53 protein-coding genes, 1 pseudogene and 1 riboswitch (2 of these 55 running past the window's edge) are annotated in these 55873 nt (G+C 73.2%); of the genes and pseudogenes, 32 read left to right on the top strand and 22 right to left on the bottom strand.

Features of this window, described 5'->3' with window-relative positions; all coding sequences use genetic code 11:
- The 3 genes in view from Actkin_RS03595 to Actkin_RS03605 are tightly spaced (at most 15 nt apart) and all read left to right on the top strand, a layout consistent with a single transcriptional unit that may run on beyond the window.
- A protein-coding gene (locus tag Actkin_RS03595) for an ATP-binding protein (RefSeq protein ID WP_258905900.1) crosses the window boundary here: on the top strand, positions 1-221 show its final stretch. It extends 736 nt beyond the left edge of the window; the window shows 221 of its 957 coding nt (coding positions 737-957); its start codon lies off the left edge, out of view; its stop codon occupies positions 219-221.
- 15 nt (positions 222-236) lie between these two features.
- Positions 237-2210: an SDR family oxidoreductase gene (locus Actkin_RS03600; protein WP_258905901.1), complete on the top strand. Its 1974-nt coding sequence runs from the start codon at positions 237-239 to the stop codon at positions 2208-2210.
- 11 nt (positions 2211-2221) lie between these two features.
- Positions 2222-3505, top strand: coding sequence for a hypothetical protein (locus tag Actkin_RS03605; protein WP_258905902.1), 1284 nt, complete (start codon positions 2222-2224; stop codon positions 3503-3505).
- Positions 3506-3661: 156 nt separating this feature from the next.
- Here the strand turns inward: Actkin_RS03605 and Actkin_RS03610 are convergent, their stop codons facing one another.
- Together Actkin_RS03610 and hppD are read right to left on the bottom strand one after the other, a co-directional pair.
- Positions 3662-3922 (bottom strand): hypothetical protein, encoded by a 261-nt coding sequence (locus Actkin_RS03610; RefSeq protein ID WP_189208420.1) that lies wholly within the window; start codon positions 3920-3922, stop codon positions 3662-3664.
- Between the two features lie 89 nt (positions 3923-4011).
- The gene (gene hppD, locus Actkin_RS03615) at positions 4012-5205 is read right to left on the bottom strand and encodes a 4-hydroxyphenylpyruvate dioxygenase (protein ID WP_189208419.1); all 1194 of its coding nucleotides are present in this window, start codon (positions 5203-5205) and stop codon (positions 4012-4014) included.
- A 154-nt stretch (positions 5206-5359) separates the two neighbouring features.
- On the opposite strand from hppD, the gene Actkin_RS03620 reads away from it, so the two are divergent.
- Complete coding sequence (locus Actkin_RS03620) at positions 5360-5830, top strand: Lrp/AsnC family transcriptional regulator (RefSeq protein ID WP_258905904.1); 471 nt, start codon at positions 5360-5362, stop codon at positions 5828-5830.
- Positions 5831-5908: 78 nt separating this feature from the next.
- On the opposite strand, the gene greA is transcribed toward Actkin_RS03620, so the two are convergent.
- Together greA and Actkin_RS03630 are read right to left on the bottom strand one after the other, a co-directional pair.
- On the bottom strand, positions 5909-6409 hold the full coding sequence (gene greA, locus Actkin_RS03625) for a transcription elongation factor GreA (RefSeq protein WP_189208417.1): 501 nt from the start codon (positions 6407-6409) through the stop codon (positions 5909-5911).
- Between the two features lie 174 nt (positions 6410-6583).
- Entirely contained in the window at positions 6584-6958 is a 375-nt protein-coding gene (locus tag Actkin_RS03630; RefSeq protein WP_229786434.1) for a DUF4307 domain-containing protein, read from the bottom strand.
- Between the two features lie 181 nt (positions 6959-7139).
- On the opposite strand from Actkin_RS03630, the gene mca reads away from it, so the two are divergent.
- Together mca and Actkin_RS03640 are read left to right on the top strand one after the other, a co-directional pair.
- A complete protein-coding gene (gene mca / locus Actkin_RS03635; protein WP_189208415.1) occupies positions 7140-8021 on the top strand; it encodes a mycothiol conjugate amidase Mca in 882 nt (293 codons plus the stop codon).
- A 70-nt stretch (positions 8022-8091) separates the two neighbouring features.
- Positions 8092-8319 (top strand): hypothetical protein, encoded by a 228-nt coding sequence (locus Actkin_RS03640; protein WP_189209965.1) that lies wholly within the window; start codon positions 8092-8094, stop codon positions 8317-8319.
- On the opposite strand, the gene Actkin_RS03645 is transcribed toward Actkin_RS03640, so the two are convergent.
- From Actkin_RS03645 to Actkin_RS03660, 4 genes and pseudogenes are all read right to left on the bottom strand, one after another.
- Positions 8309-9061 (bottom strand): nucleotidyltransferase domain-containing protein, encoded by a 753-nt coding sequence (locus Actkin_RS03645; RefSeq protein ID WP_258905905.1) that lies wholly within the window; start codon positions 9059-9061, stop codon positions 8309-8311. The two genes, Actkin_RS03640 and Actkin_RS03645, sit on opposite strands and share 11 nt — an antisense overlap.
- Positions 9042-9764: pseudogene (locus Actkin_RS03650) on the bottom strand (DNA polymerase beta superfamily protein). The gene Actkin_RS03645 and the pseudogene Actkin_RS03650 overlap by 20 nt, the downstream one beginning before the upstream one ends.
- Positions 9695-12160, bottom strand: coding sequence for a polynucleotide kinase-phosphatase (locus Actkin_RS03655; RefSeq protein ID WP_258905908.1), 2466 nt, complete (start codon positions 12158-12160; stop codon positions 9695-9697). The pseudogene Actkin_RS03650 and the gene Actkin_RS03655 overlap by 70 nt, the downstream one beginning before the upstream one ends.
- Positions 12160-13515, bottom strand: a complete 1356-nt coding sequence (locus Actkin_RS03660; protein WP_258905909.1) for a 3' terminal RNA ribose 2'-O-methyltransferase Hen1 — start codon at positions 13513-13515, stop codon at positions 12160-12162. Before Actkin_RS03660 ends, Actkin_RS03655 begins: the two co-directional genes overlap by 1 nt.
- A 57-nt stretch (positions 13516-13572) precedes the next feature.
- Between Actkin_RS03660 and Actkin_RS03665 the strand changes: the two genes are divergently transcribed.
- The 4 genes from Actkin_RS03665 (at position 13573) to Actkin_RS03680 (ending at position 17433) form a co-directional block, all read left to right on the top strand.
- A complete protein-coding gene (locus Actkin_RS03665; RefSeq protein ID WP_258905910.1) occupies positions 13573-15549 on the top strand; it encodes a thioredoxin domain-containing protein in 1977 nt (658 codons plus the stop codon).
- Between the two features lie 74 nt (positions 15550-15623).
- Entirely contained in the window at positions 15624-16160 is a 537-nt protein-coding gene (locus Actkin_RS03670; RefSeq protein ID WP_189208405.1) for an ATP-binding transcription factor AbmR, read from the top strand.
- An 11-nt stretch (positions 16161-16171) separates the two neighbouring features.
- Positions 16172-16702, top strand: a complete 531-nt coding sequence (locus Actkin_RS03675) for a GNAT family N-acetyltransferase (protein ID WP_229786432.1) — start codon at positions 16172-16174, stop codon at positions 16700-16702.
- Positions 16699-17433 (top strand): methyltransferase domain-containing protein, encoded by a 735-nt coding sequence (locus tag Actkin_RS03680; RefSeq protein WP_258905913.1) that lies wholly within the window; start codon positions 16699-16701, stop codon positions 17431-17433. Before Actkin_RS03675 ends, Actkin_RS03680 begins: the two co-directional genes overlap by 4 nt.
- A gap of 60 nt (positions 17434-17493) precedes the next feature.
- Here the strand turns inward: Actkin_RS03680 and Actkin_RS03685 are convergent, their stop codons facing one another.
- Together Actkin_RS03685 and Actkin_RS03690 are read right to left on the bottom strand one after the other, a co-directional pair.
- Complete coding sequence (locus tag Actkin_RS03685) at positions 17494-18162, bottom strand: PAQR family membrane homeostasis protein TrhA (RefSeq protein ID WP_258905914.1); 669 nt, start codon at positions 18160-18162, stop codon at positions 17494-17496.
- 46 nt (positions 18163-18208) lie between these two features.
- Positions 18209-18622, bottom strand: coding sequence for a CoA-binding protein (locus Actkin_RS03690; RefSeq protein WP_258905916.1), 414 nt, complete (start codon positions 18620-18622; stop codon positions 18209-18211).
- A gap of 40 nt (positions 18623-18662) precedes the next feature.
- Here Actkin_RS03690 and Actkin_RS03695 point away from each other — a divergent pair, with 40 nt between their 5' ends.
- Both Actkin_RS03695 and Actkin_RS03700 read left to right on the top strand, forming a co-directional pair.
- Positions 18663-19445, top strand: coding sequence for an isoprenyl transferase (locus tag Actkin_RS03695; RefSeq protein ID WP_189208402.1), 783 nt, complete (start codon positions 18663-18665; stop codon positions 19443-19445).
- Between the two features lie 397 nt (positions 19446-19842).
- A complete protein-coding gene (locus Actkin_RS03700) occupies positions 19843-21123 on the top strand; it encodes an RNA 5'-3' helicase PhoH2 (protein WP_229786726.1) in 1281 nt (426 codons plus the stop codon).
- A 22-nt stretch (positions 21124-21145) separates the two neighbouring features.
- Here the strand turns inward: Actkin_RS03700 and Actkin_RS03705 are convergent, their stop codons facing one another.
- The 4 genes from Actkin_RS03705 to Actkin_RS03720 all read right to left on the bottom strand — a co-directional run bounded on the left by Actkin_RS03705 (position 21146) and on the right by Actkin_RS03720 (position 27883).
- Positions 21146-22579 (bottom strand): GMP reductase, encoded by a 1434-nt coding sequence (locus Actkin_RS03705; protein ID WP_189208400.1) that lies wholly within the window; start codon positions 22577-22579, stop codon positions 21146-21148.
- 16 nt (positions 22580-22595) lie between these two features.
- A complete protein-coding gene (locus tag Actkin_RS03710) occupies positions 22596-23504 on the bottom strand; it encodes a hypothetical protein (RefSeq protein ID WP_258905918.1) in 909 nt (302 codons plus the stop codon).
- A 318-nt stretch (positions 23505-23822) separates the two neighbouring features.
- The gene (locus Actkin_RS03715) at positions 23823-26738 is read right to left on the bottom strand and encodes an AAA family ATPase (protein WP_258905919.1); all 2916 of its coding nucleotides are present in this window, start codon (positions 26736-26738) and stop codon (positions 23823-23825) included.
- Positions 26735-27883, bottom strand: coding sequence for an exonuclease SbcCD subunit D (locus tag Actkin_RS03720; protein WP_258905920.1), 1149 nt, complete (start codon positions 27881-27883; stop codon positions 26735-26737). Before Actkin_RS03720 ends, Actkin_RS03715 begins: the two co-directional genes overlap by 4 nt.
- A 90-nt stretch (positions 27884-27973) precedes the next feature.
- Between Actkin_RS03720 and rmuC the strand changes: the two genes are divergently transcribed.
- Entirely contained in the window at positions 27974-28939 is a 966-nt protein-coding gene (rmuC, locus tag Actkin_RS03725; protein ID WP_258905921.1) for a DNA recombination protein RmuC, read from the top strand.
- An 86-nt stretch (positions 28940-29025) separates the two neighbouring features.
- Positions 29026-29637: a DUF6542 domain-containing protein gene (locus Actkin_RS03730; RefSeq protein ID WP_258905922.1), complete on the top strand. Its 612-nt coding sequence runs from the start codon at positions 29026-29028 to the stop codon at positions 29635-29637.
- Here the strand turns inward: Actkin_RS03730 and Actkin_RS03735 are convergent, their stop codons facing one another.
- Entirely contained in the window at positions 29638-30606 is a 969-nt protein-coding gene (locus tag Actkin_RS03735; protein WP_229786429.1) for a 4-hydroxy-3-methylbut-2-enyl diphosphate reductase, read from the bottom strand.
- A gap of 64 nt (positions 30607-30670) precedes the next feature.
- On the opposite strand from Actkin_RS03735, the gene Actkin_RS03740 reads away from it, so the two are divergent.
- Genes Actkin_RS03740 through Actkin_RS03755 form a run of 4 tightly spaced genes read left to right on the top strand, consistent with a single transcriptional unit; the run spans position 30671 to position 33046 of the window.
- Positions 30671-31195: a lipid droplet-associated protein gene (locus tag Actkin_RS03740; protein WP_258905924.1), complete on the top strand. Its 525-nt coding sequence runs from the start codon at positions 30671-30673 to the stop codon at positions 31193-31195.
- Positions 31192-32433 (top strand): exodeoxyribonuclease VII large subunit, encoded by a 1242-nt coding sequence (gene xseA, locus Actkin_RS03745; RefSeq protein WP_258905925.1) that lies wholly within the window; start codon positions 31192-31194, stop codon positions 32431-32433. Before Actkin_RS03740 ends, xseA begins: the two co-directional genes overlap by 4 nt.
- 5 nt (positions 32434-32438) lie before the next feature.
- Entirely contained in the window at positions 32439-32843 is a 405-nt protein-coding gene (locus Actkin_RS03750) for a sugar ABC transporter substrate-binding protein (RefSeq protein ID WP_189208391.1), read from the top strand.
- Positions 32840-33046, top strand: a complete 207-nt coding sequence (locus Actkin_RS03755; protein ID WP_258905926.1) for an exodeoxyribonuclease VII small subunit — start codon at positions 32840-32842, stop codon at positions 33044-33046. Before Actkin_RS03750 ends, Actkin_RS03755 begins: the two co-directional genes overlap by 4 nt.
- Before the next feature lie 57 nt (positions 33047-33103).
- Here Actkin_RS03755 and Actkin_RS03760 read toward each other — a convergent pair whose 3' ends face one another.
- Positions 33104-33694, bottom strand: a complete 591-nt coding sequence (locus Actkin_RS03760; RefSeq protein WP_258905927.1) for a DUF4245 domain-containing protein — start codon at positions 33692-33694, stop codon at positions 33104-33106.
- Between the two features lie 551 nt (positions 33695-34245).
- Between Actkin_RS03760 and glpX the strand changes: the two genes are divergently transcribed.
- The 3 genes from glpX to Actkin_RS03775 all read left to right on the top strand — a co-directional run bounded on the left by glpX (position 34246) and on the right by Actkin_RS03775 (position 36489).
- Positions 34246-35295, top strand: a complete 1050-nt coding sequence (gene glpX / locus Actkin_RS03765; protein WP_258905931.1) for a class II fructose-bisphosphatase — start codon at positions 34246-34248, stop codon at positions 35293-35295.
- 102 nt (positions 35296-35397) lie between these two features.
- Positions 35398-35760 (top strand): hypothetical protein, encoded by a 363-nt coding sequence (locus tag Actkin_RS03770; protein WP_258905932.1) that lies wholly within the window; start codon positions 35398-35400, stop codon positions 35758-35760.
- 93 nt (positions 35761-35853) lie between these two features.
- Complete coding sequence (locus Actkin_RS03775; RefSeq protein ID WP_258905933.1) at positions 35854-36489, top strand: L,D-transpeptidase; 636 nt, start codon at positions 35854-35856, stop codon at positions 36487-36489.
- Here Actkin_RS03775 and Actkin_RS03780 read toward each other — a convergent pair.
- A complete protein-coding gene (locus tag Actkin_RS03780) occupies positions 36486-37463 on the bottom strand; it encodes an NAD(P)/FAD-dependent oxidoreductase (RefSeq protein WP_258905934.1) in 978 nt (325 codons plus the stop codon). The genes Actkin_RS03775 and Actkin_RS03780 overlap by 4 nt on opposite strands.
- 96 nt (positions 37464-37559) lie before the next feature.
- Here Actkin_RS03780 and Actkin_RS03785 point away from each other — a divergent pair, with 96 nt between their 5' ends.
- Positions 37560-38951 carry a class II fumarate hydratase gene (locus Actkin_RS03785; RefSeq protein WP_258905935.1) on the top strand — a complete coding sequence of 464 codons (1392 nt, stop codon included), beginning with the start codon at positions 37560-37562 and terminating at the stop codon, positions 38949-38951.
- On the opposite strand, the gene Actkin_RS03790 is transcribed toward Actkin_RS03785, so the two are convergent.
- Positions 38890-39801, bottom strand: a complete 912-nt coding sequence (locus Actkin_RS03790; protein ID WP_229786428.1) for an EamA family transporter — start codon at positions 39799-39801, stop codon at positions 38890-38892. The genes Actkin_RS03785 and Actkin_RS03790 overlap by 62 nt on opposite strands.
- A gap of 47 nt (positions 39802-39848) precedes the next feature.
- Here Actkin_RS03790 and Actkin_RS03795 point away from each other — a divergent pair, with 47 nt between their 5' ends.
- A complete protein-coding gene (locus tag Actkin_RS03795; protein WP_189208382.1) occupies positions 39849-41210 on the top strand; it encodes a MocR-like pyridoxine biosynthesis transcription factor PdxR in 1362 nt (453 codons plus the stop codon).
- Here Actkin_RS03795 and Actkin_RS03800 read toward each other — a convergent pair.
- Positions 41207-41899: a hypothetical protein gene (locus Actkin_RS03800; protein ID WP_258905936.1), complete on the bottom strand. Its 693-nt coding sequence runs from the start codon at positions 41897-41899 to the stop codon at positions 41207-41209. The genes Actkin_RS03795 and Actkin_RS03800 overlap by 4 nt on opposite strands.
- 97 nt (positions 41900-41996) lie before the next feature.
- Between Actkin_RS03800 and Actkin_RS03805 the strand changes: the two genes are divergently transcribed.
- Positions 41997-43502, top strand: a complete 1506-nt coding sequence (locus tag Actkin_RS03805; protein ID WP_258905938.1) for an ATP-dependent DNA ligase — start codon at positions 41997-41999, stop codon at positions 43500-43502.
- Here the strand turns inward: Actkin_RS03805 and Actkin_RS03810 are convergent.
- Complete coding sequence (locus Actkin_RS03810; protein WP_309569107.1) at positions 43485-44957, bottom strand: AlkA N-terminal domain-containing protein; 1473 nt, start codon at positions 44955-44957, stop codon at positions 43485-43487. The genes Actkin_RS03805 and Actkin_RS03810 overlap by 18 nt on opposite strands.
- A 95-nt stretch (positions 44958-45052) precedes the next feature.
- A complete protein-coding gene (locus Actkin_RS03815) occupies positions 45053-48196 on the bottom strand; it encodes a S8 family serine peptidase (RefSeq protein WP_258905940.1) in 3144 nt (1047 codons plus the stop codon).
- A 424-nt stretch (positions 48197-48620) separates the two neighbouring features.
- Between Actkin_RS03815 and ychF the strand changes: the two genes are divergently transcribed.
- The 5 genes from ychF to Actkin_RS03840 all read left to right on the top strand — a co-directional run bounded on the left by ychF (position 48621) and on the right by Actkin_RS03840 (position 52232).
- On the top strand, positions 48621-49700 hold the full coding sequence (gene ychF / locus Actkin_RS03820; RefSeq protein ID WP_189208378.1) for a redox-regulated ATPase YchF: 1080 nt from the start codon (positions 48621-48623) through the stop codon (positions 49698-49700).
- A 93-nt stretch (positions 49701-49793) separates the two neighbouring features.
- Positions 49794-49991, top strand: coding sequence for a CopG family transcriptional regulator (locus Actkin_RS03825; protein WP_258905943.1), 198 nt, complete (start codon positions 49794-49796; stop codon positions 49989-49991).
- Complete coding sequence (locus Actkin_RS03830; RefSeq protein ID WP_258905944.1) at positions 49988-50359, top strand: type II toxin-antitoxin system death-on-curing family toxin; 372 nt, start codon at positions 49988-49990, stop codon at positions 50357-50359. The genes Actkin_RS03825 and Actkin_RS03830 overlap by 4 nt, the downstream gene beginning before the upstream one ends.
- Positions 50360-50398: 39 nt before the next feature.
- Positions 50399-50980, top strand: a complete 582-nt coding sequence (locus tag Actkin_RS03835) for a Clp protease N-terminal domain-containing protein (RefSeq protein WP_258905945.1) — start codon at positions 50399-50401, stop codon at positions 50978-50980.
- Between the two features lie 97 nt (positions 50981-51077).
- The gene (locus tag Actkin_RS03840; protein WP_189208375.1) at positions 51078-52232 is read left to right on the top strand and encodes an alkaline phosphatase PhoX; all 1155 of its coding nucleotides are present in this window, start codon (positions 51078-51080) and stop codon (positions 52230-52232) included.
- Positions 52233-52250: 18 nt separating this feature from the next.
- Here the strand turns inward: Actkin_RS03840 and Actkin_RS03845 are convergent, their stop codons facing one another.
- Positions 52251-52553, bottom strand: a complete 303-nt coding sequence (locus tag Actkin_RS03845) for a 4a-hydroxytetrahydrobiopterin dehydratase (RefSeq protein ID WP_189208374.1) — start codon at positions 52551-52553, stop codon at positions 52251-52253.
- 35 nt (positions 52554-52588) lie between these two features.
- Positions 52589-52700, top strand: a riboswitch (TPP riboswitch).
- A 19-nt stretch (positions 52701-52719) separates the two neighbouring features.
- On the opposite strand from Actkin_RS03845, the gene Actkin_RS03850 reads away from it, so the two are divergent.
- The 3 genes in view from Actkin_RS03850 to Actkin_RS03860 are tightly spaced (each overlapping or abutting the next) and all read left to right on the top strand, a layout consistent with a single transcriptional unit that may run on beyond the window.
- Complete coding sequence (locus Actkin_RS03850; protein ID WP_258905947.1) at positions 52720-53745, top strand: thiamine ABC transporter substrate-binding protein; 1026 nt, start codon at positions 52720-52722, stop codon at positions 53743-53745.
- A complete protein-coding gene (locus Actkin_RS03855) occupies positions 53709-55292 on the top strand; it encodes an ABC transporter permease (RefSeq protein WP_258905948.1) in 1584 nt (527 codons plus the stop codon). Before Actkin_RS03850 ends, Actkin_RS03855 begins: the two co-directional genes overlap by 37 nt.
- Positions 55292-55873 carry the 5' portion of an ABC transporter ATP-binding protein gene (locus Actkin_RS03860; protein WP_258905949.1) on the top strand. Its footprint extends 408 nt past the window's final position, so only the first 582 of its 990 coding nucleotides appear in the window; its start codon is at positions 55292-55294; its stop codon lies off the right edge, out of view. Before Actkin_RS03855 ends, Actkin_RS03860 begins: the two co-directional genes overlap by 1 nt.

Consider the following 55873-nt stretch of genomic DNA (forward strand, 5'->3'; position numbering starts at 1 on the left):
AGGTCCGCCCGATCGGCGACCTGGAGCCGCGCAACCGCGACGCGCTGCGCGCGATGCGGTCCCTCGTGGACGGTGTGGACAAGGACTGGCCGCGCTACCAGCGCCAGGCCGTGGAGTTCCACCTGCGCAACGCGGCAGCGTGGGCCAGCGGCCGGGCGGGCCGCGACCTCGCCGAGCAGGTCGACCCGGACTACGTCCCTGGACCGGTTCCCATCGGGTAGGCCATGCTCTGTCCCATGGCGACATACCTGGTCACCGGGGCCACCGGGCTCATCGGCAGGCACTTCGTCCGCGAGCTGCTGGCCCGGCCGGACACCGACCGGGTGTGGCTGCTCGTGCGGGAGCAGTCCCGGGACCGGCTCGACCGCGCGGCCCGGGACTGGCCCGCCGCCGACCGCTTCGCCACGGTGATCGGCGACGTGTCGCTGCCCGGCCTCGGCCTCGCCGACACCGACGAGCTGCGCGGCGTGGACCACGTCGTGCACCTCGCGGCGCTGTACGACGTGACCGCCGACGACGAGACCAGCATCGCGGCCAACGTGGACGGCACCCGCAACGTCATCGATCTCGCCGCGGGGATCGGCGCGGGGCGCCTGCACCACGTGTCGTCCGTCGCCGTCGCGGGCGACTACCGGGGCCGCTTCACCGAGGACATGTTCGACTCGGGTCAGCGCCTGATCACCGCGTACCACCGCACGAAGTTCGAGTCCGAGCGGCTGGTGCGCACGCAGAAGGACGTGCCGTGGCGGGTGTACCGGCCCGCGATCGTCGTCGGGCACTCCGAGACCGGCGAGATGGACAAGGTCGACGGCCCGTACTACCTCTTCCCGGCCCTGGCCCGGCTGGAGTCGCTGCGCGCGCTGCCGCTGGTGTTCCCCGACATCGGCGACACCAACATCGTGCCGGTGGACTACGTCGCCAAGGCGATGGCGGCGCTGGTGCCGTCGCCCGGGCTGGACGGGCGCACGTTCCACCTGGTCAACCCGCGTCCGCAGCCGGTGCGCGAGGTGTACGACGCGTTCGCCGCCGCAGCGGACGCGCCCCGGGTGGCCGCCGAGGTGCCGCGCGCGCTGGCGCAGCCGCTGCTGGGGCTCGTGCGGGCGGCGGAGAACGTGCCCGGGGTGTCGCTGGCGGTCGACGCGGGCCTCGACCGGCTGGGCATCCCCGCGGTGCTGCTGCGGACGCTGACGTTCGCGCCGCGCTTCGACTCGGCGAGGACGCGCGCCCTGCTGCCCGACGTCGAGGTTCCCCGGCTGGCGGACTACGCCGACGTCCTGTGGCGGTACTGGGCAGAGCACCTCGACCCGTTCCGCGCCCGGGTCTCCGGCGACTCGCTGGCCGGGCGGCGGGTCGTGATCACCGGGGCGTCGTCGGGCATCGGGCGGGCGACGGCGCTCAAGGTGGCCGCGGCGGGCGGCGTCCCGCTGCTGGTGGCCCGCCGCGAGGCCGAGCTGGAGGAGGTCCGGGCGGAGATCGCCGCGGCGGGCGGGGAGGCGCACGTGTACCCGTGCGACCTGACCGACGAGGACTCCGTCGCCAAGGCGGTCGCGGCGATGCTGGCCGAGCAGCCCGCGGTGGACATGCTGGTCAACAACGCCGGACGGTCGATCCGCCGGTCGGTGCGGCTGTCCTACGACCGGTTCCACGACTACGAGCGGGCGATGGCGATCAACTACTTCGCGCCCGTCCGGCTCATCCTCGCGCTGCTGCCGCACATGACCGAACGCCGGTTCGGGCACATCGTCAACGTCTCGTCGATCGGGGTGCAGGGGATCGCGCCGCGGTTCAGCGCGTACGTGGCGTCGAAGGCCGCGCTCGACCACTTCAGCAAGATCGTCGCCACCGAGACCCACGGCGCCGGGGTCACCTTCACCACCGTCCACATGCCACTGGTCCGCACGCCGATGATCCGGCCGACCAAGATCTACGACGCGTTCCCGGCCAAGTCGCCCGACCAGGCCGCGGACATGGTGGTGCGCGCGTTGGTGGAGCGGCCCAAGCACATCGGCACGCCGACGGGGTACCTGATCCAGGCCGCGTACACGCTCGCGCCCGGTCTGGTCGACGCGGTGGCCTACCAGGGCTACCGGATCTTCCCCGACTCGGCTGCCGCGGGCGGGGGCGGCGGGCTGCGGCTCGGCAAGGGGGAACGGAACCTGACCGCCGCCGCCCGCGCGTTGGCGCGGCTGACCCGGGGTTTCCACTGGTAACGTGCGAAAGCATGGTCAACCAGCACGATGGCGATCCGGCGGGCTTCTCCGTGGTGCGCCACGGCTTCGACCGCAACCAGGTCAAGCAGTACCTGCGCCGCGTGGAGGACGACGCCCTGCGCTCGGCAGCCGAGCGCGACGAGGCCCTGTCCCGCGTCGCCGAGCTCTCCGGCGAACTGGAGATCGCCCGCCGGGAGATCACCGCCCTGACCGCCCGCATGGACCAGCTGGCCGCGACGGCGGGCCCGGACGCCGAGCGGATCCTGCAGGTCGCCCGCACCCAGGCCGCGGAGATCACCGCCCGCGCGAAGGCCGCGGCCGAGACGGCGTGGGCCGGGGCGGAGGAGGCCAGCACCGCACTGCGCGACCGCTACCGCCGCCTGCTCGCCGAGCTGGACCGCCAGCACCAGGAGCTGCACGCGGACCACCAGAAGGTCATGGACGACGTCCGCAAGAAGTCCGTCGACCTGACCCTCACCGCCGACCGCCGCCGCCAGGCCCTCGACGACCAGGCCGAGCAGGAACGCAAACGCATCCAACGCCAGTTCGACGACGACATGGCGGCCAAACGCGCCGACCTGACCCGCGAGCTGGAGGCCGAACGCGCCCGCGTGGCCGACGAGTCCCGCCGCATCATCGCCGACGCCACCGCCGAGGCCGAACGCCGCATCACCCACGCGACGAACGAGGTCGAGCGCCTGACGAGCCTGCGGGGCGAACTCGTCAAACGCCTCCGCGGCGCCGGAGACCTCCTCGACCGCAGCGCGGAGCTGCTGGAGCCGTTGGAGGCGGAGGCGGAGTCACCGACCACGGTGGAGCCGGTCGCCTCGGCGGTGGAGGAGCCTGCCGCGGCCACGCCTGCGGGGGACTCGTCGGCTGCTGCAGGGGGTACGCCAGCCGCGAGCCTGCCTGCAGGGGATGCGCCCGCCGCGAGCGCGCCCGCAGGAGCTGAGTCAGCCACGAGCACGCCTTCAGGGGATGCGGCTGCCACGAACACGCCCGCAGGAGCTGGATCAGCCACGAGCACGCCCGCAGGGGATGCGCCCGCCGCGAGCACGCCCGCAGGAGCTGGATCAGCCGCGAGCGCGCCTACAGGGGATGCGGCTGGCGCGAGCGCGTCTGCAGGGGATGCGGCCGCCGCGAGCACGCCTGCACGCGGTGAGCCAGCTGAGGACGCGCGTGTCGAGGAGAAATCCGCCCCCGCACCGGCAGGCACCCCGCACCCCGCGCCTCCCGCTGCCAAGGCGAAGCAGGCCAGGAAGTCACCCGCAGGCAGGAAGCCGGGCGCGAACTGACCGGCGGGCGGCGAACTCAGCCGCCACCTGGGCCGCCGCCACAGGCCGGACATGGAGCTGATCACTCAGATGTTTGGATCATATGATCTCACCATCGGAATGATCAGACCATCTGAACAATTGTTCAGATGGTCGCATCATCTCGGCCCTGCCTGCCTACGGGCTCTGGCGGAGGCGATCGACGCCCTGGTCCGGGGTCTGGGGCTCGGTGTCCCTGGTCGTGGGGGCGGCGGGCAGGTCCTCCGGTTCGAGGCAGCCGCCCACCAACGTCGTCTGGCCGTCGACCTCGACGTAGTGGCCCGCGTCCTCGCAGGTGGCGGCTTGGACGGTGAACACCGCGACGCCGGTGAGGGCCATGGCTGCCAGGGCGGCGCCTGCCAGGGAGGCCGCGCCTGCGAAGCGGGTGCCGACAGCCATCGTGTGCGCCTAACGTGAGAACGACAGAAACCCGCCACCGAGCGTACCGGCCCGGTGGCGGGTGTACCTGATAGCCGCCTGAGTACGGCTCAGAGGTTGCCCCGGCGCTCCTGCTCGCGCTCGATGGCCTCGAACAGGGCCTTGAAGTTGCCCTTGCCGAAGCCCAGCGAGCCGTGGCGCTCGATCATCTCGAAGAACACCGTCGGGCGGTCGCCGACCGGCTTGGTGAAGATCTGCAGCAGGTAGCCGTCCTCGTCGCGGTCGACCAGGATGCGGTGCTCCTTGAGCACCTCGATCGGCACCCGGACCTCGCCGATGCGGGCGCGCAGCTCGGGGTCCTCGTAGTAGGAGTCCGGGGTGTCCAGGAACTCCACGCCCGCCTCGCGCATGCCCGTGACGGTGGCGATGATGTCGTTGGTCGCCAGCGCGATGTGCTGGCAGCCGGGGCCGCCGTAGAACTCCAGGTACTCGTCGATCTGCGACTTCTTCTTGGCGATCGCGGGCTCGTTGAGCGGGAACTTGACCCGGTGGTTGCCGTTGGCCACGACCTTGCTCATCAGCGCCGAGTAGTCGGTGGCGATGTCGTCGCCGACGAACTCCGCCATGTTCACGAAGCCCATCACGCGGTTGTACCACTGGACCCAGTAGTCCATCTTGCCCAGCTCGACGTTGCCCACGCAGTGGTCGACCGCCTGGAACAGCCGCTTCGGCGCGCCCGGCCGCTTGACGTACGAGCCGGTCTTGGCGACGTAGCCCGGCAGGTAGGGGCCGTTGTAGCGGGACCGGTCGACCAGGGTGTGCCGGGTCTGCCCGTACGCGGCGATCGCGGCCATCCGCACGGTGCCGTGCTCGTCGAACACGTCGTGCGGCTCGTCGAGGACGGTGGCGCCCTGCGAGCGGGCGTGCTCGACGCACTTGTCGACGTCGACCACCTCGAGCGCCAGGTCGACGACGCCGTCGCCGTGCGCGCGGTGGTGGTCGAGCAGCGGGCTCTCCGGCGTCACGCCGCCCTTGACGACGAACCGGGCCGACCCGGACTTCAGGACGAACGCCTTGTGGTCGCGGTTGCCGGTCTCCGGCCCGGAGTAGGCGACCAGCTCCATGCCGAACGCCGACTGGTAGAACAGCGCGGTCTGCGTGGCGTTGCCGCAGACGAACACGACGGCGTCCATCGACTTGACCGGGAACGGGTCCCGGGACTCGTCGTAGTCGACCAGGCCGACGAGTTGGCGCAGCTGGTCGTAGCTGACCTCGTCCATGCCCGTGCCGAGGGTCCCCGTCATCGCAACCTCCTGCTTGCTGACTTAACGCGCGGTACCTCTGAGCATGGGATTGACCGGGCATCCTGTGCAACACTCTGCTTTTCAACAGGACAACCTGACCAGCCAACTGGCGAGTCCGCTCGGCAAAGTGGACACTCTGAACAGGAGTACGGGAATGGACCTGGACGAGCTGGACGCGCGCCTGCTCCTACTGCTCACCGACGAGCCGAGGCTGGGCGTGCTGGAGTGCTCGCGGCGGTTGGGCGTGGCGCGCGGCACGGTCCAGGCCCGGCTGGACCGCCTGGAGCGCCGCGGCGTGCTGACCGGCTTCCCGCCCGCGATCGACCTCGCCGCGATGGGCTACGGCCTGACCGCCTTCGCCGTCCTGGAGATCGCCCAGGGCAAGCGCGGCGAGGTGGCGTCGCTGCTCATGGCCATCGACGAGGTCTGCGAGGTGCACGCCACGACCGGCCAGGGCGACCTGCTGGTCCGCATGGTCGCCCGCGACAACGACGACCTCCAGCGCGTCATCGACCGCGTGGTGGACGTGGAGTGGGTGCGCCGCACCTCGACGGCCATCGCCCTGTCGACCCCGGTGCCCCTGCGCGTGCGCCCGCTGCTGGAGCGCGTGCTGCGGCAGCCCTGACCGCGCACCTCGCGGACGACCCGGAAACGCCAGCGAGGCGGCACCCCGCCCGGGTGCCGCCTCGCCGAGTCGGGACCGTCAGCCGGTGTAGGGCACGGCCTTCACCAGGACGACCTTCTGGTTGCGCCCGTTGGGCAGCTCGTACTCGCGGGTCTCGCCTTCCTTGGCGCCCAGCAGCGCCTTGCCCAGCGGCGACTCCGGGGAGTACACCTCGAGCTCGCCCTCGCTGCCGCCCTCCTCGCGGGTGGCGAGCAGGAAGCGCTCCTCGTCGTCGTCGCCGTCGTAGCGGACGGTGAGGACCATGCCGGGGCGCGCGGTGCCGTCGTCGGCGGGCGCCTCGCCCACCTTGGCCCCGCGCAGCAGCTCCTGGAGGTGGCGGATGCGGGCCTCCTGCTGGCCCTGCTCCTCGCGCGCGGCGTGGTAGCCGCCGTTCTCCTTGAGGTCGCCTTCCTCGCGGCTGGTGTTGATCTTCTCGGCGATGACCGCCCGGTTCTCGATGAGCTCGTCGAGCTCGTGCTTGAGCCGGTTGTAGGCCTCCTGGGTCAACCAGGTCACCTTGGTGTCGCTCACGGTCACCAACTCCTCGTCGTACTCCGGGCCCGCGGTCGCGGGCCGGGCAGCTCCGGGTCCCTAGCGCCCACCCGGAATGGAAAAAACACGGCCCTCCTAGGGGCCGTGCGTCGACAGAGCGTAGCACGATCCACCGTGCCAGCTCGTCCGAAATGTCCGATTAGTGGGTATTCACCGTGGAGTTCACTCCGATGGCCGCTCCCCGGTGGACAGGTACTCCGGCACCTGGTACGAGCAGCCGAAGACCTCGGCGGTCACCGGTTCCGCCGACGCGGTGATGACGGTTTCCACCCGGAGCGGTGATCGTCCCGGCGGCACGTACACCTCGCGGCGGCCGGTCTCGGCGCCCTGGATCGACCGGACCCGGACCACGCACACCGCGGCCCGCTCGGGCTCGGCGCGGCTGACGTCGAAGGCGAACCGCATCCGGTTCTCCGGGAGGTTCTCGTAGGTGGCGCGCTCGGCCGAGATGGGCGCGGCCCCCAGGTTCTTGTAGGCGACGAACGCCACGCCCGCGCCCAGCAGCAGCGCGGCGGCGACCAGGACCGCCTTGGCCACCGGAGAGCGACGGGACGGCCGCTTCCCGTAGCGTCCTTCCGGCAACGTGCCCAAACCACGCCCTCCCGCACCGATCCGCGCCCCGCCGGGGAACAATGGAGCGGCGACGGCGCGTTCGTACTACTCGGGACGAGTATCCGCTTTGGGGGCGGATGCCTATCAGGAGGGGTCCGAAAGAGGCATGGCAGACACACTGCGGCTGATGGCGGTACACGCGCACCCGGACGACGAGTCGAGCAAGGGCGCGGCCACGATGGCCAAGTACGTCGCCGACGGCCACGAGGTCATGGTCGTCACCTGCACCGGCGGCGAGCGCGGCGACATCCTCAACCCGGCGATGGACCGCCCGGAGATCACCGCCGACATCCCCGCCGTGCGCCGCCAGGAGATGGCGCGCGCCGCGGAGATCCTCGGCATCCAGCACCGCTGGCTGGGCTTCGTCGACTCCGGCCTGCCCGAGGGCGACCCGAAGCCGCCGCTGCCCGAGGGCTGCTTCGCGCTCGTGCCGCTGGAGGAGTCCGTGCCGCCGCTGGTCCGCGCGATCCGCGAGTTCAAGCCGCACGTGATCGTCACCTATGACGAGAACGGCGGCTACCCGCACCCCGACCACATCCGCTGCCACGAGGTCTCGGTGGCCGCGTTCGACGCAGCGGGCGACCCGGACCTCTACCCGGCGGAGGGCGAGCCCTGGACGCCGCTGAAGCTGTACTACTCGCACGGCTTCTCCCGCGCCCGCCTGGTGGCCATGCACGAGGCGCTGCTGGCCCGCGGCCTGGAGTCGCCGTACGAGGAGTGGCTGGCGAACTGGGACCCCGAGCGCGGTGACATCTCTCACCGCGTGACCACCCGCGTCGAGTGCGCGGAGTACTTCGAGGTCCGCGACGCCGCGCTGCTGGCGCACGCTACCCAGATCGACCCGAACAGCCGCTGGTTCGCCGTCCCGCTGGACGTCCAGCGCGAGGTCTGGCCGTACGAGGAGTACGAGCTGGTGCGCTCCCTGGTCGACAGCACCGTCCCCGAGGACGACCTGTTCTCCGGAATCACCGAGAAGGCCACGGTCTAAACTGCACGGCGTGACCACCTCGTTCTTCATCGACCTGCCCGCCGACCCCGCGTCGGCGGGCGCGGTCGCCGTGGTCGCCCAGCCAGCGCCCACCGTGCCGCCCGGCCCGGCCGACCCCGGCGGTCAGGGCGAGGACTTCGGCAAGTCCTCCCCGCTGGGCTTCCTCATCCTGATCCTGTTCTTCATCGCGGTCGCGTTCCTGATCCGCTCGATGACCAAGCACCTCAAGCGCGTCCCGCAGTCCTTCGAGCCGACCCCGGCCGACACCCCGGACAGCCCGCCGCCCGCTAGCGCGTAGCCAGCCGGGCCTGGATCACCAGGTCGTCCAGCTCGGCGAAGGCCGTGGGCGCCTCGGGGAGCCTGCTCGCCTCGGCCGCCTCGCCCAGTTCCGCGGTGAGCGCGTCGAGGTCGGCGTCCAGCCGGTCCCGGCCGGGCGCGCCGGGCACCTCGGCCAGCGCGCGGTGCTCGCCCTCGCGCTTGGCATCGATCAGCTCGCCGAGGTACGCCGGGCCCGCCAGTTCCCGCAGGTCGGCCTGGACCTCGCCGGTCCGCATCAAGTGGATGCCGGTCAGCAGCACGCGGAACGCGTACAGCAGGGGCTTCAGCTCGCCGGACCGGTCGAGCAGCCGCCGCTGGTTCTGCGCAAACCCCAGGTAGTGCCGGACGTGGCCGCTGGTCACCAGGCGCGGCGCGAGCGCGACGAGCGCGGCGTGCGTGTCGCTGGTGGTGACGACCAGCGGGGACAGCAGCTGTTCGAGCACGTAGCCGTTCGGCTTGAGCAGGAGCCGGGCGAACTTGCGCAGGTCGTGGGTGACCAGGTCGATCTCGATGCCGCCGTCGTGCCAGGTGTGGTCGACCGTCTCCGGGCCCGTGCGCAGGCCGACGACCTCCGCGACCGGCAGCAGGTGCACCCCGCGCAGGTCGATGTCGGAGTCCGCAGACGGGAACCCGTAGAGGTGGGCGCCGGACACCGTGGCGAACAGCGGCGGCCGGTCGAGGCCCGCCACCACGCCGGTGAGGTCAGGCAGGGTCAGCGTCATCGAGGAACCTCCGTCGCACCGAGATCAACCAGTCCTGCACCCGCGCGGTGTCCGGGGTCTCCGGCAGCGGGCTGCCGGGCACGGCGGCCGCCAGGTCGGCGAGCACCCGCTCCGCCCACGCCACCGACTCCGCCAGCGGGGTCTCGCCGCCGCGCACGGCCAGCAGCGCCGCGCGGTCCTGCGCCGCGATCGACAGCTCGCCGGTCCGCAGCAGCCGCAGCGCCGTCTGCCCGAGCCTGATCACGTGCATGATCTGCTTGTGCTTGGGCCGCTCCGGCGCCAGCGCCCGGTCCAGCTGCCGCCTGCACGTGTGCGTGAACGTCGCCGCCGCCTGCCTGCACAGGAACGCGGGCAGCAGCGCCCGCAGCTCGGCCCCGACCGGCGTGCAGACCCGGGTGAGCGGGCTGGCGAGCACCTCGAGCACGGTCGGGTTCGACTTCAGCGCCAGCGCGCAGAAGTGCTCGACCTACCAGTCCAGCCGCTCCGGCTCCGGGCCCTCCACGCTCGTCGGCGGCTTGGCGAAGCGCCAGAACGCCGTCGTCGGCGCGACGAAGACGCCGCGCAGGTCCACATCGGACTCCGGGCCCGCCAGGCCGTAGGCCCGCGACCCGATCACGGTGAGCAGGATCGTGGTCACAGCCGCGGGTCCACGGGGTCCGACTCCAGCGCCAGGACGGCGAAGACGCACTCGTGCACCCGCCACAGCGGCTCGCCGCGCACCAGCCGGTCCAACCCGGCCAGGCCCAGGACGTACTCGCGCTGCGCGAGCGACCGCTTGTGCCCCAGCTGCCGCTCCCGCAGGCGCGCCAGGTTCGCCTCGTCGCGGTAGTCGGGGCCGTAGATGATCCGCAGGTACTCCGGCCCGCGCACCTTGATCCCCGGCTGCACCGGCCGCTTCCCGCGCATCAGCAGGTTCGCGGCGGGCTTGACGACCATCCCCTCGCCGCCCGCCGAGGTCAGCTCCGTCCACCACGCGACCCCGGCGGCCACCGAGTCCGCGTCCGCGGTGTCCACGGCGAGCCGACGGGTGGGCGCGAACAGGTCGGGGTCGGCATCGACCAGCCGGTCGGCCACCGACAGGTGCCACAGGTGCGGTGTCGTGTGGTACGTCGCCGCGGCGCTGGCCAGCACCTGGAACGGCGCGATCCGCACCGGCCCGCCGCAGTAGCCCCGGTACGCCGCGCGGAACGCCACGGCGTTGTCCGCGCGCCCCCGGGTCCGCTCCAGCAGGTCCGACACGTCCACACCGCGCGCGGAGGCCGCGGACAGCGCCGACACCGCCGCGGGCAGCACCGACCCCGCCGCCGCCCCGACCGCTGCGTACTGGTCCTTGATCAGCTCGGCAGCCTTGACGTTCCACGGCATGATCTCGGTGTCCAGCAGCAGCCAGTCGGTGTCCAGCTCCGACCACAGCCCGGCGGCGGTCACCGCGTCCGCGATCCTCGGCAGCAGGTCGTCCGAGGGGAAGAACGCGCGCCCGGTGCGCGTGTGCACGACGCCCGTGCCGTCCCGCCGCGCCAGGACGACCGCGCGCGAGCCCATGTGCTTCTCCTCGCACAGCACCTCCCGCACGCCCTGGTCCAGGTAGTCGGCGAACGCCTCGGCCGGGTGCTCCAGCAGGTCGCCGTCGCGGTGCGTGGGCGGCGGCGTCATCGTCGGCGGCAGGTACCACAGCGAGCGCGGGTCCACCGCGTAGCGGCTCATCACCTCCAGCGCGGCGGCGGCCTGCTCGGCGCGCACCGACACCTCGCCGTACCCGGTCTCCACCACGCGGCGGCCGAGCACGTCGGTCAGCTCCAGGGAGTCCGGCTCGCGGGTGAAGGCGCCCAGCGGCCGGGCGGGCTCGTACCAGACCTTCCGCGCGGGGACCGACACCACGGCCCGCTCGGGATACCGCAGCGCCGTCAGCTTCCCGCCGAACACCACGCCCGTGTCCAGGCACATGGTGTTGTTGACCCATTCGGCCTCCGGCGTCGGGGTGTGTCCATACAGGACCATCGCGGCGCCGCGGTACTCGGTCGCCCACGGGTAGCGCACCGGCAGCCCGTACTCGTCCGTCTCGCCGGTCGTGTCGCCGTACAGCGCGAACGACCGCACCGCGCCGGACGCGCGCCCGTGGTAGCGCTCGGGCAGGCCCGCGTGCGCGACCACCAGCCTGCCGCCGTCGAGCACGTAGTGGGCGAGCAGGCCGTCGCAGAAGTCGCGGACGGCGGCGCGGAACTCCGGCGTCTCGGCCTCCAGCTGCGCCAGCGACTCGCCCAGCCCGTGGGCGACGGTCACCTTGCGCCCGTCGAGCGCGCGCACGAGCTTCTGCTCGTGGTTGCCGCACACCGCGTACGCCGTCCCGGCCTCGACCATGCCCATGACCAGTCGCAGCACGCCCGGCGTGTCCGGGCCGCGGTCGACGAGGTCGCCGACGAAGACCGCGCGCCTGCCCGCGGGGTGCCGCGCGCCCACGGCCCGGCCGTCGGCGTCGCGCTCCAGCTCGTAGCCCAGCTCGGCGAGCAGGTCCTCCAGCTCGGCGCGGCAGCCGTGGACGTCGCCGATCACGTCGAACGGCCCGGTCTCCCCGCGCAGGTCCGTGCGCAGCGGCTCGATCACGATCCTTGCCTCGTCCACTTCGGACTGGCCGCGCAGGACGTGCACGCGTCGGAAGCCCTCGCGCGCCAGGCCGGACAGGGACTTGCGCAGCAGCGTGCGGTGGCGGCGCACGACGTGCGCGCCGAAGTCGCGGTCCGGCCGCGCCGCGTTGCGCTCCACGCACACCGACTCCGGCAGGTCCAGCACGATCGCCACCGGCAGCACGTGGTGTTCGCGGGCCAGCTTCACCAGCTGCGCGCGCACCTCCCGCTGCACGTTCGTCGCGTCGACCACCGTGACCCGGCCCGCGCGCAAGCGCTTGCCCGCGACGTAGTGCAGCGCGTCGAAGGCGTCGGCGGACGCGGTCTGGTCGTTCTCGTCGTCGGCCACGAGGCCGCGGAAGAAGTCGCTGGAGAGCACCTGGGTGGGCGCGAAGTGCTTGCGCGCGAAGGTGGACTTGCCGGAGCCGGACGCGCCGATCAGCACCACCAGCGCCATGTCGGGGATCGCCAGGTCCATCACGCCTCCTTCCGGCTGAACACCGCGAGCTGCGTCGGCGGCCCGACCTCCGGGTCGTCCGGGCCGACCGGCCGGAACGCGACGGTGTAGCCGCGGTGGTCGGCGACGGCCTCGGCCCACGCGCGGAACTGCGCCCGCGTCCACTCGAAGCGGTGGTCGGGGTGGCGCAGGCCGGTCAGGCCGGGGAAGCGCACGTTGTGCTCGATGTTCGGGGTCGTCACCAGGACGTGCGCAGGCCGCGCCACGTCGAACACGGCCCGTTCGAGGGCGGGCAGCCGCGGCGGGTCGACGTGCTCGACGACCTCCATCAGCACCGCGGCGTCGAACCCGGCCAGCGAGGGGTCGCCGTAGGTCAGCGACGACTGCCGGACCGCGATCCGCTCGCGCGTCCGCTCCGGCAGCCGCTCCAGCCACCGCGCCACCCCCGCCAGCGCGCGCGGCGAGACGTCCGTCCCCACGATCTCGGTGACCGTCGGCTCGGCGACCAGCTCGCGCAGCAGCGCGCCGCCGCCGCAGCCGAGGTCCAGCACCCGGCGCGCGCCCAGCTCGCGCAGGACGCCGAGCACGGTCTCGCGCCGGACGGCCGCGAGCGGCCGGTTCTCGGCGGGCTCCTCGCGGACCTCGCCGCCGTCGAGCTCCGTCAGCCGCTCCAGCGCCGTGCGCACGTACGCACCGCGGTGCTTGAGGTACCGGGCGCTGATCAGGTCGCGTTCGGGGTGGGCTGCCAGCCAGTCGCCGCCCGCGCGCAGCAGCTTGTCGACCTCGTCGGCGCCGACCCAGTAGTGCTTGGCGTCGTCCAGGACGGGCAGCAGCACATAGAGCTGGCGCAGCGCGTCGGCCAGCCGGATCTCGCCGGTCAGCCGCAGGTCGACGTAGGGCGCGTCGCCCCACTCGGGGAACGCCGGGTCCAGCGGGATCGTCCCGGCGTCCACCTGCCAGCCGAGCGGGCCGAACAGCCGCTCCGGGAGGTCCGTCCCCTTGCAGGGCGCGGACGGCACGTGGACGCGCAGCGGGATCGGGCTCGCTGCCAGCTCGGGGCGGGCCTCGCAGCGGCCGTTCATCGCGGTCTTGAACACCCGCGACAGCGCCACGGCCAGCAGCGACCCGGCCGCGTACGGGCCGTCGTTGACGTAGTGGCCGAGACCGGTGTCCTGACCGCGGTGCGCCCGCGACAGCGCGACCGGGTCGACCTCCAGCAGCAGGGCGGCGGTGCACTCCTGCTCGTCCGCGCGCGGGTAGAACACGAACGCCGGACCGGCGGCCGTGTCGAACCGCTGGGCCTTGTCCGGATGCTTGAACAGCAGGTAGCCCAGGTCGGTGGCAGGCGCGCGGGTCGTGGTCAGGGTGAGCAGCACCGGGCGAGTGTCGCGCACCGTCGGGCTCGCGGGCACGGGATTTGAGAGGCTGGGTGCATGGCGAACCGGCTCAGCGACTCCACCAGCCCCTATCTGCTCCAGCACGCGGACAACCCGGTGGACTGGTGGGAGTGGTCGCCGGAGGCGTTCGCCGAGGCCCGCCGCCGCGACGTGCCGGTGCTGCTCTCGGTCGGCTACGCCGCCTGCCACTGGTGCCACGTGATGGCGCACGAGTCGTTCGAGGACGAGGCCACGGCGGCGCTGATGAACGAGTGGTTCGTCAACGTCAAGGTCGACCGCGAGGAGCGCCCCGACATCGACGCGGTCTACATGACCGCCACCCAGGCGATGACCGGGCACGGCGGCTGGCCGATGACCTGCTTCCTGACCCCGTCCGGCGAGCCGTTCCACTGCGGCACCTACTTCCCGCCGTCGCCCCGCCACGGCATGCCGTCGTTCACCCAGCTCCTGGAGGCCGTGCACGAGGCCTGGACCGCGCGCGGCGCGGAGGTGCGGGAGGCCGGGGCGAAGGTGGTGGAGTCCCTGCGGGCGCAGTCCGCGCCGCTGACCCCGGAGCCGGTCGACGCCGAGGTGCTGGCCGGGGCCGCGGCGTCCCTGCTCGGCGACTACGACCGGCGCAACGGCGGGTTCGGCACCGCGCCCAAGTTCCCGCCGTCGATGGTGCTGGAGTTCCTGCTGCGCCACCACGAGCGCACGGGCTCGCTCGAGGCGCTGTCCATCGTGGAGGGCACGGCGCGCGCGATGGCCGACGGCGGCCTCAACGACCAGCTCGCGGGCGGCTTCGCCCGCTACAGCGTCGACGCGGGATGGGTGGTGCCCCACTTCGAGAAGATGCTGTACGACAACGCGCTGCTGCTGCGCGTCTACGCCCACCTCGCCCGGCGCACCGGGACCGCGCGGTACCGGGAGGTCGCCGAGGACACGGCCCGGTTCCTGCTCACGGACCTGCTGACCGCGCAGGGCGGCTTCGCCTCGTCGCTGGACGCGGACACCGACGGCGTCGAGGGGCTGACCTACGTCTGGACGCCCGCGCAGTTGGCGGAAGTGCTGGGGGAGTCCGATGGCGCGTGGGCCGCGTCCCTGCTGAAGGTGACCGACGAGGGGACCTTCGAACATGGCGCGTCGACGCTGCAGTTGGGCGAGGTGGACGACCCCGAGCGCTGGTCCCGCGTGCGGGCGGCGCTGCTCGCGGCGCGGTCCTCGCGGCCGCAGCCGGGACGCGACGACAAGGTGGTCACCGCGTGGAACGGGCTCGCCATCGGCGCGCTCGCCGAGGCCGGGCGGGCATTGGGCCAGCCCGAGTGGGTGGAGGCCGCCGCGCGCGCCGCCGACCTCCTGCTCGACCTGCACCTGGTGGACGGCAGGCTGCGGCGGACGTCGCGGGACGGCGTCGTCGGCACGGCCTCCGGGGTGCTGGAGGACTACGGGTGCCTGGCGGACGGCCTGCTGGCGCTGTACCAGGCCACGGCCGACGAACGGTGGCTCACCGCGGCCTGCTCGCTGCTCGACACCGCGCTGGACCACTTCGCCGACCCCACCGCGCCCGGCGCGTACCACGACACCGCCGACGACGCCGACGCCCTGGTCTGGCGGCCCGGCGACCCCGGCGACAACGCCTCGCCAGCGGGCGCGTCCGCCCTGGCAGGCGCCCTGCTCACCGCGTCGGCCCTGACCGGGTCGCCGGAGCGGTACCGGAGCGCGGCCGAGGCCGCCGTGCACCGCTCGGGCCTGCTGGCCGCGCGCGCTCCCCGGTTCGCGGGCCACTGGCTGACCGTCGCTGAGGCGCTGGTCGGGGGTCCGGTCCAGGTCGCGGTCGTCGGGTCGGGCGAGCTGGTGGACACGGCCGTCCGGCACGCGCCCGGGGGCGCGGTGGTCCTGGCGGGCGAGCCCGACTCCGCCCCGCTGCTGGCCGACCGGCCGCTGGTCGGCGGCGGCCCGGCCGCGTACGTCTGCCGCGGCTACGTCTGCGACCGGCCGGTGACGACGGCGGAGGACCTGCGCGCTCTGCTCTGAGCGAACCCGGCCGCTCGATCGGGCTATCGGCGTAACCTCGGTAAGGACGTAATCATGTAATCAAGGAGAGCGAGATGCGTGGACACTGGCAGCAGGCCGACCTGCCCGCCGCGGACGACGCCCCGGCCTGGTTCTCCGGGCGCCTCCCCGACGCCTGGTTCGTCGGCGAGCCGGAGGTGGTGATCGACCGCGAGGAGATCACCGTCGTCGGCGAGCTGGCGCCGCTGGACGGCGAGTACCGCGACGACGCTGCCCGCGCGGCCGCCGAGTCGGGCCGCATCAGCCGCTGGCGCGAGGAGACGCGGGAGGAGCGCATCGAGATCGCCCGCCAGGCCGAGCACCGCTACGGCCGCAAGGTCGCCTGGGGCGCGCGGCTGGGCGGCACGCGGGAGCTGTTCACGGTCCTGGCCGTCCCGGTCATGACCCGGCTGCGGCAGCCGGAGCGGCAGGTGCTGGACACCCTGGTCGCCGCGGGCGTGGCGCGGTCGCGCTCGGACGCGCTGGCCTGGGCCGTGCGCCTGGTCGGCGACCACGCCGACGAGTGGCTAAATGAGCTGCGCTCGGCCATGGCGAAGGTCGATGATCTGCGGGCGAAGGGCCCCGACCTGTAGAGGAGACCGCTGTGTCGCTGACCGGCAGACTCGTGCGTCTGCGCGCCATGGAGCCCGAGGACGCCGACACCGTCTGGCGCTGGCACAACGACCCCGAGGTGGTGACCTGGCTGACGGGCATCTACCCGGAGCCGCTGGCCGCCATCCGCAAGCGCTGGGCCGACCGCCCCGCGAACTCCTTCGAGCGCACGGTCTTCGGCATCGAGACGATCGCGGAGGGCAGGCTCATCGGCGTCATCGTCCTGCGCGACGCCACCCCGGAGACCGCGCGCGCCGAACTGGACGTCTACATCGGCGAGAAGGACTGCTGGGACGGCGGCTACGGCACCGAGGCCCTGCGCCTGATGTGCCGCTTCGGCTTCGAGTTCATGCGCCTGCACGCCATCGAGCTGTCGGTCGTCGACGAGAACGAGCGCGCGCGGCACGTGTACCGCAAGATCGGGTTCGTGGAGGAGGGCAAGCTCCGCGAGGCCTTCCGCCGCAACGGCAAGTGGCACGACGTGTACGTGATGAGCATGCTGGAAGGCGAACTGATCGAGTGAGCTTCGAGGCCCTCCTGGCGGAGGCGGCCGCCGTCCCCACCGAGGGCTGGGACTTCTCCTGGTTCGACGGCAGGGCGACGGAGGAACGCCCCCCGTGGCGCTACTCGGCGCTGCTGGCCGACCGGCTCTCGCGGGCGACCGCCGCCGCCGACCTCCAGACCGGCGGCGGCGAGGTCGTCTCCGAGGCCCGGCGGCGCCCGAGGCTGCTGTTCGCCACCGAGACCTGGCCGCCGAACGTGCACGTGGCCCGCCACAACCTCCCGGACGCACTGGTGGTCCAGGTGGCGGAAGGAGCATGCCTGCCCTTCCGCGCGGAGTCGCTGGACCTCGTCACCAGCCGCCACCCGACCCACACCCCGTGGCCGGAGGTCATCCGCGTCCTCCGCCCCGGCGGCACCGTTCTCACCCAACAGATCGGCGCGGGCACGAACCGCGAGCTGTCCGAGTTCTTCCTGGGTTCGTTGCCCCCTCCACCGTCAACCACCGACCACCTACGCCGAGCCCTAGCGCCACTCGACGTGATCACCCTGCGGGAAGCCACCCTCCGCGTCGAGTTCTTCGACGTGGCCGCCGTGGCCCACTTCCTCCGCAAGGTCATCTGGACGGTCCCCGACTTCACCATCCCCCGCTACCGCGATCGCCTACGCGACATGCACGACCACATAACGGCAACCGGCAGCTTCCTCTCCCACAGCCGCCGAGTGCTGGTGGAGGCCCGGAAGCCTCAATAACCCGAATGACGCACGGCCTCACCACGGCCTAGAACATGTTCCAAACCCAGCAATCCGCTGCTAGGGGAACAGGGCGAACCAGATCGCGATGTAGTGGCAGAGGGCGGCCAATACCGTGGCGGCGTGGAAGAACTCGTGGTGGCCGAAGACCGTGGGCCAGGGGTTGGGCCACTTCGTGGCGTAGAAGATCGCGCCGACCGTGTAGAACAGGCCGCCTACCAGGAGGAGGACCAGGGCGGCCGCGCCTGCGTTCTGGAGCAGTTCCGGGAGGACGAAGACCGCCACCCAGCCCAGGGCGATGTAGATCGGGGTGCCCAGCCAGCGGGGGGCGTGGGGCCAGAGGAGTTTCAGGGCCACGCCCAGGATCGCGCCTCCCCAGACGATGCCCAGCACGACATATCCCGTGGGCTTGGACATCGCCAGCAGGGAGAACGGGGTGTAGGTGCCCGCGATGAAGAGGAAGATCATCGAGTGGTCCAGCCGCTTCATCCACGTGCGCGCTGTCTCCGACACCCACCAACGGCGGTGGTACAGGGCGCTCACGCCGAACAGGCCCAGCACGGTCGCTCCATAGACCGACGTGGCCAGGACGGCGATGGGGGACACCGTCGCGGCCAGCGCGATCAGCGCGGCGCCGGTGGCCAGCGACACGAAGAAGGACCAGAAGTGGATCACCCCGCGCAGGCGGGGCTTGGTCGGGCGAGGCCGGTCCGTCTGGGCAGCGGTCACGCGGTCGAGGTTACGGCACGGTAGGCGCCGTGGCCTGTGGGTGCGGTCACGACCACCCCACGACCTCCCGGTGCTCCACCGCCAGGCAGCGGTCCATCACCACGTCCAGCCCGCCCTCCGCGGCGATCGACGCGGCCTCCTCGCTGATCACGCCCAGTTGCAGCCACAGCGCGCCCGCGCCGACGGCCACCGCGTCGCGGGCGACCTCGGGGGCGTGCTCGGGGCGGCGGAAGACGTCCACGATGTCGATGGGGCCAGGCACGTCCGCGAGCGTGGCGTAGGCGGGCAGGCCCTCCCACGACGTGATGCCGGGATTGACCGGATACACCGTCAGGCCCGCGGAAACCAGGTACCTGGCCACCCCGTGGCTGGGCCGCCGGGGATCGGCGCTCAGCCCGACCACGGCGACTGTGCGGGATTCGTGAAGAAGTCGTTCGACAACGGTGAGGTCCGAATGCACGCCACCCAGTGTGCACCCGGCACGGGTACCCTGGCAGGCCGTGAGTCTTCGCAGGCGCGTTGCCGATGTCGTGTACGGCCTCTACGAGAAACGCCTCTTCCAGCAGGCGGGCGGCAAGATCCCCCGGCACGTCGGGGTCATGCTGGACGGCAACCGCAGGTGGGCGCGGGAGGCCGGGTTCACCGACGTCAACGACGGCCACCGGGTGGGCGCGCAGCGCATCGCCGACCTGCTCGGCTGGTGCGACGAGGCCGGGGTCGAGGTCGTGACCCTGTGGCTGCTCTCCACCGACAACCTCACCCGCCCGGCCAGCGAGCTGGCGCCGCTGCTGGAGATCATCGGCGACGTCGTCGACGAGCTGGCCGAGCCGGGCCTGCCCTGGCGGCTGCGGCTCATCGGCGCGCTCGACATCCTGCCCAAGGAGACGGCGGACCGGCTCGTCGCCGCGGCCGGGCGGACCAGGGCCGAGGGGCGCACCGGCATGGAGGTCAACATCGCCGTCGGCTACGGCGGCCGCCGGGAGATCGCCGACGCCGTGCGCAAGCTGCTGCAGCAGCACGCCGAGGAGGGCACCAGCATCGAGGAGCTGGCCGAGGTGCTGACCGTCGACCACATCGCCGAGCACCTCTACACCTCCGGCCAGCCGGACCCCGACCTGGTGATCCGCACCTCCGGCGAGCAGCGCCTCTCCGGATTCCTGCTGTGGCAGTCCGCGCATTCGGAGTTCCACTTCTGCGAGGCGTACTGGCCCGATTTCCGGCGCACCGACTTTCTGCGCGCACTGCGCGCCTACGGAATTCGCCACCGCCGTTTCGGCTCCTAGCCTGGTACAATCCCTGGCCGGATTGCGCGCCCCCGCGCTGATCACGTGGCGTAGATGTGACCCCTCGATGACGAATCGGGAAATCACCTGGGCGGCGGCCTGCCGATTGTCGGCGCCCGCGGGTAGCGTCCGAAGTGTCGGGTCGTGTCCATTGCGGCCCGACCCGGGAGGCCCTGGTCGTGAGCGAGCTGGCGAGGGGGCAGGCACCCGGCCCCCGCGGACCGCGCTAGAAGGTCCCGCCGGGGCAGGTGCCCGGCCCGTCGAGGAGCGGACGCGGTGCCGCGTTCGCGAGGGAGTTGCCGTGACCGCATCGTCCAGGCGCACCGCCAGCCAGTCCTCAGGCTCGTCCCGCACCCCGAAGGCCGACGAGGAGTGCGGAACACCCCGCACCTATGTCATCGACACGTCGGTCCTGCTCGCCGACCCCTGGGCGCTGACCCGGTTCGCCGAGCACTCGGTGGTCATCCCGCTCGTGGTCGTCAGCGAACTGGAGGGCAAGCGGCACCATCCCGAACTCGGCTGGTTCGCCCGGGAGACCCTGCGTCTCCTGGACGACCTGCGGCTCAAGCACGGCCGCCTCGACATCCCCGTCCCGGTCGGCGACTCCGGCGGCACGCTGCGCGTCGAGCTCAACCACACCGACCCGTCGGTGCTGCCCGCGGGCTTCCGCACCGACGCCAACGACACCCGCATCCTGGCCTGCGCGCTCAACCTCGCCGCGGAGACGCCCGAGGTCACGCTGGTCACCAAGGACGTCCCGCTGCGGGTGAAAGCGGCGGCGGTCGGCCTGGCCGCCGACGAGTACCGCGCGGGCGAGGTCGTCACCTCCGGCTGGTCCGGCATGGCCGACCTCACCGTCCCGCAGGACTTCATCAACACCCTCTTCGCCGAGGACACCGTCGACCCGGTCGACTTCGGCGTGGAGACCGACCTGCCGTGCAACACCGGGCTGCGCCTGCACGCGGGCGGCCAGAGCGCGCTGGGCCGGGTCACCGCCGACAAGCGCGTCCGGCTGGTCCGCGGCGACCGGGAGGCCTTCGGCCTGCACGGGCGCTCCGCCGAGCAGCGCGTCGCGCTCGACCTGCTGCTCGACCAGGAGATCGGCATCGTCTCCCTCGGCGGACGCGCGGGCACCGGCAAGTCGGCGCTGGCGCTGTGCGCGGGGCTGGAGGCGGTCCTGGAGCGCAACCTGCACCGCAAAGTGGTGGTCTTCCGCCCGATGTACGCCGTGGGCGGCCAGGACCTCGGCTACCTGCCCGGCTCCGAGACCGAGAAGATGCAGCCCTGGGCGCAGGCCGTCTTCGACACCCTCGGCGCGCTGGTCAGCAAGCCGGTGATCGAGGAGGTGCTCGGCCGGGAGATGCTGGAGGTGCTGCCGCTGACCCACATCCGCGGCCGCTCGCTGCACGACTCCTTCGTGATCGTCGACGAGGCGCAGTCGCTGGAGCGCAACGTCCTGCTGACCGTCCTCTCGCGGCTGGGCACGAACTCCCGCGTCGTGCTCACCCATGACGTCGCCCAGCGCGACAACCTGCGCGTCGGCCGCCACGACGGGGTCGCCGCGGTGATCGAGAAGCTCAAGGGCCACCCGCTGTTCGCCCACGTCACCCTGACCCGCAGCGAGCGCTCGCCGATCGCGGCGCTGGTCACGGAGATGCTGGAGGACCACGCGCTGTAGCCGACCGCGGGGGGCAGGCCGCCTACCAGCCGGAGGGAAGCGGCCTGCCCTCGGCGAAGCCCGCCGCCGACTGCACGCCCACGACGGCGCGCTCGTGGAACTCCTCCATCGTCCGCGCGCCCGCGTAGGTGCAGGCCGACCGCACGCCGGAGCAGATGCCGTCGATCAGGTCCTCCACGCCGGGCGCTGCCGGGTCCAGCCGCATCCGCGAGGTGGAGATGCCCTCCTCGAACAGCGCCTTGCGCGCCCGGTCGTAGCCGCTGTCCGCGCGCGTGCGCGCCGAGACGGCCCGCTTCGACGCCATGCCGAAGGACTCCTTGTACGCCCGTCCGGCCTCGTCGCGCTGCAGGTCGCCGGGGGATTCGTAGGTGCCAGCGAACCACGAGCCGATCATCACGGTCGCCGCGCCCGCCGCCAGCGCGAGCGCCACGTCCCTGGGGTGCCGGACACCGCCGTCGGCCCACACGTGCTTGCCCAGCGCCCGCGCCGCGGCCGCGCACTCGGCGACGGCGGAGAACTGCGGCCGCCCGACGCCGGTCATCATGCGCGTCGTGCACATCGCGCCCGGCCCGACGCCGACCTTGATGACGTCGGCGCCCGCGTCGACCAGGTCGCGCACGCCTTCGGCGGTGACGACGTTGCCCGCCACGACCGGGACGGTCGGGCCGAGGGCGCGCACGGCCTTCAACGCGGTCAGCATCTTCTCCTGGTGCCCGTGCGCGGTGTCCACCACGAGCGTGTCCACACCCGCGCTGAGCAGGGCGGACGCCTTCGCGGCCACGTCCCCGTTCACGCCGACGGCCGCCGCGATGCGCAACCGGCCCGCGTCGTCGACGGCGGGCTTGTAGATCTCCGCCCGCAGCGCGCCCTTCTCGGTGAGCACGCCCGCCAGCGTGCCGTCGTCGGTCACCGCGACCGCGATGCGCGCGGCGTGCTCGACCAGGTGCTCGAACACCGCGCGCGGGGCGGTGTCCAGGGGCAGGGCGTGCACGGGGTCGGCGATCTCCCCCAAGCGGGTGAACCGGTCCACCCCGTGGCAGGCGGCCTCGTCCACCACGCCGATCGGCGCGCCGCGGTCGTCGACCACCACCAGGGCGCCGTGGGCGCGCTTGGGCAGCAGGTTGAGCGCGTCGGCCACGGCGTCGCCCGCGGTGAGCACCAGCGGGGTGTCCCACACGGTGTGCCGGGACTTCACCCACGCCACGATGTCGGCGACCGCTTCGGGGGCCACGTCCTGCGGCAGCACGACCAGGCCGCCGCGGCGGGCCACCGTCTCGGCCATCCGCCTGCCCGCGACCGCGGTCATGTTGGCCACCACGATGGGGATCGTCCCGCCGGTGCCGTCCGATGTGGACAGGTCGACGTCGAAGCGGCTCTCGACCGGGGACCGGCCGGGCACCAGGAAGACGTCGTCGTAGGTCAGGTCGTGGCCGGGCTCGCCGTGTAGGTAGCGCACAGGGCCAACCTAGCGCTCACTCCCACTCCACGGCGATTCCCGCCAGCCCCGGCTCCATGCTCGGGTAGTACGCGCTGACCACGCAGTTGCGGTCGCAGTACAGCTCGCGAGCCAGCGACGGCGGGCGCGCGTCGTTGCTGCGGACCTCCTGGACCAGCCGCGCGGGCAGGTTGTCCGGGGGCAGCTCGTACTGCAGCAGGTACGGGCCGCTCGACGCCCGGAACAGCCGGTAGTAGCCGGGGCAGGGCTCGCCGGTCTCGTCGTCGACGGCGAAGCTCAGGACCACGATCTCGTCCTTGGCGAGCGCGCGGTCGAAGACCAGCTCGAACACCACGACGTGGTCCTTGCGCCGGACGCGGCCGAGCCTGCACCCGTCACCGGCGGTGATGCGCACCTTCGACCCGTCAGCGCCGAACTCGCCGTGGTAGACGGCCACGTAGCGGTCGATGCCCTCGGCGTGCGCCCGGGAGACGTTCAGGGTCTCGACCCGGCCCTGCGAGCGGTCCGACCGCAGGGTCACCCGCTCGGTGATCATCCGGACCTCCAGGTCGGCGTTCACCAGCTCCGGGTGCACGCCCAGCTCGCTCAGCAGGTCCCTGGTCGTCGTCCCGGCGACGACGAGCTCGGCGTAGGAGGTCGCGGGCTTGCGCGCGCGCCCGCGCTGGGGCGGCCCGACCAGCACGACCAGCGAGTCGGCGGGCAGCCCGAGCACCGTCTCCAGCGCCCGGACCGCGCCGAGGGCGTGCTGGGGGTCGGGGTGGCGCAGGCCGCGCTGCCAGTAGCTCAGGGTCGACTCGGCCACCCGCACGTCGAGCCGGGACAGGTGGGCGCGCAGCCGGGCCAGCGACAGCCCGCGGGTCTCGATCGCCGTGCGCAGCGCGACGTGGAACGGGCCGCGGCGCAGGGCTTCGGCCAGCGGGTCCACGACGGTGTTCCTCCTGCTGTGAACGGGTGTGAATGTTCACAGTAGGCGGGCGGTCATCGTCAGTAAAGCGGCTTGAACGCTCCGCTTGGCGCGCGGCGGCACTTGTGACCGGAACCGTTGGCGCAGCACGCTTCGTGCGTCCCACCCCGGGTTGGAGGCCCGATGACCCCGCACCACCTGTTCGCTGCTCCAGTGGTCGCACTGGCGCCGTTCGCGGTGGACGTCTCCGACGGCCGCGACACGGCACGCGCGGCCGGCACCTCCTGAACACCCGGCGGTCCCGGGCCTCAAGACGCCCTGCCCGGGACCGCCGGAGCCTCACCCGCTGACCAGCTCCAGCGTCGGGCCGGTGCGCGCCTTGCGCACCCGCAGCCGGACCGGAATGCGCTGGCGCAGCTCCTCCACATGCGACACCACGCCGACGACCCGCCCGCCCGCCCGCAGCTCGTCCAGGATGGACATCACGTCGTCCAGGGTGTCCGCGTCGAGCGCGCCGAAGCCCTCGTCGACGAACAGCGTGTCCAGCACGGCGCCGCCGGTCTCGGCGGCCACCACGTCGGCCAGGCCGAGGGCCAGCGCCAGCGACGCGACGAACGACTCGCCGCCGGAGAGCGTCTTCGACGAGCGTACGCGCCCGGTGAAGTCGTCCAGCACGTCCAGGCCGAGGCCGCCGCGCGTGCCCCGGGCGCCCGCCTCGTCGGAGTGCACGAAGGCGTAGCGGCCCTGGGTCATCCGGCGCAGCCGGTCGGTGGCGGCGACGGCCACCTCCTCCAGCCGGGCCGCCAGCACGTACGCGCGCAGCGACATGCGCGCGGTGTTCTGGCCCCGGCCGTTCACCACATCGGTCAGCGCGTCCAGCTCGGCGAACTCGGCGGTCAGCGGCGCGAGGTCGCGCCAGGCCTTCTGCAGCCGGTCGGTCAGGCCCGCCAGCGCCTCGGCCCGCGCCGCGGCGGCCCGCGCGTCCGCCACGGCCTCCTCGGCGCGCTCCCGCGCCGCGTCCGCCGCGGCGACCAGCGGCGGCAGGTCGACCACCGTGTCGGCGTCCACGCCCCACAGGTCGGGATCGGCGAGGATCTCCTGGTTGGTGGACTCCCGCAGCCGCGCGTCCGCGAGCTGGGTGTCCAGCTTGGCCATGATCTCGTCCTCGCGGGCGGCGCCGAGGGCCGACGGCAGGTCGGCGAACCCGGCCAGGAGCACGGCGTCGGCCACCGCCGCCCGCTGCTCGTCGACCCGCTCGGCGACCGTCGCGGTGAACGCCCGGGCGTCGGCGACGGCGTCGAGCGCCGCGCCCAGCTCCAGCAGCCGGGTCCGCCGCTCGGCGACCGAGGCGAACGCGCCCCGGGCCGCCGCCAGCCGGACCGCCCGCTCGGCGACCCGGGCGGCGACCTCGGCGCGCTCGGCCTGCCACGACGCCACGTCCTTGGCCAGCCGGGCCTGCCGCCTGCCCACGTCCTCGACCTTGCGCTCCAGCGCCGCCAGCTCGGCGACCCGGGCCGGGTGCAGCCGGGCCAGCCGCTCGGCCGCCTCACACGCCTGCTTCGCGCTCTGATGGGCGGCGACGGGGTCGTCCCACCCGGCGAGCCGGTCGCGCAGGGTCTCCACCGCGCCACGGGCCTGGCGCAGCGCGTCCGCCGCGCGGTCGCGCAGCCGCAGCGCGCGCTGCTCGGCCTCCTGCGCGCGTTCCTCGTCGGCGGCGGAGACGGCGTCCGCGGCGGCCGCGGGCGCGGGGTGGTCGAGCGAGCCGCAGACCGGGCACGGGCCGTCCAGCATCGCGGCCAGCTCGGCGGCCATCCCGGCCAGCCGCCGCTGGCGCACGTCCAGCAGGCGGTCGCGCGCGTCCTGGTGAGCGTCCACCGCGGCGGCGTGCGCCTCGAGGGCCTCGGCGAGCGCGCGTTCGGCGGCGGGCAGCTCGGCGGCGTGGCGCACGGCGGTCGCCGCGGACTCGGCCGCGGCCCGCAGGCCGTCCACAGTGGCCGCGGCGCGGGCCGCGTCCGCCACGGCGTCGCGGGCCTCGGCGACGGCGACGGTCAGCGAGTCGGCCTCGGCGCCCAGCGCGTCCCAGTCGGTACTGGCCAGCCGGGTGTCCAGTTCGGCGAGCCGGGCCTCGTCGTCGCGCTGGCGCTCGGCCTCGGCGACCAGACCGGCCAGCTCGCCCGCCTCCTCGCGCAGCGCGTTGGCCGCGGCGCGGGGCGGGTCGGCCTCCGTCCAGCCCAGCGCGACCGCCTCCCGCACGCGGTGGCGCTCGGCGTCGGCGGCAAGCTCTGCCTGACGCTCCACGGCCCGCAGGGTGTCCACGGCGGCGACCACGCCAGCAGCGCGCCGGGCCGCGCCCAGCTCGTCGGCCCACGCCGCCCGGTCGTCGGCCTGCGCGGCCACCTCGGCCAGCTCCTGCTGGGCCCGCCGCACCCGGCGCACCCGGTCGGCCAGCGCGCGGCCGTCGGCCAGCGCGGCCTCGGCCCTGGCCCGCTCCCGGGCAGCAGCGGCCTGCCCGGCCGCCGTCGCCGCGGCTTCGGACTCCACAGTGGACACCACGGCGGTCAGCCACGCCTCGTCCGGCTCCGCTGGCGGCTCGGCGGCCACGACCTGGGCGACCCGGCCCGCGAGCTGGTCGGCCAGCACGCGCGCCCGCTCGACCCTGGTCCGCGACTCCTTGCGCTTGGCGGAGAACCAGTCCTCGACCCGCTTGAAGTGCTCGGTGCCGAACAGCCGCTCCAGCAGTTTCTCGCGCTCGGCGGTGTCCGACCGCAGGAACCGCGCGAACTCGCCCTGCGGCAGCAGCACGACCTGGAAGAACTGCTCCTTGGTCATCCCCAGCAGGTGCTGGACGGTCCGCCCCACCTCATCGATGCGGGTCAGCGGCTCGCCCGTGCCGTCGAGCCAGGTCAGCGACGCCGTCGCCTGCTGCTTGGTGAAGCCGGTCCCGCGCCGCTTGGGCCGCGCGTACTCCGGGCTGTGCGCGACGCGGAAACGCCTGCCGCGCACGGTCAGCTCCAGCGACACCTCGGTGTGCACGGTCTCGGGCGCGTTGTCGCAGCGCAGCTGCTTGGCCTGGTCGCGCACCCCCGGCACGCTGCCGAACAGGGCGAACGACACCGCGTCCAGCAGCGACGTCTTGCCCGCGCCGGTGTCGCCGTGCAGCAGGAACAGGCCCTCGGCGGCGAGCACGTCGAAGTCGACGACCTCGCGGCCCGGGTACGGCCCGAACGCTGCCAGCTCCAGCCGGTGCAGCCTCACTCGCGCTCCTTCCCGGCCACCTCCGCCAGCGCCGAGCGCAGCAGCGCCCGCTCGGACGGCGTGGCCTCGGTGCCCCGGACGGCCTCGACGAAGCAGCACGACACGGCCTCGTCGTCGCGCCCGCGCACGGCCTCGCTGTACTTGCGGGGCGCCTCGATCCGGCCGACCGGGCGCCACTCCATGTGCACCGCGTGCGGGAACCGCTTCTGCAGCCGCCGCATGGCGTCCAGCGGACGGGCGGGATCGGTCAGCTCGACGGACAGGAAGTGGTCGACCACGGCGTCGTGCGCGGGGTCGTCCAGCAGCTCGGCCAGCTCGCCGCGCAGCGTGGCCAGCGGGCGCGGCACGGGCAGCTCGCGCCGCTCCACCCCGGCCAGTCCGCCCTGGTCCAGCTCGACCAGCCACACCGACTTGCGGTGCCGCGCCTCGGAGAACGAGTACGCCAGCGGGCTGCCGGAGTAGCGCAGGTGCTCGGCGAGCGTCTGCGGGCCGTGCAGGTGGCCGAGCGCGGCGTAGTCGACGCCGTCGAACAGCTTCCCGGGCACGTGCGGCACGCCGCCGACGGCGATCGTGCGCTCGGAGTCGCAGGCCTCGCCGCCGACGACGAACGCGTGCGCCAGCACCACCGAGCGGGTGCCCTCCGGCTGATCGGCCAGGTCGACCCTGATCCGGCGCATCGCCTCGCCCAGCACGCCGGAGTGGCCCTTCAGCTCCGGGTCGCCGAACACGGCCCTGGCCGGGTCGGGCTCCAGGTACGGGATGCCGTACAGCGCGACCGGGCCGTGCCGGTCGGCCATGACGACCGGCCGGTGCAGGTCGGTCATCGACGTGAGCAGGTGCAGCCCGCCCGCCGGGGTGAACGCGGCGAAGGCGCCCAGCCGGGGCGCGGAGTCGTGGTTGCCCGGGGTGATCACGATGCGCGCGCCCGCGTCGGCGATCCGCCGCAGGACCCGCCCGCACACCGCCACCGCCTCGGCCGAGGGGACCGCGCGGTCGTACAGGTCGCCGGAGACGACCACGGCGTCCACGCGCTCGTCGACGACCAGGTCGGCCAGCCCGCCCAGCACCGACTCCTGCTCGGCGAGCAGGTCGCGACCGTGGAAGGTGCGGCCCACGTGCCAGTCGGAGGTGTGCAGGAGCCGCATGGTCGACACGGTAGGGCGATCGACCGCCCGATCGGGGGAGGCACGCCGTCGAACGCGCGTTCGCCGGATTCCCGGGCCCGGTCGGGGACAATGATCGCCGTGACCGCAGTCCTGGGCACCCTGACCGCCGTCCTCGCGCTCCTGCTCGCCGCCGCCGTGGCGCTGTTCCTGCGGCTCTACGCCGACAGCAACCGCCGCGTCGACGCCGCGCGCGCCGAGGTCGTGTCCGAGCGCGCCCGCTCGGACGCCCACCAGGCAGCCCTGCGCCGCTACGAGGTGGCGTTCGCCTCCATCAGCGGCCGCGGCGAGCTGGGCGAGCGGGTGCTGGTCGAGACGGCCCGCGCGCTCGGCCTGCGCGAGGGCCTGCACTTCGAGGTCCAGACCGACGTGGCGGGCGGCGGCGCGGCCCGGCCCGACCTGCTGCTGCTCGTCGGCGACGGCAGGCGCGTGCCGGTCGACGCCAAGGCGAGCCTGGCCTGCTGGGCCGAGGCGGTGGAGACCGACGACGCCGAGGAGCGGCTGGACGCCCTGCGCGTCCACGTGCGCCACATCCGCTCCCGCGCCGCGGAGCTGGCGGGCAAGAACTACCAGCGCTGGGCCGACGCGATCTACGGCACGGTGATGTTCGTGCCGTCCGACGCCGCCGTCGTCGCCGCCCTCGACACCGACCCGGAGCTGCTGCGCTGGCTGCTCGACCGCAGGGTGTTCCTGTGCGGGCCGACCGGGTTCGGCGTGGTCGCCGCGGCCGCGCTGTTCGCGGCCACCGAGCGCGTCATCGTCGAGGACGTCGCCGCCGTGCGGGCCGGGGCCGCCGCGGCGCACCGGGCGGCCGGGGGCGCCATCGACGCGCTCAACCTGTCCAGCACGCACCTGCAGCGCTTCGTCTCCGCCCGTCGGCGCGAGCTGGAGGCGCTGGAGCAGTTCCGCGCTGCCGTGCTGCCGCTGAGCGAGTCCACCGCGAACCCCACCCCGCTGCCCGCGCTCCGGCAGGCCGACGAGATCGCCGTCAACGGGGACTCGCCCGTCCAGGGCACACCTGTACACCATGACGGGTGACCGCACTCACACGCCTGGTGAGCATGGGTGCCGGGTTTGGAGAACGGCCGCCGGGCGGGTCCGCCGAACGGCTAACGTGTACGGCCGTGACAGCCACTCGCGATCGCCGCGGCGATCTTGACGAAGACCGCGCCGAGCCCGGGTGGGACGAACGGCCGATCCTGGGCCGCTCGCGAGGACTGCCGTGGTGGGGCGCTGTGCTGCTGGCCGTCGGGCTGACGGCGGTCGCCGCCGTCATCGACATGCAGGTCAAGGGCAGTCTGGGGCAGATCTTCCAGGGCGCCTACGTCGGCGGCTGCGTGGCCGCGGTCTGCCTGGTGCGCAGGCGCAACCTCTTCGGGCCCATCGTGCAGCCGCCGCTGGTGTTCGCAGTGGTCTCGGTGCCCGCGCTCGCCCTGTTCGGCCCCGGCGGCGGTGGCGGGCTCAAGGGCATGCTGTTCAACGTGGCGCTGCCGCTGACCAGCAACTTCCCCACGATGGGCATCACCACCGGGGTCGTGCTGGCGATCGGGATCGGCCGGTTCTTCCTCCAGCGCGATCCCGAGGCCAAGGCCGTCGAGAAGCGGCCGAAGCGGACCGAGGACAAGCCGCGCCGCCCGCGCGAGGACGCGCCCGCGCGGTCGCGCCCGGCCGGGTCGCGCGAGGAGCGCGCCCGCGACGCGGAGCGCAAGCCGCGCAAGCCCCGGCCGGAGCGCTGATCAGCCGGTCTTGAGGCTGCGCCGCAGCTCGGGCGGCAGCGAGAACATGATCTTCTCGTTGGCCGTCGTCACCTCGTGGACGTCGGCGTACCCGCGCTCGGCCAGCCAGGCCAGCAGGTCCATCACGAGGTTGTCCGGCACCGACGCGCCGCTGGTGACGCCGACGGTCTCCACCCCGTCCAGCCACGACTCCTGCGCCTCGTGCGCGAAGTCGATCAGGTAGGACGCCTTCGCCCCCGCCTGCAGCGCCACCTCGACCAGGCGCTTGGAGTTCGACGAGTTCGTCGAGCCGACGACCAGCACGAGGTCGCACTCCGGGGCCATCGTCTTCACCGCGACCTGGCGGTTCTGCGTGGCGTAGCAGATGTCGTCGCTCGGCGGGGCCAGCAGGTTCGGGAACCGCGCCTTGAGCTGGTCGACCCGCTCCATGGTCTCGTCCACCGAGAGCGTCGTCTGCGACAGCCAGATCACCTTGGACGGGTCGCGCACGACGACCTTGTCCACGTCCTCGGCGGTGTCCACGAGCTGCACGTGCTCGGGCGCCTCGCCCGCCGTGCCCTCGACCTCCTCGTGGCCCTCGTGGCCGATGAGGAGGATGTCGTAGTCCTGCTTGGCGTAGCGGCGGGCCTCGTTGTGGACCTTCGTCACCAGCGGGCACGTCGCGTCGATCGTGCGCAGGTTGCGCTCGGCGGCCTCCTGGTGGACAGCGGGGGAGACCCCGTGCGCGGAGAAGACGACCAGCGCGCCCTCGGGCACCTCGTCGGTCTGGTCGACGAAGATCGCGCCGCGCTCGCGCAGCGTCTCCACCACGTGCTTGTTGTGCACGATCTCCTTGCGCACGTAGACCGGCGGTCCGTAGGTCTCCAGCGCCTTCTCGACGGTCTCCACGGCCCGGTCCACACCCGCGCAGTAGCCGCGCGGCTTCGCCAGAAGCACGCGCTTGCCCGACGTCGGGTTCACAGCAGTCATGTCATCCAGGGTAGAGGCCCGCCCCGGTCTGGGCAGGCGCGCCCGGCTCAGGCAGGCTAGGAGCATGAAGAGCCTCCCCCTGCCCTTGCGCGTCGCGGCCGGGCTGGCCATGACGGCCGTGGAGCGCGCCCGCGACCTGCCCACGACGCTGGCCGGGCTGCCGGTCACCGTGGTCAGCCAGGCGCTGCAGGTGTCCATGCGGCTGCAGCAGCAGGTCACCGAGCTGGCGATCAAGGGCGACGAGGCGCTGGCCGCGCTGCGCCCGGCCGAGGAGACCCCGGAGTGGGCGACCTTCGACGAGGACATCGACGACATCGACGACGATGACGACGCGCCGCGCACCGCGTTCGACCGGGTCGAGGACCCGTGGAGCGCCGAGGAGCACGCGATCGCGGACACCCCGGCAGGCCCGCCCGCCTCGGTGGAGAACTACGACGAGCTGTCCCTGCCGCAGCTGCGCGCGCGGCTGCGGTCGTTCAGCGTCGCCGAGCTGGAGGAGCTGCTGGCCTACGAGCGCGGGACCGAGAACCGGCCGTCCTTCGTGGGCATGCTCACCCGTCGCATCGCGACGGTCCGCGACCAGACGTGACCGGGCCCACCGCCGAGGAGCCGTGGCCGGTCCGCACGGTCGCCCGCAAGATCGCCGAGTGGATCAACCGGCTGGGCACGGTGTGGGTCGAGGGCCAGGTGACGCAGATCTCCGCGCGCCCGGGCACCGGGACCGCGTTCCTGACCCTGCGTGACCCGGCCGCCGACGTGTCCATGACCGTCACCTGTTCCATGGCGCTGATGCGCGCGCAGCCGACGCTCGCCGAGGGCGCGCGGGTCGTGGTCAACGCCAAGCCGACGTTCTTCATGAACCGCGGCACCATCAGCCTGCGCGCGGAGGAGATCCGCGCGGTCGGCATCGGCGAGCTGCTGGCGCGTATCGAGCGGCTGCGGCGGTTGCTGGCGGCGGAGGGGTTGTTCGCGCGCGAGCGCAAGCGGCGTCCGCCGTTCCTGCCCAACTGCGTCGGGCTGATCACCGGCCGGGCGTCGGCCGCCGAGCGGGACGTGCTCGCGAACGCGCGGGCGCGGTGGCCCGCGGTGCGGTTCCGGATCGAGAACGTCGCCGTGCAGGGGGCGCTGGCGGTGCCGCAGATCGTCGACGCGCTGTCGGCGCTCGACCGCGACCCGGCCGTCGACGTGATCGTGATCGCGCGCGGCGGGGGCAGCGTCGAGGACCTGCTGCCGTTCTCCGACGAGGCGCTGTGCCGGGCCGTCTCCGCCTGCCGCACGCCGGTGCTGAGCGCGATCGGGCACGAGCCGGACACCCCGCTGCTCGACCACGTCGCCGACGTCCGCTGCTCGACGCCCACGGACGCGGGCAAGCGGGTGGTCCCCGACGTCGCCGAGGAGACCGCCCGGGTCCGCCAGTTACGCGATCGTGCTCGACGCGCGCTGCACGGCTGGGTCGACCGCGAACGGCGGCTGCTGGACTCGCTGCGCAGCAGGCCGGTGCTGGCCGACCCGCTGACCCCGCTCGACCGGCACGCCGACGCCGTCCAGGCACTGGTCGGACGGGCCCGCCGCGCCGTCCTCGGTCGGGTGAGCGCGGAGACGACCGCGCTGGCCGCGACCCGGGCGCGCTTGACGACCTTGGGGCCAGCCGCCACTCTTGACCGGGGGTATGCGGTGGTCCAGTTCACCGATGCCGACGGCACCGCCCGGGTTCTCCGCTCACTCGAGGACGCTCCGGAAGGCACGCTTCTGCGCGTACGGGTCGCCGACGGGGCCCTCCACGCGGTCGTCACCGGCGACCGGGAACCGGCAGGCGAAGGACGGTGACAGCGGTGGCCAGGGCCGACTCGACATTCCTGCCCCTGACCATCTCCACCGCGGCCACCCTCGCCCGCGACCCGTCCGCCGATCCGGCGGTGCGCGCCGTGCACGGCTGCGCCTGCCGCGCCGACGCCGCCGCCGCCGAGTGCTGGGCGGCCCTGCTGGCCGGGTGCGACGCGCCGGGACGGCGGCTGCTGCCCACCCGGCTGCGGGAGCTGGCGCTGTCGACGTCGGCCTACGCGGGCGGCCTCGCCCCCGGCGACCGGGGCCGCGTCGAGCGCGCCGCTGGCCGTATCGTCGAGGCCGTGGCCGACCGCGACGGCGCGGAGTTCGCCGAGGCGTTCGTCGGCTACGACCAGGCGGTGGCGACCGCCCTGGTCCGCGTCTACAGCCAGTCGAGGAGAGCCACGCGGTGACGGAGGAACTGGGCTACGAGCAGGCCCGCGACGAGCTGGCCACGGTCGTGGCCACCCTGGAGGCGGGCGGGCTGTCCCTGGAGGACTCCCTCGCGCTCTGGGAGCGCGGCGAGGTCCTGGCGAGGATCTGCGCCAAACACCTGGCGGGCGCGCGCGAGCGGGTCGAGAACGCCCTGGCCGCCGCGGAGTCCGCGACCGAGTGATCACCCGATCGTGTCCTGTCGAACGGGAGTTCGACTGGGCACCCTGGGGTCATGACCTCATTCCTTGGGCAGTGGCGCTGCCTGCTGCGTCGCCTCCGCCAGCGCGCGGAACTCCTCCGTCGTCCCCGTGCCGGTGATCAGCAGCCGGACGTCCCCGAGATCGGCCACCCACGCGACCTCGTCCCGGCGTCCCGGGTAGACCGTCCACTCCGTACTCCCGACCAGGACGGTCCCGGTGGGCGCCGGATCGTCCCTTTCGGTCTCGACGCGAACCAGGTCCCCCACAGCCGCTCCCGACTGGCTCAACTGGACGAACCGCCCCGGCGTCAACCACCCGGCCCGCACCACCACGGAGACCGGCGGAACGGCCCCGGTGCTGGACGAGTTGGCCCGCCACCCCTCGGGAACCACCGGCAACCGCACCGGGAACCCCGCCGTCCGCGCACTGGCGGGCAACGCGACCCCGAGATCCACAGTCTGCGCGCTGTCCGGCTCGATAGTGGGCCCACCAGGACTGAACGAGCACCCCCGATTGAACACCAACAGCGCGGCGATGATCAGCAACAGGGCGACCAGCGACCACACCATGTCCCGCAGGGACTGCCCCAGCCGCTTCTCCGTAGGCCCCGGCTGCCCGCCGCGACCCACGGGGGAAGCACCTCCAGGCTCACCCACGCCGTCACCTTCGGCAGCAGCGCCACCGCCCGCCTCGTCCACCTGATCACGACCCGGCCCGGTCGCGCCGCCTGCCTGTCCACCACCTGGTCCGGCCGCGCCTGGCTGACCACTAGGTCCGACCGCGTCGCCCTCCTGGCCATGACGGGGCCCGGTTGCGTTGCCTGCACGGCCGCCACTCGGTCCGGTTGCCTTGCCCGCAGGGCTGGCGCCCGGCCCGGCCGCGTCACCGGCCCGGCCGCCACCTGACCCCGCCGCCTCGGTCGTTCCGCCGTGGGGGCGGTCAAGGGGCGACGGGTCGCTGGGAGGCGCGGGGGTGTCCTGGGGCTGGGCGGGGTCGGTGTTGTCGGGCACGGCGTCATCGTCGCAGGCGGGGATTCGTGAGGCGGGCGGGGATCGTGTTCGTGCAGGTCACGGTGGGTTTGGGCCGATCGGGGGTGACGAGGGGCACCGGGTCGTCGTTGGGCACTGGACCGATTGGGTCTGGGAGGATTCGCGGGTCACGCGTCGATCCGGGAGGCAGCATGAGCACCTCGACCACGTCCAGCACGCCCCGCCGTCGGGAGGCGCCCGATCGGAACCTGGCACTGGAACTGGTTCGGGTGACCGAGGCGGCGGCGATGGCGGCGGGCCGGTGGGTCGGCCGCGGCGACAAGAACGGCGGCGACGGCGCGGCGGTGGACGCCATGCGGAAGCTGGTGGGCACCGTGTCGATGCGCGGGGTCGTGGTGATCGGCGAGGGCGAGAAGGACGAGGCGCCCATGCTCTACAACGGTGAGGAGGTGGGGAACGGGGACGGCCCGGACTGCGACGTCGCGGTCGACCCGATCGACGGCACGACGCTGATGTCCAAGGGCATGCCGAACGCGATCGCCGTGTTGGCGGTGGCCGAGCGCGGGGCCATGTTCGACCCCTCCGCCGTCTTCTACATGGAGAAGCTCGCCGTGGGGCCGGAGGCGGCCGACGTCATCGACATCACCGCGCCGGTGGCGGAGAACATCCGGCGGGTGGCCAAGGCCAAGCACACCGAGGTCTCCGACGTGACGGTCTGCATCCTGGACCGGCCGCGGCACGAGCACCTGGTGGAGGAGGTGCGGGCGGCGGGCGCGCGCATCCACTTCATCTCCGACGGCGACGTCGCGGGCGCGATCTCGGCAGCGCGGCCGAACACCGGCGTCGACATGCTCATCGGCATCGGGGGCACCCCCGAGGGGATCATCGCCGCGTGCGCGCTCAAGTGCATGGGCGGGGCCATCCAGGGCAGGCTGTGGCCGCAGGACGAGGCCGAGCGGGCCAAGGCGCGCGACGCCGGGCACGACCTCGACCGCGTCCTGATGACCGACGACCTCGTGCGCGGCGACAACGTGTTCTTCTGCGCGACCGGCGTCACCGACGGCGATCTGCTGCGCGGCGTGCACTACCGCTCCGGCGGCTGCACCACGCAGTCCATCGTCATGCGCTCGAAGTCGGGGACCGTGCGCATGATCGACGGCTTCCACCGGCTCACGAAGCTGCGCGAGTACGCCTCGGTGGACTTCGACCGCGATCACGACGAGTTGCCGCCCCTGCCGTAGCTGTAACGGGGGCAACAGAACGCGCATGATCGGCAACCCGGCGGGCGCCGGGTCTCGTACCAGGTGGGCGAGACCCTGTCACCGAGCCAAGGGAGTTGCCCAATGCGCGTCCGACACGTTGTGCTGGGGACGGCGGTGGTCGCGGCACTGACCGCCTGCGGCACGAGCGGCTCCGAGAGCCAGGACGCCGTCCCCGGCACGACCCCGCCCTCCACTCCGCCCGCCACCACCCAGCCCCTCCCCACCCCGCCTTCCTCCAGCCCGCCCGGCACCACCGTCGCGCCCACCCCGCCGCCGAGCACGTCGCTGTCGCCGTCCCCCCGCTCCACGGCCACGGCGCCGCCCACGACGGTGCTGCCGACGCCCATGCGGACCGAGGCCCCGTCGGTCACCCCGCTGACGACGTCGCCCCCGGCGTGGACCCCGGCCGTCTCGCCCACCGCGAGCAGGCCCGCGAACCGGTAGTCCCATAACGGATTGATCGCGGCCGACAACTCGGCCTGCCACGGCGCCGTCTTAGTGGACGAGACCATTTCGCCGGGCAGCCGAGGAGCGGACATGCGCATCCGACACGCTTTGCTGGGGGCGGCGACGGTCGCCGTGCTCGCCGCCTGCGGCACGAGCACGGCATCCCCGCAGGACGCCGCCCCCACCACAGCCAAGCCGACGACCACCACCACGGTCGTCCCCACCACGACCACCAAGCCGACGACCACGACCACCACGGCCCGGCCGACCACCACCAAGCCGACCACCACTAGGCCGACCACCACCACGAAGCGCCCGCCTGCCACGACCACCAAGCCGACGACCACCAAGCCGAAGCCGGTCGGACTGGCCAAGGGCACGCCGTGCAAGGCGACCGCCGACGCGTGCATCGACCTGTCGGCCAACAAGTCGTGGCTGATCGAGGACGGCGTCGCCGTCTACGGGCCGGTGCCGATCACGCACGGCCGTCCCGGGTGGGAGACGCCGCCGGGCACCTTCCAGGTCGGCTGGAAGAACCGGCACCACCGCAGCAGCATCTTCAACAACGCCCCGATGCCGTACTCGGTGTTCTTCAACGGCGGCATCGCCTTCCACGAGGGCAGCCTGCAGGAGCAGTCGCACGGCTGCATCCACCTCTCGCGGACCGCGGCCGCCAAGTACTTCGCCGACCTGCAGGTCGGCGACGTCGTCCAGGTGGTCCGCTAGCCGCTGGAGTGCCCGGGGAACAGGTGCGCGTCCGGGTCGATGGCCACGGCGATGTTGTTCACCGCCGTGGCCGCCTCGCCGAAGCCGGTCGCGATGAGCTTCACCTTCCCCGGGTACGCCGCCACGTCCCCGGCCGCGTAGACCCGGTCGCGGGCGGTGCGCATGGTCGAGTCGACTTTGATCGAGCGCTGGTGGATCTCCAGGCCCCAGGACTCGATCGGGCCGAGGTCCGCGGTGAAGCCCAGGGCCGCGACGACGGTGTTCGCGGGCAGCACCGGGTTGACGTCCACGCCCTTGACCGCCAGCTCCACCTCGGCCAGCCCGGACCCGTCGCCGCGCAGGGCGACCACCTCGGCGTCGGTGATGATCGGCACGCCCAGCTCCTCGACCTGGCGCACGGTCGCGGGCATGGCCCGGAACTTGGCGCGCCGGTGCACCATGGTCACGCTCGCTGCCACCGGGTGCAGCGCGAGCGCCCAGTCGAACGCCGAGTCGCCGCCGCCGACGATGATCACGTGGTGGCCGCGGTGGGCCTCGAACGACGGCACGAAGTGCACCATGCCCCGGCCCAGCCAGTCCGCGCCCGCGGGCAGCGGCCGAGGGGTGAACTCGCCGATGCCCGCCGTCACCAGCACCGCCTTGGCCCGCACGGTGACGCCGCCGTCGAGTTCGACCGAGAAGCCGTCGTCCACCTCGGTCAGCGCCGCCGCCCGCCTGCCCAGCAGGTAGGTCGGCTTCCACTGGTCGGCCTGCTCGACCAGCGCGGCGACCAGGTCCCGGCCGCGCACGGCGGGGAACCCGGCGACGTCGTAGATCATCTTCTCCGGGTACATCGCGGTGACCTGCCCGCCCGGCTCCGGCAGCGAGTCGACCACGACGGTGCTCAGCTCGCGGAATCCGGCGTAGTAGGCGGCGAACAGTCCGGTGGGACCTGCGCCGACGATCAGGAGGTCGGCTTCGATCGGAGCGGTCATGTGCTCCCTGCTCTCGCGCGTGGTGGGCGTCCTCACACCACCCTATGTGCGGTTGCTGACACTGCCCACCGCCCCGGATGCGGCGAGACTGGGGGTATGCCCGAGTTCCGCACCGAACACGACACCATGGGCGAGGTCCAGGTCCCCGCCGACGCCCTGTGGCGGGCGCAGACCCAGCGCGCCGTCGACAACTTCCCCATCTCCGGCCGGGGCCTCGAACGCGCCCAGATCCGCGCCCTCGGCCTGCTGAAGGCCGCCGCCGCGCGGGTGAACGCGCGCCTCGGCGTCCTCCCCGACGACCTCGCCGGGGCCATCGCCGCCGCCGCCGACGCGGTCGCCGCTGGCGAGCACGACGCGCACTTCCCGATCGACGTGTTCCAGACCGGCTCGGGCACGTCGTCGAACATGAACGCCAACGAGGTGATCGCGACCCTCGCCACCCGCGCCCTCGGGCGCGACGTGCACCCGAACGACCACGTCAACGCCTCGCAGTCGTCCAACGACACGTTCCCCACAACACTGCGCGTCGCCGCGGTGGACGCCGTCGTCACCGACCTGCTGCCCGCACTCGACCAGCTGGCCCTGGCGATCGAGACGCGGGCGCAGGAGTGGGCGGACGTGGTCAAGTCCGGCCGCACCCACCTCATGGACGCCGTGCCGGTGACCCTCGGCCAGGAGGCGGGCGCGTGGGCGACCCAGGTCCGCGCGGCGAGCACCCGGCTGACCACGACGCTGCCCAGGGTGGGCGAGCTGCCGATCGGCGGCACCGCGGTCGGCAGCGGGCTCAACGCCCCGCCCGGCTTCGGCGCCGCGGTCGCCGCCGAGCTGGCCGCGGTGACCAGGCTCCCGCTGACCGAGGCCCCCGACCACTTCGAGGCGCAGGCCAGCCAGGACTCGGTGGTCGAGCTGTCCGGCCAGCTGCGGGCCGCGGCCGTGGCCCTCTACAAGATCGCCAACGACCTGCGCTGGCTGGGCTCCGGCCCGCGCACCGGGCTGGCCGAGCTGGCCCTGCCCGACCTGCAGCCCGGGTCGTCGATCATGCCGGGCAAGGTCAACCCGGTGATCCCCGAGGCGACGTTGATGGTCGTCGCCCAGGTGATCGGCAACGACGCCGCGGTCGCCTTCGCGGGCACGCAGGGCAACTTCCAGCTCAACGTCATGCTGCCGGTGATCGCCCGCAACGTGCTGGAGTCCACCCGGCTCCTCGCCGCCGTCTCCCGGCTGCTGGCCACCAAGGTGATCGCGGGGGTGACCGCCGACGTCGACCGGATGCGCGAGTACGCCGAGTCCTCGCCGTCGATCGTGACGCCGCTCAACCGCTATCTGGGGTACGAGGAGGCCGCCGCCATCGCCAAGCAGGCGCTGGCCGAGCGCCGCACCATCCGGGAGGTCGTCGTCGCCCGCGGCCACCTCGCCTCCGGCGCGCTCAGCGAGTCCCAACTGGACGAAGCCTTGGACGTCCTCCGAATGGCCCGCGGCGGCCACTAGCGCCCTCGGCTCTCGGCGGGCGCAGGCCGATCACGCAGCCGGTGGCGACCAGGAGGGTGCCGACGACGCCCGCGGGGCGCAGCGGCTCGGCGCCGATCAGGACGGACACCAGCAGGCCCGCCACCGGCATCGCGCCGATCAGCACGCCCGCGCGGCCCGCGCCGAGGGTGCTGACGCAGCTGAACCACAGGCACGCGGCGAACACCGCGAGGACGGCGACGGTGGCCAGGGCGGCGGCCTCGGTGGCCGTCGGCAGCCTCGGGGTGTCCACGACGGCCGCGATCGCCGCGCCGCCGACGCCCGCGCCGAGGTGGGTCCAGAACGAGGCAGCGTAGCCGCCGTGGCGGCGGATCAGGCCGACGGCGAACAGGGTGAAGCCCACCTCGCCCAGCATCGTCAGGACGGCGAGCAGGAGACCGGGGCCCGACCACGAGCCGCCGCCGGAGAGGACGGCCACCCCGGCCACGACGACCGCGGCGCCCGCGACCGCGGCCACGGCGGGGCGCTGACGGGCGAGCAGCGGTCCGGCCAGCGCCAGCAGCAGCGGGCTGCCGCCGAGGACGGCGGCGACCAGGCCGGGATCGGCGTGCTCCTGGGCGGCGATCAGCGTCGCGTTGAAGCCCAGCATGCCGATCCCGACCACGGCGGCGAGCGCGGGCAGGTCGGTTAATCGAAGACGGCCGAGCGGGATCCGGCGCACGCGCATGTAGGCGGCGAGGACGCCTGCGCCGAGCAGGAAGCGGCCCGCCTGACCGGTCAGCAGCGGATAGTCCACAAGCAGCCCGGACACCGGGACGGTCCCGCCGACGAGGGCGGCGGCGGTCAGCCCCGCCAGTTGAGGATATTTCACGCGATCAGCATCCAGGGTGGAGTGGACCATGGATAAGCTCCACTTCGATGTCTGCGAACTGGTCCACTTTTCGCACCTTGCTCCTCCCGCACGGCACGCGGGGCCGCGCGGTGGAGGCGGCGCTGCGCGCGGCCATCCGGGACGGCACGCTGCCCGCGCACACCCGCCTGCCGTCCAGTCGGGACCTCGCGGGCCAGCTCGGCGTCGCCCGGGGCACGGTCACCGCGGCGTACGCCCAGCTCGTCGCCGAGGGGTACCTGACGGCGAGGCGCGGGTCGGGGACGACGGTGGCGCAGGTCCCCTCGGGCGAGCCCGCCGCGCTGTCCACCCAGGACGAGCGGCGGTGGCGCTACGACCTGCGGCCCGGCCTGCCCGCGCTGAGCGCCTTCCCGCGCGCGGAGTGGCAGGCGGCGACGCGGGCCGGGCTGGCGGAGCTGTCCGACGACCAGCTCGGCTACCCCGACCCGCAGGGCCTGCCCGCCCTGCGCGCCGAACTCGCCGCCTACCTGGGCCGGGTGCGGTCCCTGCCCGCCGCCGACGTGGTGATCACCCACGGGGTGGCCGAGAGCCAGGCCCTGCTGGCCTACCTGCTGCGCGCCGACGGGCACCGCGCCATCGCCGTCGAGGACCCGACCCACCCGGGCTCGGCCGAGCTGTTCGCCGCGCACGGCCTGCGCCCGGTGCCGATCCCGGTGGACGCCGACGGCATCCGCGTCGACCACCTGGCCCGCACGGACTGCCGGGTCGTGCTGGTCACCGCGGCCCACCAGTTCCCGCTCGGCGTGGTGCTCGGCCCCGCCCGGCGCCGGGCGCTCGTGGCGTGGGCGCGCGAGCGCGACGGGCTGATCCTGGAGGACGACTACGACGCCGAGCACCGGTACGACCGGCCCGCCGTCGGCCCGGTGCACACGCTCGACCGCGACCGGGTCGTCTACCTGGGCAGCGTCAGCAAGGTGCTCGCGCCCGCGCTGCGGCTGGGCTGGCTGGTGACGCCGCCGTCGCTGCGCGAGCGGGTCGTGGAGCGCAAACGCCTGTCGGACCTCGGGTGCTCTCCGCTACCGCAGGCCGCGCTCGCGCACCTGCTCCGCACCGGCGGGTACGACCGCCACCTGCGCCGCACCCGCCAGCTCTACCGGCACCGGCGGGACGCGCTGCTCGACGCCGTCGCCGCCCGCCTGCCGGGATGGCGCCCGCACGGCGTCGCCGCCGGTCTGCACGTCGTCCTCAGGATGCCCGCCGGGTCCGACGACGCGGGGCTGGAGCGGGCGCTCGCCGAGCGGGGCATCCACGCGCCCGCGCTGTCCGGCTACGCCCTGCGGGCCGCGCCGTTCCCCGGCCTGGTCGTCGGCTACGCCGCGACGAGCCCGGACCGGCTGCGGGCCGCGGTCCACGAGATCGCGGACTGCTAGACCGAGCAGATGTCGCTGTCGCGCTCCAGCAGGAAGCGGACCAGGACGCCGGACTCGCTGAACTGCATGCGGTACACGGCGTCGGCGTTGCCGGGCACGGCCACGGCGGGACCGTGCGGGTAGTCGAAGTGGGCCGGGTCGAAGTCGGGGTAGACCGCGGCGACCTGGGCCGCCGTCCAGCCCACGCGCATGCCCTCCGGCGTGTGGATCCAGCTCTCTGCCTTGGGGTGCACCGCGAACACGCCGTGCACCGGGTGCACGATGATCCGCTCCAGCGCGGTGATGTCCAGGGCAGGCCAGACCTGGCAGAGGTCGTCGCCCTCCGGGGTCGGCGTGGCCATGCCGAGCGCCTCGGCCTCGTCCGGGGTCATGTCGAGCGTGAGCGTCTGCCAGCCGAACGGGCCGATGACCGCGTTGGAGTCCCCGCCGCCACTGGGCTTGCGCGTCTTCGTCGTGGTGGGCGCGGGCTTCTTGGTCGTCGGTCTCGCGGTCGACCTCTTGGTGACCTTCTGCACCGGCGCCGTGGTCGTCGAGCCCGTGGTCGTCGAGCCCGTGGTCGTCGACTCCGCGGGCGTCGGCGACGGGACGCTGGACGGGACCGCGACGGCGCTTCCCGATGGCTTGGCCCCGCAGGCGGTGACGGCGATCAGACCGGCGGCAAGGACGATGGCGGTGCGCACGCGCGACATGGGCTGCTCCACTGTGTACGGGGTCTCGCAGTCATAGACGGCCTTCCCCGCCCGTGGTTCCGGTCGCGCTGTCGGTGTTCGCGGGCATGATGGACGCATGCTCAGGTTCGCCGACGTGGTCGCGGTGTCGTCGACGGTGAGCGCGACCCGCTCCCGGCTGGCGAAGGTCGACGCGCTCGCCGGGCTGCTGACGGCGGCCGATCCCGACGAGGTGCCCGCCGTCGTCGCGTTCCTGGCGGGCGCGCCGCGCCAGGGCCGCATCGGCGCGGGGTGGCGCACGCTGGCCGCCGTCGCTGGCCAGCCCGCCGACAGCCCGACGCTGACCGTGCGCGCGGTCGACGCGGCGCTCGGCGAGGTCGCCGCGGTCTCCGGCTCCGGCTCGACGGCCCGCCGCGCCGACCTGCTCGGCGGGCTGCTGACCGCCGCCACCGCCGACGAGCAGCGGTTCCTCCGCGCCCTGCTGACCGGCGAGCTGCGGCAGGGCGCGCTGGAGGGCGTCATGCTCGACGCGATCGCCAGGGCGTCCGGGCAGCCGGGGCCCGCCGTCCGCCGCGCGTTCATGCTCTCCGGCAGGCTCCCGGAGACCGCCGCCGCCGCGCTCGCGGGCACCCTCGACGACGTCCGGCTCGAACTCGGCCGCCCGGTGCGGCCCATGCTCGCCTCGCCCGGCGCCACCCTCGCCGACGCCGTCGCCGACCTGTCGCCCTGCCTGGTCGAGTACAAGATGGACGGTGCGCGCATCCAGGTGCACAAGCGCGGCGCGGACGTGCGCGTCTGGACCCGCACGCTGCGCGAGATCACCGGCAGCGTGCCCGAGCTGGTCGAGCTGGTGCGCGGCCTGCCCTGCGCGGCCGCCGTGCTCGACGGCGAGACGCTGGCGCTCACCGACGACGGCCGCCCGCGCCCGTTCCAGGAGACCATGAGCCGCTTCGGCAGCACGGTGGAGGAGCAGGTCCGCGCCCTGCTGCTGCGGCCGTACTTCTTCGACTGCCTGCACCTCGACGGCGAGGACCTCATCGACGAGCCGCTGCGCGTGCGCACGGCGGCGCTGCGCCGCGCGGTCGGCGACCACGTCATCCCCGGGGTCGCCGAGCCCACCCTGGAGCAGGCCGAGGAGCTCACCTCGGCGGCCCTCGACGCGGGCCACGAGGGCGTCATGGTCAAGGACCTCGACTCGACCTACCAGGCGGGCAGGCGCGGCAAGGCGTGGCAGAAGGTCAAGCCGGTGCACACCTTCGACCTCGTCGTCCTGGCCGCCGAGTGGGGCCACGGCAGGCGCACGGGCACCCTGTCGAACCTGCACCTCGGCGCGCGCGACCCGGACGGCGGGCCGCCGGTCATGGTCGGCAAGACGTTCAAGGGCCTCACCGACGAGCTGCTGGCCTGGCAGACCAGGACCTTCCCGGAGTTCGAGTCCCACCGCGACGACTGGACCGTCTACTTGCGACCGCACCTGGTCGTGGAGATCGCGCTCGACGGCGTGCAGGTCAGCCCTCGGTATCCCGGCGGCATCGCGCTGCGGTTCGCCCGCGTGGTGCGCTACCGTCCCGACAAGACGCCCGCGGAGGCCGACACCATCGACACGCTACGAGGCCTTCTCTAGCGGCCGCGCGCTCGCCTGCCACAGGTGCATCCCGGCGTAGGAGCGCCACGGCTGCCACCGCTGGCTGTACTGGTCGAGTCCGTCCGGAGTGGACGGGAGGCCGAGCACGGCCGCGCCCTTGCGCAGCGCGACGTCCTGCAACAGCAGGGTGTCCGACACGCCCAGCAGGCGCATCACGACGTACCCTGCCGTCCACGGCCCGATGCCGGGGAACGACCGCAGCCGCACGCACAGGTCCATGCTCTCCGCGCCCACGTGCAGGTCGAGTTCGCCCGACGCGACCGCGGCGCACACCGTCACGATGGTCTCGATGCGGCGCGCGGGCCCGGTCAGCACCGACGCCCCGTGCTCGGCGATCGCCGCCGCCGTCGGGAACAGGGTCGTCAGGTTGCCGTCCGCGGTGGGCAGGCGCTCGCCCAGCGCCGTGGTGAGGCGGCGGGCGGCCGTGCGCGCCGCGGCGACGGTCACCTGCTGCCCCAGCAGCGCGCGGACCAGCGTCTCCGCGCCGTCGACCGAGCCGGGGACGCGGATGCCGGGCGTGGCCGCCACCGACGGGGCCAGCACCGGGTCGGCGGCCAGCACCTCGTCCACCGCGACCGGGTCGGCGTCGAGGTCGAACAGCCGCCGCAGCCGGGCGACCGCGGTGCCCATGTCGCGCATGTCGGTCAACGCCAGGGCGCACTCGACGTGGCCGTCCATCGGCCGCAGCCGGGCGGTGGCGGTGCCGTGCGGGAGGCGCAGCGTGCGGGCGTACCCCTCGGCCGTGGCCTCCTCGACCCCGGGGACGGCCCGCGCGGCCAGGAACGCCAGCACGCCCTCGGCGTCGAACGGCTCCCGCACGGGCAGCCGCAGGACGACCCTGCCGGGGGAGGTGGGGCGGTCGCCGCGCCGCGCGGCGCGCAGGGCGGTCGGCGTGGTGGCGAAGACCTCGCGGATGGTGTCGTTGAACTGCCGGACGCTGGAGAAGCCCGCGGCGAAGGCCACGTCGGAGACCGACAGCGCCGTCGTCTCGATGAGCACGCGCGCCTGGTGCGCCCGGTGCGCGCGGGCCAGCGCCAGCGGGCCAGCGCCCAGCTCGGCGGTGAGCACCCGGGTCAGGTGCCGCACGGAGTAGCCCAGCCGGGCGGCCAGCCCGGGCACGCCCTCGCGCTCCACGGCGCCGTCGGCGATCAGCCGCATCGCCCGGCCCGCGAGGTCCGCGCGCAGGTTCCACTCCGGCGAGCCGGGCACCGCGTCCGGCAGGCAGCGCTTGCACGCCCGGTAACCCGCCTGCTGCGCGGCCGCAGCCGTCGGGAAGAACTCGACGTTGTGCCGCTTGGGGGTCGTGGCCGGGCAGGAGGGCCTGCAGTAGATGCCGGTCGTGCGCACGGCCGTGATGAACTGCCCGTCGAAGCGGGCGTCTCGGGCGGTGACAGCGCGGTAGCGCTGGTCGGGGTCGGTCAGCACGCCGTCCATGCTCGCAAACCCCGCCACCCCCGGCTGGCGGGAATCGGACACAGACAAGAGGGGCCGGTCCCACCGGGACCGGCCCCTCTCGTGCGATCAGTCGGTTACGACACGGCCTTCACGACCACGTCGCCCGAGCCGACCAGGACGTTCTCGTCCGTGCGGACCTGGACACCGCCGAGGAGCACGCGACCGGCGCCCGGACCGGCGTTCGCCACGACCTGGGCCGAGACGGTCCACTCCGCGCCAGCGGCGCGCGGGGCGTCGGCGTCGTCCACCGTCACCGAGCCGAGGGCCGGGTTGGTGTAGACGTCGAGGTAGTCGTAGGTGGTGGTGCCCGCGGGGACCGCGTAGCCCTGCACCAGCACGACCCACGCGCCCGCGCCCGGGTTGGCGATGATGACCTCTTCCTCGGAGTCGCCGTCCGCGGTCTGACCGGCCAGCACGCAGCTGCCCGAGGTGCAGTCGAACACCGCGAGGTCGAGGTCGGCCGCCGCGTCCGCGGTGTTGCCGATCTTCGCGCGCAGCACGGTGGAGCCCGCGCCGACGTTGACGAGGAACTGCTGGTTCTCCTGGTCGGCGATGGTCTTCTGCTCACGCAGCGCGCTGCCCAGCGGGGTGCCGGTCGCGCGGCCGGTGAACGGGCCGAACAGGTTCTTCAGCGTGTAGGAGCGCTCGACCGCGACACCCGTCTGCGCCGACTCGATCACGTCGGGGTTCGGGGAGACGGACGCGCCCAGCACCGACGCGGTGACCGTGTACGGCGCGCGCTGCGCGTCGGAGGTCCGCCGGGCCTCGACCACGACCTCCCAGACGCCCGGCTGCGGGTTGCTCACCGTGCGGCTGGTAGGGCTGCCGCCACAGGACCCACCCGGGTTGACCGGCGGGTTGTAGCAGTTGAGCGAGCTGTTGCTGTCCACGCCCACGCCGTAGGGGTGGAAGCGCAGGAAGCGGATCTGGCCTGCGCCCGCCGCCGTGCCGCCGCCCACCATGTCCACCTTGAACGCCGGAGCGCCCGCGGGGACCCGGAAGAAGTGCTGCGCGACCTCGTTGCGGCCGATCTGGCCGCCCTTGCGGACGGTGAAGCCGTTGGCCGAGGTGAAGTCCTCGGCCGCCACGACGGTGTTCATCGTGTGCAGCTCGACGCCCGCGGTCATCGGGGTGTCCAGCGCCAGCACCGCGGAGTGCGCGCCGGTCGAGCGCGGGTTGATCGTCACCGTGAACTTGGTGGGCGAGTTCTTCCGCAGCAGGACCGTGCTCGGCGAGCTGAACGTGCCGTCGTTGCCGATCCAGCGCACCCGGTAGGTGACCGGGTGGGCGGGGCCGGTGGTGCGGGTGAAGGTGTACTGGCGGGTGTAGCGGTCGCCCGCCTTGACGCCCTCGCGGTCGTGGATGCCGGTGCCGACGCCCGGGGTGGCGAGGAACTCCGACAGCACGGTGTTCACCGGCACCGACGCGGTGATCACGGTCTCGCTCGGGTTGGCCTTGAGCAGGTTCCACGCCTTCTTGGTGTCGACCAGGCCCGTGCCCTGCTCGTAGGCCTGCAGGCCCTTGACGAACCGGGCGGAGGACATGAACGCCTTGCGCAGCTGGTGCGGCTCGGCGGAGATGCCCTTGGCCTTGGCGGCGCTCAGCAGCAGCGCGGCCGCGCCTGCGGCCTGCGGGGAGGCCATCGAGGTGCCGTTGAACATCGCGTAGCCCGGGGGCAGCGCGTAGGTGCCGCCGACGGGGCCGCCCAGCTGCCAGGTGGGGACCGTGGAGATGGCCGAGCCGGGGGCGATGATCTGCGGCTTGAAGCCGCCGTCCTCACGCGGGCCGCGCGAGGAGAAGCCGTGCAGCGACTCGCTCACGGCCATGTCGGAGCCGTAGTTGCGCTGCCAGGTCTCCTTGGTGATGTAGGAGCCGACGGACAGCACCTTGGTGGCCACCGACGGGTCGCCCACGGTGTTCATGCCCGCGCCGGAGTTGCCCGCGGAGATGAACATCTGGACGCCGTACTCGTCGATGAGCCGGTCGTACAGCTCGGCGCGCGCGTTGTTGGCGTCGTTCAGCGCCGGGAGGCCGCCGATCGACATGTTGATCACGTCGGAGTTCTGCGCCGCGTAGACCATGCCCTCGAGCAGGGCGTGGGAGGTGCAGCCGGTGACGAACAGGCAGACGCGGATCGAGACCAGCTTGGCGCCGGGCGCCGCGCCGGTCATGGTGCCGCCGAACATGCGGTTGGCCGCGGTGATGCCCGCGACGTGGCTGCCGTGCGCGCCGGAGACGATGCCGACGTTGACCGAGTTGGTCGACGGCGAGCTCTGCATGACGAAGGTCATGGACTCGCGGACGTCGGTGGCCGGGTTGTCGGTGCCCACGGTGCCGATGTCGTAGCGCACCTTGTAGTTCTGCATGGCCTTCTCGTCGGCCATGCTCCCGTCCTGGTTGGTGTCCAGCCACATCGTGTCGGTGGCCTTGTTCCACGCCACGCCGAAGCGGCCGCTGCTGCCCGCCGGGTTGCCGTCGCGGTTGAGGTCGTTGCCCAGCTCGCCGCCCAGGCGGGGGTCGCGCTCGTCGAACTCGGCGAAGGCCAGCTCACCCTCGGCGGGGAGCCCGAGCGAGGCGCCGGGGACGGTCTTGTCCATCAGCAGCCAGGTCGGGTCGTCGTCGTTGTTGACGCCGTTGGTGAAGCCCGGGTCGGTGTAGGTCACCCAGTCGGTGATCTTCCGCTCGCCGGTGGTCGTCGTCTTCAGGGCCGGGTGGTCCAGGTCGACGCCGGAGTCCACGATCGCGATCGTCGTGCCGCGGCCGTCCCAGGTGGGGTGGTCGTTGACGAACTGCGCCGCGCCGATGTCGCCGGTCGGCATGTACGGGTTGACCCTCGGCGTCGACGGCCCGGGGGCGGGCTGCGGCGTCGGGTTCTGCACGCCCTCCGGGCGCGGGTCGGGCAGGGCGATCGTCTCGCTGATGTCCAGGGCGTCGACCCCGGGCAGGCTGGCGATCTTCTTCACCTTGCCGACGGGCACCTCGGCGCGCACGTAGCCGATCTCGTCGGCGCGGTACTCGATCTCGGCGCCGTTGCGGGCCAGCTCCTCGACGGCGGCGGCCCCCGCGCCCTTGTCCGTCGCGATCAGGACCTTGACGGTCTTCTCGCCTGCCTGCTCGGCCTTGGCGAGCAGTTCCTGGTCGTGCTTACCGAGTCCAGGGCCTTCATCCGCGGCGCCCTGGGCGGGCGCGGCGGCGGTGGCGTTCGGCATCGACAGCATGGCACTGGCGATAGCCGTGGTGAACGCCAAGCCGATGGCGAGACGGCCACGCCGTCGCCGTTCGGGTTGAGTCATCCCACGTCCTTCTTCCTCAGCGGGTGAGCTGAATGCATGCCTGGTCGGTCCGGTAGGGCGGATGACAGCAGGGCGCTCACGGAGTGTTGTTTGCGGGTGACCTGGTGACTAGCGTCCATTTGGGCTAATCCTGTCCAGTGAATCTGGGCTGATCAGCACAGAGGGTGCACGCATCGCCCGTGATGTGGCTCGCGTTACCTAGCAGACGGTCGCTCTTATGCGTGCCTACGCCCTACGACACGTGGCGCAGAGTGACTAAAACTGGCAAAAGTGTTGGTAACTATTCGGACACCCGACACCTTGACAGTGCCGGTTCGTGCCTCAGCACTGCCTCCGTAGACTCCGAGGCGTGAGTTTGACCCTCGGGATCGTCGGCCTGCCCAACGTGGGCAAGTCCACCCTCTTCAACGCCCTGACGAACAACGACGTGCTCGCCGCGAACTACCCGTTCGCCACGATCGAGCCCAACGTCGGCGTCGTCCCGCTGCCCGACCCGAGGCTGGACCGGCTGGCGGAGGTGTTCGGCAGCGCCAGGACCGTCCCGGCCACGGTGTCCTTCGTCGACATCGCGGGCATCGTGCGCGGCGCGTCGGAGGGCGCGGGGCTGGGCAACCAGTTCCTGGCCAACATCCGCGAGGCCAACGCGATCTGCCAGGTCATCCGCGTCTTCGACGACCCGGACGTGATCCACGTCGACGGCACGGTCGACCCGCTGGCCGACATCGAGACGATCAACACCGAGCTGATCCTGGCCGACCTGCAGACCCTCGACCGCGCGATCACGCGGCTGGAGAAGGAGGCGCGCACCCGCAAGGACGCGCGCCCGGCCCTCGACGCGGCGTCGAAGGCCAAGGAGATCCTCGACGGCGGCCGCACCCTCTTCGCCGCCCAGGCCGAGGTGGACCTCGCGCTGCTGCGCGAGCTGCACCTGCTGACGGCCAAGCCGTTCCTGTACGTGTTCAACGCCGACGAGGCCGTGCTGACCTCCCCGGAACGCCGCGCCGAGCTGACCAAGCTGGTCGCCCCCGCCGACGCTGTCTTCCTCGACGCCAAGGTCGAGGCCGAGCTGCTGGAGCTGGACGAGGAGTCCCGCCGCGAGCTGCTGGAGTCCGTCGGCCAGGACGAGCCCGGCCTGCACGCCCTGGCCAGGGCGGGCTTCCACACCCTCGGCCTGCAGACCTACCTGACGGCGGGCCCGAAGGAGGCCCGCGCCTGGACCATCCCGCGCGGCGCCACCGCCCCCCAGGCCGCAGGCGTCATCCACACCGACTTCGAACGCGGCTTCATCAAGGCCGAGATCGTCTCGTACGAGGACCTGATCGAAGCAGGCTCCATGCCCGCCGCCCGCTCCGCGGGCAAGGTCCGTATGGAGGGCAAGGACTACGTCATGGCGGACGGCGACGTCGTGGAGTTCCGCTTCAACGTGTAGGCCACAACCCGAAGCCGCCGGGCCCCGATCGTCTCGGCATACGACGGGAACAATCCGGTTCACCGTCCACGACGGCCTCGTTAGCCTCGCCGCATGGACATCACCCTGCGGTTGACCGAGGAGCAGGAGCGCGCGCTCGCGCTTCTCGCCGAGGCGGGCGGCGTCAGTGAGCACGACGCCGCCGTGCGGGCGATCAGCGAGGCGGCGCGGGTGCGCGAGGAGCGTGTTCGGGCGCTGTCGCGGTCCGGGCGGGAGCGGTACGCGCGGCTGCTGGACAGGTTGGGGCGATGATCGAGTACCTGACCCGGGATGACCTGCTGTCGCTGGCCGAGGACCTGGGTGTGCCGAATGTCCGCGACCTCGGCCTGCTCGAATCCGCGGCGCACCGGCGGACGTCGGTCATGGGGCAGGACGCCTATCCGGAGTTGCACGAGAAGGCGGCCGTGCTCATGCAGTCGGTCCTGCGCAACCACCCGCTCGTCGACGGCAACAAGCGGCTCAGCTGGATGTCCGCCTTCACCTTCTACGGCCTCAACGGCCTGGACCTCGACGCGCCCGAGGATGACGCGTACGACCTGGTGATCGCGTTGGCGACCAGCGCGGTCGGGCACGCCGAGGCTGCGGGCCGGCTCGGCAGCTGGTGCCGATCGTCAACTTGAGGTTGACGCACCCTGGCTCGTCAACCTAAGGTTGACGACATGACCCCACGACTCGACGACCTCATCGCGCAGGTCGAGAGCAAGCACAGTGACGATCTCTCCCGGCTGTCCGAGGCCGTGTTGCTCGGGCAGCACCTCGAAGAGGTGGCAGACCACCTGATCGGCCACTTCGTGGACCGGGCCCGGCGGTCCGGGGCGTCCTGGTCGGACATCGGGACCAGCATGGGCGTGACCAAGCAGGCCGCGCAGAAGCGGTTCGTGCCGCAGCAGCCGGAATCGCCGGAGACGGACCTGCGGATCTTCGAGCGCTACACCGACGGGGCGCGGGCCGCGCTGGTCGGGGCGCAGGACGCCGCGCGCGAGCGGGGGCACGAGACGATCGAGCCCGCGCACATCGTCCTCGCGCTGCTCGCCGACCCCGAGCTGGCCGGACGCGACGACGCGGACGAGCTGCGGGCGGAGGCCGAGCGCGCGTTGCCCGAGCCGGGGACCGAGCGGCGCACGCACATCCCGTTCGCGCCGTCGGCCAAGAAGGCGCTGGAACTGGCCCACCGGGAGGCGCTGCGCAGGCAGGACCGCGACGTCACCGTCGAGCACCTGCTCGTCGGCGCGACGGCCTGACTTCACCGGCCGGTCCGAAAAGGATCATCCCGACGACACGCGTTCCGGCTACTGTTCGCCACGCAATTCCCACGCACAGTGACGTGATCGGAGTGTCATGGAACGGCGTAACTTCTTGCGGGTCGCGGTGGTCGGCGGCGCGGCGGCGGCGTTCGGCGGGGCGTCGTGGAGCCAGGCGTTCGCGGCGACCGCCCAGCCGGGGCCGAGCCCCTACGGCCCGCTGCAGGCCGCGGACGCCAACGGCATCCGGCTGCCCGCCGGGTTCACCAGCCGGGTCGTCGCGCGGTCCGGGCAGCGGGTGGCGGGCACCAGCTACACCTGGCACCCCGCCCCGGACGGCGGCGCGGTGTTCGCCGACGGCAGCGGGTGGATCTACGTGTCCAACAGCGAGGTCTCCAGCACCGGCGGCGTCGGCGCGATCAAGTTCAACTCCTCCGGGCAGATCACCGGGGCCTACCGCACGCTGTCCAACACCAACGTCAACTGCGCGGGCGGCGCCACGCCGTGGAACACCTGGCTGTCCTGCGAGGAGGTCTCCACCGGCCGGGTCTACGAGACCGACCCGTGGGGCGTGAACGCCGCCGTCGTCCGACCGGCGATGGGCCGGTTCAAGCACGAGGCGTGCGCCGTCGACGCCGACCACCGCTACGTCTACATGACCGAGGACGTCAGCGACGGCTGCTTCTACCGCTTCCGCCCGAACACCTGGGGCGACCTCTCCAGCGGCACGCTGCAGGTCATGAAGGGCTCCACCGCCACCAGCGGCTCGGTGACCTGGGCGAACGTCCCCGACCCCGACGGCAGCCCGACCGCGACCCGCTACCAGGTCTCCGGCGCGAAGAAGTTCAACGGCGGCGAGGGCTGCTACTACGCGGACGGCACGTGCTGGTTCACCACGAAGGGCGACGGCCGGGTGTGGGCGTACAACGCCACGAACTCGACCATCTCGCTGACCTACGACGACTCGCTCGTCAGCGGGACGGCCCCGCTCACCGGCGTCGACAACGTCACCGGCGCGTCCAACGGCGACCTGTTCGTCGCCGAGGACGGCGGCAACATGGAGATCTGCATCATCACCCCGGACGGCATCGTGGCGCCGTTCCTGCAGGTCACCGGGCAGTCCAGCTCGGAGATCACCGGCCCGGCGTTCACCCCCGCAGGCAACCGGCTGTACTTCTCCTCACAGCGCGGCACGACCGGCAGCAGCAGCGGCGGCATCACCTACGAGGTCACCGGCCCGTTCCGGAGCTGACCGGGAGGGCGGCGCGGCTCAGCCCGCGCCGCCCATCGCCTCGATCACCCCGTCGATCTCCTGGGCGAGGCTCACGTCGCACTGGGTGAGCCCGTTCGCCGAGTGCGTGGTGCAGCGGAAGGTCAGGGTCCGCCACCGGATGTCGATGTCGGGGTGGTGGTTGTCGTTCTCGGCGATCTCGGCGACCCGGTTGACCACCTGGATCGCCTGGGAGAACGACTCCAGCTCGACCTCGCGCACCAGGGCGCCGTCGTCGAGGCGCCACGCGGTGAGCACGCCGAGCGCCTTGCCCACCTCGGTCTCGTTCAGCAGTTCAGCCATGGCCCCCATCCTGGCCCGATCGCGGGGCGTACGCTCGACGCTGCCACGGGAGTCCGGTAGCGCCGGGCTGAGAGGAGGGCGTGGAGCCCTCGACCGTCACACCTGATCAGGGTCATGCCTGCGCAGGAAGGGCCTCGTGGCGCGCACGCCCCGAGGAGGATGTCCCATGCGTCGAATGGCGATCGCCCTGTTCGCCCTGCTGCTGGCGGGTTGCTCGCTCAGCGGAGACGACAAGCCGGGTGACCGCACAGTCGTGCTGGTCACCCACGACTCGTTCGCCCACGACCCGGCGGTGTTCGACAGGTTCACCGCCGAGACCGGCATCCGCGTGGAGGTGCGCAAGAGCGGCGACGCGGGCGCGCTGACCAACCAGCTGGTGCTCACCAAGGCCAGCCCGCTGGGCGACGTCGCCTTCGGCGTCGACACCACCTTCGCCTCCCGCGCGCTGGACGAGGGCGTCTTCGCCGAGTACCGCTCACCCGCGGCGGCCGAGGGGCCGCAGCGCTACGCCGTCGATGACAGCGGCAGGTTGACCGCGGTCGACGTGGGCGACGTGTGCGTCAACGTCGACGTCGCCGCGCTGGAGTCCCGCGGCCTTCCCGTGCCCACCGGCTACGCCGACCTGGCCGACCCGAAGTACAAGGACCTGCTCGTCGTCGAGGACCCGGCGACGTCGTCGCCCGGCCTGGCGTTCCTGCTCGGCACCGTGGCGAGCTTCCGCGACGGCTGGGTCGGGTACTGGGAGAAGCTGCGCGCCAACGGCGTGCTCGTCGTCAGCGGCTGGGAAGAGGCCTACACGCAGGAGTTCTCCGGCTCGTCGGGCCAGGGGCCGCGCCCGATCGTGGTGTCCTACGCGTCCTCGCCGTCGGCGGAGATCGGCGAGGACGGCGAGCCGCGCACGCGGGCCGTGCTGGACACCTGCTTCCGCCAGGTCGAGTACGCGGGCGTGCTCGCCAACGCCAAGAACCCCGAGGACGCGGGCAAGGTGGTCGACCTGCTGCTGTCCCCGGAGTTCCAGCGGACCGTCCCGGAGATGATGTACGTCTACCCGGCGCGCGAGGGCGTCGAACTGCCCGAGGCGTGGGCGAAGGCCGCGCCGCTGCCGGAGAACCCGGCAACGCTGCCCGCGGCCGAGATCCAGGCGAACCGGGAGCGGTGGATCGAGCAGTGGCGCGCGGCCGTCCAGGGCTGAGCCCGGCCCTGCTGGGCCTGCTGCCGCTGGCGTTCCTGGCGGTGTTCTTCGCCTGGCCGGTGGGCGCGATCGTCCGGCTCGGCTTGGACGCCGCCGCGCTCGACGTGCTCGCCGATCCCAGCACCTGGCGGATCGTGGCGTTCACCCTCGGGCAGGCGGCCGCGGCGACGCTGGTCGCGGTGGTCGCCGGTCTGCCGGTGGCGTTCCTGCTGGCCAGGGTCGCCCTGCCGGGCATGGCGGTGGTCCGCGCGCTGGTGCTGGTGCCGTTCGTGCTGCCCACGGTCGTGGTCGGGCTGGCCTTCCGCGGCCTGCTCGGCGGCGGGGTGCTGCCGATCGTGCTGGCCAACGCGTTCTTCAACGTCGCGGTCGTCGCCCGCACGGTCGGCGGGCTGTGGGCGCACCTCGACCGACGGGCCGAGGACGCCGCGCGCTCGCTGGGGGCGTCGCGGTGGCGGACGTTCACCGCGGTGACCCTGCCCGCGCTCACGCCCGCGCTGGGGTCGGCGGCCGCGGTCGTGTTCCTGTTCTGCGCGACCAGCTTCGGCGTGGTCCTGCTGCTGGGCGGGGCGCGGTTCCGGACGCTGGAGACCGAGATCTACCTGCGCACGGTCGAGCTGCTGGACCTCTCGGGCGCGAGCGCGCTGTCGTTGGTGCAGGTCACCGCGGTGGTCGTGGTGCTGGTCCTGGGCGCGCGGGCACGGCGCAGGCGCGAGGCCGCGCTGAAGCTGCGCGCGCGGGTGGAGAGCGCGCGGCGTCCGGTCGGCGGTGAGTGGTGGGTCGTCGGGGCCGCGTACGCGGTGGTGGCGCTGTTGGTCGTGCCGATCGCGTCCCTGGTGGCGCGGTCCGTCGACGGTGGTTTCGCCGGGTACAGGGCGCTGTCGGGCACCGGGCACGCGGGGTCGCTGTCGGTCACCGGGTGGGAGGCCGCGGCCAACTCGCTGCGCACGGCGACGGACGCGACCGTGCTGGCGCTGGTCCTCGGGGTGAGCGCGGCGGTGGCGCTGGTGTCGCTGCGTCGGGCGCGGTTCATCGACGCGCTGGACACCGCGCTGATGCTGCCGCTGGGGGTGTCGGCGGTGACGGTCGGGTTCGGCTACCTGATCACGCTGGACGCGCTGCCCGGCGACCTGCGCACCTCGGCGGCGCTCGTGCCGCTGGCGCAGGCGCTTGTCGTGACACCGTTGGTGATCCGGCTCGTCCTGCCGGTGCTGAGGTCGATCGACGAGCGGCTGCGCCAGGCGGCGGCGACGCTGGGCGCGGGCCCGTGGCGGGTGTGGCGGGAGGTCGACCTGCCGCTGGCGGGCCGCTCCCTGCTGGCCGCCGCGGGGTTCGGGTACGTCGTCGCGCTGGGCGAGTTCGGCGCGACCAGCTTCCTGGCCCGTCCCGACACCGCGACCCTCCCGGTCGTCATCGGGCGGCTGGTGTCGCGGCCGGGGGAGCTGAACTCGCAGATGGCGTACGCCGCGTGCACGCTGCTCATGGTGGTGACCGTCGCGGTGGCCCTGGTCGTGGAACGCCTGCGCGCGGGCGAGTTGGGGGAGTTCTGATGCTGTCCGTCTCCGGGCTCACCGTGCGGTACGGGTCGGTCACCGCGGTGTCCGATGTGGACCTGTCGATCGGCGACGGCGAGGTGTTGGCGCTGCTGGGGCCGTCCGGCTGCGGCAAGTCGACGTTGCTGCGCGCGGTCGCGGGTCTGGAGCCCGCCGAGGGGACCGTCTGCTGGGATGGCGCGGACCTGGCGGACGTGCCGGTGCACCGCCGCGGCTTCGGCCTGGTCTTCCAGGACGGCCAGCTGTTCCCGCACCGGGACGTGGCGGGCAACGTGGCCTTCGGCCTGCGGATGCAGGGGCGCAAGTCGCCCGAGCGCGTGGCCGAGTTGTTGACGTTGGTCGGGTTGGCGGGCTACGAGTCCCGGCGCGTGACGTCACTGTCCGGGGGTGAACAGCAGCGCGTCGCTCTGGCCCGTGCGCTGGCCCCGCGTCCCCGCCTGCTGCTGCTGGACGAGCCACTGTCCGCTTTGGACAGGGCCATGCGCGAGCAACTGGCCATGGACCTCGCCACCCTCCTGCGCGCCGCCGGGACCACCGCCATGGTCGTCACCCACGACCACGACGAGGCCTTCACCCTC

Origin of the sequence: Actinokineospora sp. UTMC 2448, from assembly GCF_024760565.1 — a bacterium.
Lineage (GTDB): Bacteria > Actinomycetota > Actinomycetes > Mycobacteriales > Pseudonocardiaceae > Actinokineospora > Actinokineospora fastidiosa.

Bases quoted from the DNA above. Each gene is read 5' to 3' on its own strand.
- Actkin_RS03810 (WP_309569107.1), bottom strand. From the start codon at position 44,957: ATGGACGGCGTGCTGACCGACCCCGACCAGCGCTACCGCGCTGTCACC.
- Actkin_RS03780 (WP_258905934.1), bottom strand. From the start codon at position 37,463: ATGACCGCTCCGATCGAAGCCGACCTCCTGATCGTCGGCGCAGGTCCC.
- Actkin_RS03805 (WP_258905938.1), top strand. From the start codon at position 41,997: ATGCTCAGGTTCGCCGACGTGGTCGCGGTGTCGTCGACGGTGAGCGCG.
- Actkin_RS03655 (WP_258905908.1), bottom strand. From the start codon at position 12,160: ATGGACCTGGCGATCCCCGACATGGCGCTGGTGGTGCTGATCGGCGCG.
- Actkin_RS03785 (WP_258905935.1), top strand. From the start codon at position 37,560: ATGCCCGAGTTCCGCACCGAACACGACACCATGGGCGAGGTCCAGGTC.
- Actkin_RS03735 (WP_229786429.1), bottom strand. From the start codon at position 30,606: ATGACTGCTGTGAACCCGACGTCGGGCAAGCGCGTGCTTCTGGCGAAG.
- Actkin_RS03800 (WP_258905936.1), bottom strand. From the start codon at position 41,899: ATGTCGCGCGTGCGCACCGCCATCGTCCTTGCCGCCGGTCTGATCGCC.
- Actkin_RS03795 (WP_189208382.1), top strand. From the start codon at position 39,849: ATGTCTGCGAACTGGTCCACTTTTCGCACCTTGCTCCTCCCGCACGGC.
- Actkin_RS03775 (WP_258905933.1), top strand. From the start codon at position 35,854: ATGCGCATCCGACACGCTTTGCTGGGGGCGGCGACGGTCGCCGTGCTC.
- rmuC (WP_258905921.1), top strand. From the start codon at position 27,974: ATGATCGCCGTGACCGCAGTCCTGGGCACCCTGACCGCCGTCCTCGCG.
- Actkin_RS03620 (WP_258905904.1), top strand. From the start codon at position 5,360: ATGGACCTGGACGAGCTGGACGCGCGCCTGCTCCTACTGCTCACCGAC.
- Actkin_RS03740 (WP_258905924.1), top strand. From the start codon at position 30,671: ATGAAGAGCCTCCCCCTGCCCTTGCGCGTCGCGGCCGGGCTGGCCATG.
- Actkin_RS03815 (WP_258905940.1), bottom strand. From the start codon at position 48,196: ATGCTGTCGATGCCGAACGCCACCGCCGCCGCGCCCGCCCAGGGCGCC.
- Actkin_RS03610 (WP_189208420.1), bottom strand. From the start codon at position 3,922: ATGGCTGTCGGCACCCGCTTCGCAGGCGCGGCCTCCCTGGCAGGCGCC.
- Actkin_RS03665 (WP_258905910.1), top strand. From the start codon at position 13,573: ATGGCGAACCGGCTCAGCGACTCCACCAGCCCCTATCTGCTCCAGCAC.
- mca (WP_189208415.1), top strand. From the start codon at position 7,140: ATGGCAGACACACTGCGGCTGATGGCGGTACACGCGCACCCGGACGAC.
- Actkin_RS03845 (WP_189208374.1), bottom strand. From the start codon at position 52,553: ATGGCTGAACTGCTGAACGAGACCGAGGTGGGCAAGGCGCTCGGCGTG.
- Actkin_RS03825 (WP_258905943.1), top strand. From the start codon at position 49,794: ATGGACATCACCCTGCGGTTGACCGAGGAGCAGGAGCGCGCGCTCGCG.
- Actkin_RS03850 (WP_258905947.1), top strand. From the start codon at position 52,720: ATGCGTCGAATGGCGATCGCCCTGTTCGCCCTGCTGCTGGCGGGTTGC.
- Actkin_RS03600 (WP_258905901.1), top strand. From the start codon at position 237: ATGGCGACATACCTGGTCACCGGGGCCACCGGGCTCATCGGCAGGCAC.
- glpX (WP_258905931.1), top strand. From the start codon at position 34,246: ATGAGCACCTCGACCACGTCCAGCACGCCCCGCCGTCGGGAGGCGCCC.
- Actkin_RS03605 (WP_258905902.1), top strand. From the start codon at position 2,222: ATGGTCAACCAGCACGATGGCGATCCGGCGGGCTTCTCCGTGGTGCGC.
- Actkin_RS03840 (WP_189208375.1), top strand. From the start codon at position 51,078: ATGGAACGGCGTAACTTCTTGCGGGTCGCGGTGGTCGGCGGCGCGGCG.
- Actkin_RS03830 (WP_258905944.1), top strand. From the start codon at position 49,988: ATGATCGAGTACCTGACCCGGGATGACCTGCTGTCGCTGGCCGAGGAC.
- Actkin_RS03770 (WP_258905932.1), top strand. From the start codon at position 35,398: ATGCGCGTCCGACACGTTGTGCTGGGGACGGCGGTGGTCGCGGCACTG.
- hppD (WP_189208419.1), bottom strand. From the start codon at position 5,205: ATGACGGGGACCCTCGGCACGGGCATGGACGAGGTCAGCTACGACCAG.
- Actkin_RS03835 (WP_258905945.1), top strand. From the start codon at position 50,399: ATGACCCCACGACTCGACGACCTCATCGCGCAGGTCGAGAGCAAGCAC.
- Actkin_RS03720 (WP_258905920.1), bottom strand. From the start codon at position 27,883: ATGCGGCTCCTGCACACCTCCGACTGGCACGTGGGCCGCACCTTCCAC.
- Actkin_RS03645 (WP_258905905.1), bottom strand. From the start codon at position 9,061: ATGACGCTGACCCTGCCTGACCTCACCGGCGTGGTGGCGGGCCTCGAC.
- Actkin_RS03670 (WP_189208405.1), top strand. From the start codon at position 15,624: ATGCGTGGACACTGGCAGCAGGCCGACCTGCCCGCCGCGGACGACGCC.